Annotated in this window: 37 protein-coding genes (1 of these 37 cut by a window edge); 12 read left to right on the top strand and 25 right to left on the bottom strand. The window is 40.6% G+C overall.

Annotated features, from left to right (window positions below):
- The first annotated feature begins 313 nt into the window (after positions 1-313).
- Positions 314-1,294, top strand: coding sequence for an acyl-ACP desaturase (locus tag CLV32_RS06145; protein ID WP_133553432.1), 981 nt, complete (start codon positions 314-316; stop codon positions 1,292-1,294).
- A gap of 75 nt (positions 1,295-1,369) precedes the next feature.
- Here CLV32_RS06145 and CLV32_RS06140 read toward each other — a convergent pair whose 3' ends face one another.
- From CLV32_RS06140 to pyrR, 11 genes are all read right to left on the bottom strand, one after another.
- Positions 1,370-4,741 carry a methylmalonyl-CoA mutase family protein gene (locus CLV32_RS06140; protein WP_133553430.1) on the bottom strand — a complete coding sequence of 1,124 codons (3,372 nt, stop codon included), beginning with the start codon at positions 4,739-4,741 and terminating at the stop codon, positions 1,370-1,372.
- A 70-nt stretch (positions 4,742-4,811) separates the two neighbouring features.
- Complete coding sequence (pafA, locus tag CLV32_RS06135; protein WP_133553428.1) at positions 4,812-6,479, bottom strand: alkaline phosphatase PafA; 1,668 nt, start codon at positions 6,477-6,479, stop codon at positions 4,812-4,814.
- A 68-nt stretch (positions 6,480-6,547) separates the two neighbouring features.
- Entirely contained in the window at positions 6,548-7,837 is a 1,290-nt protein-coding gene (locus CLV32_RS06130; protein ID WP_133553426.1) for a bifunctional folylpolyglutamate synthase/dihydrofolate synthase, read from the bottom strand.
- Between the two features lie 42 nt (positions 7,838-7,879).
- The gene (locus tag CLV32_RS06125; protein ID WP_133553424.1) at positions 7,880-8,695 is read right to left on the bottom strand and encodes an energy transducer TonB; all 816 of its coding nucleotides are present in this window, start codon (positions 8,693-8,695) and stop codon (positions 7,880-7,882) included.
- A complete protein-coding gene (locus CLV32_RS06120; RefSeq protein WP_133553422.1) occupies positions 8,695-9,096 on the bottom strand; it encodes an ExbD/TolR family protein in 402 nt (133 codons plus the stop codon). The genes CLV32_RS06125 and CLV32_RS06120 overlap by 1 nt, the downstream gene beginning before the upstream one ends.
- The gene (locus CLV32_RS06115; protein WP_133553420.1) at positions 9,096-9,806 is read right to left on the bottom strand and encodes a MotA/TolQ/ExbB proton channel family protein; all 711 of its coding nucleotides are present in this window, start codon (positions 9,804-9,806) and stop codon (positions 9,096-9,098) included. The genes CLV32_RS06120 and CLV32_RS06115 overlap by 1 nt, the downstream gene beginning before the upstream one ends.
- Before the next feature lies 1 nt (position 9,807).
- Positions 9,808-11,598, bottom strand: coding sequence for an SPOR domain-containing protein (locus tag CLV32_RS06110; RefSeq protein WP_133553418.1), 1,791 nt, complete (start codon positions 11,596-11,598; stop codon positions 9,808-9,810).
- A gap of 53 nt (positions 11,599-11,651) precedes the next feature.
- Positions 11,652-13,352 (bottom strand): TonB-dependent receptor, encoded by a 1,701-nt coding sequence (locus CLV32_RS06105; protein ID WP_133553416.1) that lies wholly within the window; start codon positions 13,350-13,352, stop codon positions 11,652-11,654.
- Between the two features lie 10 nt (positions 13,353-13,362).
- Positions 13,363-16,380 carry a tetratricopeptide repeat protein gene (locus CLV32_RS06100; RefSeq protein WP_133553414.1) on the bottom strand — a complete coding sequence of 1,006 codons (3,018 nt, stop codon included), beginning with the start codon at positions 16,378-16,380 and terminating at the stop codon, positions 13,363-13,365.
- 132 nt (positions 16,381-16,512) lie between these two features.
- Complete coding sequence (locus CLV32_RS06095; RefSeq protein WP_133553412.1) at positions 16,513-17,445, bottom strand: aspartate carbamoyltransferase catalytic subunit; 933 nt, start codon at positions 17,443-17,445, stop codon at positions 16,513-16,515.
- A gap of 1 nt (position 17,446) precedes the next feature.
- Positions 17,447-17,995, bottom strand: a complete 549-nt coding sequence (gene pyrR / locus CLV32_RS06090) for a bifunctional pyr operon transcriptional regulator/uracil phosphoribosyltransferase PyrR (protein ID WP_133553410.1) — start codon at positions 17,993-17,995, stop codon at positions 17,447-17,449.
- A gap of 118 nt (positions 17,996-18,113) precedes the next feature.
- Between pyrR and CLV32_RS06085 the strand changes: the two genes are divergently transcribed.
- Complete coding sequence (locus CLV32_RS06085) at positions 18,114-18,509, top strand: thiol-disulfide oxidoreductase DCC family protein (protein ID WP_133553408.1); 396 nt, start codon at positions 18,114-18,116, stop codon at positions 18,507-18,509.
- Positions 18,510-18,564: 55 nt separating this feature from the next.
- On the opposite strand, the gene rpsA is transcribed toward CLV32_RS06085, so the two are convergent.
- From rpsA to cmk, 4 genes are all read right to left on the bottom strand, one after another.
- The gene (gene rpsA, locus CLV32_RS06080; RefSeq protein ID WP_133553564.1) at positions 18,565-20,499 is read right to left on the bottom strand and encodes a 30S ribosomal protein S1; all 1,935 of its coding nucleotides are present in this window, start codon (positions 20,497-20,499) and stop codon (positions 18,565-18,567) included.
- Positions 20,500-20,581: 82 nt separating this feature from the next.
- The gene (locus tag CLV32_RS06075; RefSeq protein ID WP_133553406.1) at positions 20,582-21,811 is read right to left on the bottom strand and encodes a PepSY-associated TM helix domain-containing protein; all 1,230 of its coding nucleotides are present in this window, start codon (positions 21,809-21,811) and stop codon (positions 20,582-20,584) included.
- A 71-nt stretch (positions 21,812-21,882) separates the two neighbouring features.
- Entirely contained in the window at positions 21,883-24,324 is a 2,442-nt protein-coding gene (locus tag CLV32_RS06070) for a TonB-dependent receptor (protein WP_133553404.1), read from the bottom strand.
- A 137-nt stretch (positions 24,325-24,461) separates the two neighbouring features.
- Positions 24,462-25,142, bottom strand: coding sequence for a (d)CMP kinase (gene cmk / locus CLV32_RS06065; RefSeq protein WP_133553402.1), 681 nt, complete (start codon positions 25,140-25,142; stop codon positions 24,462-24,464).
- A gap of 68 nt (positions 25,143-25,210) precedes the next feature.
- On the opposite strand from cmk, the gene CLV32_RS06060 reads away from it, so the two are divergent.
- Complete coding sequence (locus CLV32_RS06060) at positions 25,211-25,621, top strand: peptide chain release factor-like protein (protein WP_133553400.1); 411 nt, start codon at positions 25,211-25,213, stop codon at positions 25,619-25,621.
- 2 nt (positions 25,622-25,623) lie between these two features.
- On the opposite strand, the gene CLV32_RS06055 is transcribed toward CLV32_RS06060, so the two are convergent.
- Positions 25,624-26,574 (bottom strand): lipid A deacylase LpxR family protein, encoded by a 951-nt coding sequence (locus tag CLV32_RS06055; RefSeq protein ID WP_133553398.1) that lies wholly within the window; start codon positions 26,572-26,574, stop codon positions 25,624-25,626.
- Between the two features lie 39 nt (positions 26,575-26,613).
- The gene (lon, locus tag CLV32_RS06050; RefSeq protein ID WP_133553396.1) at positions 26,614-29,082 is read right to left on the bottom strand and encodes an endopeptidase La; all 2,469 of its coding nucleotides are present in this window, start codon (positions 29,080-29,082) and stop codon (positions 26,614-26,616) included.
- Positions 29,083-29,349: 267 nt separating this feature from the next.
- Between lon and CLV32_RS06045 the strand changes: the two genes are divergently transcribed.
- Positions 29,350-29,967, top strand: a complete 618-nt coding sequence (locus CLV32_RS06045; RefSeq protein WP_133553394.1) for a tetratricopeptide repeat protein — start codon at positions 29,350-29,352, stop codon at positions 29,965-29,967.
- Here the strand turns inward: CLV32_RS06045 and CLV32_RS06040 are convergent.
- The 4 genes from CLV32_RS06040 to gpmI form a co-directional block, all read right to left on the bottom strand.
- Positions 29,959-30,201 (bottom strand): helix-turn-helix domain-containing protein, encoded by a 243-nt coding sequence (locus CLV32_RS06040; protein WP_133553392.1) that lies wholly within the window; start codon positions 30,199-30,201, stop codon positions 29,959-29,961. The genes CLV32_RS06045 and CLV32_RS06040 overlap by 9 nt on opposite strands.
- A gap of 156 nt (positions 30,202-30,357) precedes the next feature.
- Positions 30,358-30,657: a helix-turn-helix domain-containing protein gene (locus tag CLV32_RS06035; protein ID WP_133553390.1), complete on the bottom strand. Its 300-nt coding sequence runs from the start codon at positions 30,655-30,657 to the stop codon at positions 30,358-30,360.
- Positions 30,658-30,913: 256 nt separating this feature from the next.
- The gene (locus CLV32_RS06030; RefSeq protein ID WP_133553388.1) at positions 30,914-31,435 is read right to left on the bottom strand and encodes a hypothetical protein; all 522 of its coding nucleotides are present in this window, start codon (positions 31,433-31,435) and stop codon (positions 30,914-30,916) included.
- The gene (gene gpmI, locus CLV32_RS06025) at positions 31,435-32,955 is read right to left on the bottom strand and encodes a 2,3-bisphosphoglycerate-independent phosphoglycerate mutase (protein ID WP_133553386.1); all 1,521 of its coding nucleotides are present in this window, start codon (positions 32,953-32,955) and stop codon (positions 31,435-31,437) included. The genes CLV32_RS06030 and gpmI overlap by 1 nt, the downstream gene beginning before the upstream one ends.
- Before the next feature lie 140 nt (positions 32,956-33,095).
- Between gpmI and CLV32_RS06020 the strand changes: the two genes are divergently transcribed.
- The 4 genes from CLV32_RS06020 to CLV32_RS06005 are packed head-to-tail and all read left to right on the top strand — an operon-like array spanning position 33,096 to position 35,911.
- The gene (locus CLV32_RS06020) at positions 33,096-33,491 is read left to right on the top strand and encodes a DUF4783 domain-containing protein (protein ID WP_133553384.1); all 396 of its coding nucleotides are present in this window, start codon (positions 33,096-33,098) and stop codon (positions 33,489-33,491) included.
- 48 nt (positions 33,492-33,539) lie between these two features.
- Positions 33,540-34,382, top strand: a complete 843-nt coding sequence (nadC, locus tag CLV32_RS06015) for a carboxylating nicotinate-nucleotide diphosphorylase (RefSeq protein ID WP_133553382.1) — start codon at positions 33,540-33,542, stop codon at positions 34,380-34,382.
- A gap of 2 nt (positions 34,383-34,384) precedes the next feature.
- Positions 34,385-35,032 carry a glycerol-3-phosphate 1-O-acyltransferase PlsY gene (gene plsY, locus CLV32_RS06010; RefSeq protein ID WP_133553380.1) on the top strand — a complete coding sequence of 216 codons (648 nt, stop codon included), beginning with the start codon at positions 34,385-34,387 and terminating at the stop codon, positions 35,030-35,032.
- A 48-nt stretch (positions 35,033-35,080) separates the two neighbouring features.
- Complete coding sequence (locus tag CLV32_RS06005) at positions 35,081-35,911, top strand: M48 family metallopeptidase (RefSeq protein ID WP_133553378.1); 831 nt, start codon at positions 35,081-35,083, stop codon at positions 35,909-35,911.
- A 17-nt stretch (positions 35,912-35,928) separates the two neighbouring features.
- Here the strand turns inward: CLV32_RS06005 and CLV32_RS06000 are convergent, their stop codons facing one another.
- From CLV32_RS06000 to CLV32_RS05985, 4 genes are all read right to left on the bottom strand, one after another.
- Positions 35,929-37,185, bottom strand: coding sequence for an anthranilate synthase component I family protein (locus tag CLV32_RS06000; protein WP_133553376.1), 1,257 nt, complete (start codon positions 37,183-37,185; stop codon positions 35,929-35,931).
- Between the two features lie 67 nt (positions 37,186-37,252).
- On the bottom strand, positions 37,253-38,530 hold the full coding sequence (locus tag CLV32_RS05995) for an adenylosuccinate synthase (RefSeq protein ID WP_133553373.1): 1,278 nt from the start codon (positions 38,528-38,530) through the stop codon (positions 37,253-37,255).
- A 41-nt stretch (positions 38,531-38,571) separates the two neighbouring features.
- Positions 38,572-39,063, bottom strand: coding sequence for a Fur family transcriptional regulator (locus CLV32_RS05990; protein ID WP_133553372.1), 492 nt, complete (start codon positions 39,061-39,063; stop codon positions 38,572-38,574).
- Between the two features lie 63 nt (positions 39,064-39,126).
- Positions 39,127-41,334, bottom strand: a complete 2,208-nt coding sequence (locus tag CLV32_RS05985) for a RelA/SpoT family protein (RefSeq protein WP_133553370.1) — start codon at positions 41,332-41,334, stop codon at positions 39,127-39,129.
- 146 nt (positions 41,335-41,480) lie between these two features.
- Here CLV32_RS05985 and CLV32_RS05980 point away from each other — a divergent pair, with 146 nt between their 5' ends.
- The 4 genes in view from CLV32_RS05980 to CLV32_RS05965 are tightly spaced (at most 42 nt apart) and all read left to right on the top strand, a layout consistent with a single transcriptional unit that may run on beyond the window.
- Positions 41,481-42,098 carry a DUF4294 domain-containing protein gene (locus CLV32_RS05980; protein WP_133553368.1) on the top strand — a complete coding sequence of 206 codons (618 nt, stop codon included), beginning with the start codon at positions 41,481-41,483 and terminating at the stop codon, positions 42,096-42,098.
- Between the two features lie 5 nt (positions 42,099-42,103).
- Positions 42,104-42,601 carry a glutathione peroxidase gene (locus CLV32_RS05975; protein WP_133553366.1) on the top strand — a complete coding sequence of 166 codons (498 nt, stop codon included), beginning with the start codon at positions 42,104-42,106 and terminating at the stop codon, positions 42,599-42,601.
- Between the two features lie 24 nt (positions 42,602-42,625).
- The gene (bshB1, locus tag CLV32_RS05970) at positions 42,626-43,342 is read left to right on the top strand and encodes a bacillithiol biosynthesis deacetylase BshB1 (RefSeq protein WP_133553364.1); all 717 of its coding nucleotides are present in this window, start codon (positions 42,626-42,628) and stop codon (positions 43,340-43,342) included.
- A gap of 42 nt (positions 43,343-43,384) precedes the next feature.
- Positions 43,385-43,510 carry the 5' portion of an acyl-CoA dehydrogenase family protein gene (locus tag CLV32_RS05965; RefSeq protein ID WP_133553362.1) on the top strand. 1,233 nt of this gene lie beyond the right edge of the window, so only the first 126 of its 1,359 coding nucleotides appear in the window; it begins with the start codon at positions 43,385-43,387; the stop codon falls past the right edge of the window.

Below are 43,510 nucleotides of genomic sequence, written 5' to 3'. Positions count from 1 at the left end.
CAGAGAAGTTAAGCCCACCAGAGCCGATGGTACTGCGGTAACACGTGGGAGAGTAGGTCGGTGCCAAATCTTAAAGAGACCCTGTAGTGAAAACTGCAGGGTTTTCTTGTTTTATAACATTTCTAGGTTTCTTAGGATTTGTAAGTACAAAGAGTTCTTTACCCATCCCAAAACGGCTTGTATGCTAATCCAAAATATATTTGCTTGCTCATAAGCGTTATCGTCTTTATTTTCGTTTAAGATTGTAGATGTAGCTTAGTCCTTTATGAGATATTTTGGTTATATTTGGGCTTAAACTAAACACACCACAAGAATGAGTTTTTTTGCAGAAAGAAGAAGGGAAGTGATGTTACATATCGAGAAATATATGCTCGAGATGATGGATACCTATCTTAAGCCTATTGATACCAATTGGCAACCCTCTGATTTCCTTCCCGATTCTACCAGTGAAACTTTCTATCAGGATATTAAATTGCTTAGAGAAAAAGCGAACGATCTTTCCTATGATCTTGTTGCTGTTCTTATCGGGGATACGATCACAGAAGAGGCCTTACCTACCTATGAGTCATGGCTTGCTATGGTTGATGGTATAGACCGTAACGAACAAGGTGGCTGGATGAGATGGGTGAGACACTGGACAGCAGAAGAAAATCGTCATGGTGATCTTTTAAATAAGTATCTATATTTATCCGGACGTGTTGACATGCGTCAAATGGAGATTTCTACGCAATATCTGATTGCTGATGGTTTTGATATTGGTACTGGCCATGATCCATATCGCAACTTTATTTATACAAGTTTCCAGGAACTTGCAACTAATATTTCGCATCGCAGGGTAGCTTCGTTAGCTAAACAGGATGGCGATACTTCGTTGTCAAAAATGTGTGGAGTGATTGCCTCTGATGAAGCTCGTCATGCTAAAGCTTACAAAGATTTTATGTCTAAAATTTTTGAAGTTGATCCCAATGAAGCTATGATTGCATTCGAAGATATGATGCGTCAAAAGATCGTGATGCCAGCGCATTTCCTTAGAGAGATGGGCTTGAAGATAGGACAAACTTTTGGACATTTTACTGACGCAGCGCAGCGTTTGGGCGTTTATACTGCGGTAGATTACGTCGAAATTATGCAGCAATTGATTGACGAGTGGAAGCTTGAAGGTATGCGTGATTTGAATGAAGCTGGTGAGAAAGCAAGAGATTATATTATGGCTTTGCCGAATCGTTTACTCCGGGTAGCTGATCGTATGAAAAACCCAACGATCGATTACAAATTCAGCTGGATTCATGCTTAAATAGCTTATCGAATTCTAAATATGATATTATAAAAACGCCCGGGTCCCTCCCGGGCGTTTTGCATTTTATTACTTTTACATATTCCGACGGTATTGACCGCCTACTTCATACATGGCATTTGAGATCTGACCCAATGAGCATATCTTGCAAGCTTCCATAAGATGTTCGAAGATGTTTTCACCCTGTACTGCAGCGAGCTGTAGATTCTTGAGCGCGGTTTCTGTAAGATCCGCATTTCGGTCCTGAAATGATTTTAACGCCTCAATCTGGAATTGTTTTTCTTCTTCCGTTGCCCTGATTACTTCTGAAGGAACTATGGTTGGGGATCCATTTTTATTTAGGAAGGTGTTCACACCAACAATCGGGTAACCTCCATTATGTTTAAGGGTCTCATAATAAAGACTTTCTTCCTGTATTTTTCCCCGCTGGTACATTGTTTCCATGGCGCCGAGAACACCTCCACGGTCATTGATACGCTTAAATTCTAACAACACAGCTTCCTCAACTAGGTCTGTTAGGTCTTCGATAATAAAGGCACCTTGTAAGGGATTTTCGTTTTTCGCCAAACCTAGCTCTCTATTAATAATCAATTGTATTGCCATTGCCCTACGCACAGATTCTTCAGTCGGCGTGGTGATAGCCTCATCATATGCGTTTGTATGCAGAGAATTACAGTTGTCGTAAATAGCGTACAAAGCTTGCAGTGTTGTGCGAATATCATTAAAATCTATTTCCTGTGCATGTAGTGAACGTCCTGAAGTCTGTATGTGATATTTGAGCATCTGCGAACGTACATTTCCTTTGTACTTGTTTTTAATGGCCTTAGCCCAGATTCTTCTTGCTACACGACCAATAACTGCATATTCAGGGTCTATTCCGTTAGAGAAGAAAAAGGAAAGGTTAGGTGCGAAGTCGTCGATATGCATTCCTCTACTTAAGTAGTACTCTACAAAGGTAAAGCCGTTACTGAGGGTAAACGCAAGCTGAGAGATTGGGTTGGCACCTGCCTCAGCAATGTGGTAACCAGAGATAGATACTGAATAAAAATTTCGGACTTTCTGATCGATGAAATACTTCTGAATGTCACCCATCATCCGTAAAGCGTATTCCGTAGAGAAAATGCAGGTATTCTGTGCCTGGTCTTCTTTAAGTATATCTGCCTGCACTGTCCCTCTTACCGAACTGATCGCATAAGCCTTAATTCTGGCATATACATCGGCAGGCAATACCTGATCACCAGTAACACCCAGTAACATCAAGCCGAGACCATTGTTTCCTTCCGGGAGGGTACCTTGGTAGCTTGGTCTGATTAGACCTTTGCTGGTATATATGACATCAATTTTAGCCTTTATTTCTTCTTCTAGGTTGTGTTCTATGATATATTTTTCACATTGCTGATCAATGGCAGCATTCATGAAAAAACCAAGAAGCATTGGAGCTGGGCCATTGATAGTCATTGATACAGATGTGCTTGGTGCACAAAGGTCAAATCCAGAGTATAGTTTTTTAGCATCATCAATCGTCGCGATACTCACACCTGAATTACCAATCTTACCATAGATATCAGGGCGAATATGCGGATCCTCTCCATAAAGGGTTACAGAGTCGAAAGCTGTAGACAGCCTATGTGCCGGTTGACCAAGCGATACATAATGAAAGCGTTTATTTGTACGTTCAGGACCACCTTCCCCTGCAAACATCCGCGTTGGATCTTCCCCTTCCCGTTTCAGCGGAAAAACACCTGCGGCGAATGGAAATTCACCAGGTACATTTTCGGTAAGCAGCCAGCGAAGGATGTCACCCCAATCCTTGTATCGTGGTAATGAAACTTTAGGTATTTTAAGTTTAGATAAGGATTCGTAAAAGAGCGGGAGTTTGATCTCCTTATCTCTAACCTTATAGATGAAGTTTTCTTGTTGGTATTTTATAATAGTGTCTGGCCATTCCCTCAGTAGTCTTTTACAATTCCCGTCTAGTTGTTCTTCCAGATGTGTGTATACATGCTGAAGAGATTCAGTAATGCCTTTATCATCACTACCTTCAGTAAACTTAATTACACCTTGCAATTGATAGAGTTTACGGGCAATTTCGCTTTGCTGGTTAACCCATTCATTGTAGGTGGTACTGGATTCCGCTATTTCAGCAAGGTAACGGATCCGATCAGGTGGGATGATATATATTTTCTCTGATTGTGCTGAGGTCATGCCCATCTGTGCGTGGAAGTCGACGCCAGTTTTCTCCCTGATAGTGTCCATCAGCGATGTAAACAGGTTGTTCATCCCCGGATCATTAAACTGGGCTGCCATGGTACCATAAACGGGAATAGTGTCATCTGCTGCATCAAAAAGGTTATGGTTTCTTTTGTACTGCTTCCGAACATCCCGGAGGGCATCTAAAGCGCCACGTTTATCAAATTTGTTGATGGCAACCAGGTCGGCGAAATCCAGCATGTCTATTTTCTCCAATTGCGATGCTGCACCAAATTCCGGGGTCATCACATAGAGGGAAACATCGCAATGCTCGGTAATTTCAGTATCACTTTGTCCGATACCCGAAGTTTCAACAATAATAAGGTCATATCCGGCAGCTTTACAAATATCAATGCTTTCCTGTACGTTTTTTGAAAGTGCGAGATTAGCCTGTCTTGTAGCTAAAGAGCGCATATATACTCTCGGATTATTAATGGCGTTCATCCGGATCCGATCACCAAGCAGAGCACCTCCTGTTTTACGTTTGGATGGATCCACGGATATAATGGCAAGCGTTTTGTCCTTTACTTCGACCAGGAATCTTCTTACGAGTTCGTCAACAAGCGAGGATTTCCCTGATCCGCCGGTTCCAGTGATCCCTAGTACCGGGGCCTGATTACTTTGTGTTAAATTCTTAAGCTCATCGACAAAATGCTGTGCGCCGACAGGATCATTTTCTGCTACAGTGATGGCTGTAGCAATGCTCTGAACATTTTGCTGTGGAATCTCTGTTAACTGATTTGTGATGGCTGAAGTGGTTACATAATCGGTTTGTTCCAACATGTTATTGATCATCCCCTGGAGGCCCATTTTACGACCGTCATCCGGTGAATAAATTCTGGTGATTCCGTAAGCCTGCAGCTCCGCGATTTCTGTTGGGAGGATTACGCCACCGCCACCTCCGAATATTTTGATATGTGCTGCGCCTCTTTCTTTCAAAAGGTCGAACATATATTTGAAGTATTCCAGGTGACCACCCTGGTAGGAGGTCATAGCAATGCCCTGCACATCTTCTTGAATCGCACAGTTCACAACTTCTTCTACCGAACGGTTATGGCCGAGATGAATAACTTCGGCTCCTGAGGATTGCAAAATCCGGCGCATGATGTTTATTGTTGCATCGTGACCGTCGAATAAAGCAGCAGCAGTTACAAAACGTATTTTATGTTTTGGTTTATAGATTTTTATTGACTCCATAAATCGGATTTATATTTGGTCAACAAAGGTAGTAAAAATAAAAGCCGCAGGTTATGCGGCTTTTATAAGTTTACTGATTGGTTAATTCGGTAATGGGTTCACCGATGCAGCCACTCGGCATCTGTATGCGGAGCATAGCAGCCAGTGTTGCAGAAATATCAGTCATATAATGTGTTTTATTGGTTTTTCCAGGTTTAACGTTCCAACCCATAAATACCAGGGGAATATGTGAATCATACGGGTACCAGGCACCATGTGTGGTCCCGGTAACGCCACCATCAAACCAATTTGGCTTTAACAAGAAATATACATCACCACTTCTGCGTGCGTTGTAACCATTGGCGATCCTTTCCTTTATTTCTGCAGGAAGCGTAGATTCACTTAATTTTGTGTTATCTACAGCGTCCTGAATACCATCCTGAAGTCTGAGGTAGGCGATCGTTCGCTTTTTGATTGCTTCAAAATCAGCTTTACTTTCTGTGATTTCAGATTTGTTGTATATGATCTGATTGTTCATCACGGTAAGCACACTTTTTTTAACTTTAAAGTCTTTCTCGATCAGTGTGTTCAGTTCAGTTGTTAATTTTCTCGTATTTACGAGGCCTGAAGGCATTTTATTTTCTGCCATAAAGCCAGGGACGTGGGCTGCTCCGTGATCAGCACTCAAAAATAACAGGTAGTTTCCTTTACCTACACTTTTATCCAGATAAGCGAAAAAAGTTTCCAAATCTTTATCCAGACGTAAGTAGGTATCTTCTGCCTCAATGGAATTTGGACCAAACTGATGGCCTACATAATCTGTCGATGAGCAGCTCACCGCGAGAAAATCTGTGGCTGTACCTTTACCTAATCCTTCAGCAGCAATTGCTTTTTCTGCTAAATCCAAGGTCATGCTATTTCCATAAGGAGTGCTTCTGATCAACTCAAAATTTTTGCCCACTGCATCACTTAGTTTATGAGGGAATACTGGTGCGGTCTCGCCTCTAAAAGCACCTTCATAAGCTTTGCTATCAGCTGTACTTTGAGAATAACTTGTTAACGGATATAGTGTATTCCATTCTTTAGCATAATACAGATCTGGCATCTTTTGCTTGTTGTAAGCATCAACCCAGGCTGGTAGCTGTTTCATGTAGTAAGTACTGGTTATCCAATTTCCACTGATACCATCATACCAATACGCAGCATTTGCCGAATGTCCGGCAGGTAGGATAGACCCACGATCTTTCAATGAAATCCCGATAACTTTACTTTTGAAGTTGGTAGCTAAACGTAATTCATCAGTTATGGTAGTTGTCAGCATATTTTTCGGCGACATTAGCCCTGCTGCCGAGGTGCTTCCAACTGTTTGTACCGTTTTATCATCTGTACAATACATATCTATACCCAACTCAGGGTCATACCAGTTGTTGGCAATAATTCCATGAACTGCGGGTACTGAACCTGTATATATACAAGTATGCCCGGGCGCGGTATAGGTCGGAGTGTAAGGGATCATTGTATTTTCTACAGAGAAACCTTCGTTGATCAGTCTCTTAAAACCGCCATTTACGTATCTGTTATAGTAGCGATACAAGTAATCCCAACGCATTTGATCTACTACCAGACCAACCACTAATTTAGGGCGGCTTATCTCTGCCGGAAATGATTTTTGGGCGGCTGTTTTAACCGTTTTCTTTTGCGCAAAGCCGATAGGACTAAACAAAAGCAGGGCGGCAGCCAGTGCATATACTCTTTTCATTATTAAAAATTAAGTCATGTAAAGGTATATACTCTGTTAAAGGAAAAAAGACCTGCTATGTAAAAAAATTATAAAACTTCCGCTACAACGAAGGTACTTCCACCTACAAAAATAAGGTCTGATTGAGCGGCTCCGGTTTTGGCTGTTTCCAACGCATCAAGTACATTGATTATCGTTTGGCCCTGAAGCCCAAACTCTGCAGATCTTTCTGCTAACTCAGCCGCCGGGAGTGCGCGTTCAAGTTGTGGTTCGGTGAAATAATAAATCGCATCTTTAGGAAGCATAGCAAGAATACTGCTGATATCTTTATCCTTTACAAAGCCGATAACCATGTGCAAGTGCTGATGTGGTGTCTGGTTGATATTTTGTAATATCTCCTGGATGCCGGCAACATTATGACCAGTATCACAGATTACCGTTGGATTTGTACCTAGCTGTTGCCATCTACCTTGCAGACCTGTAAGTGTCTTTACTTCTTTTAAGGCAGCATACACATGTTTGTCGGAAATACGATATCCAATTTTCCTTAATTCGATTACGGCAGCAACTACAGTCCGGACATTTTTTAGTTGATACATGCCTGTCAGATCGAGTTCGAGATTTTTGTATAGCTCGTTGTGGTCGCGATCCGTTAACGTTAACTGCAACATTTCACCCGTTTTGTTGCTATCGATTAAACGGATATCTTCAGATGCAAAATGTAATTCTGCGCCTACTTCCGCTGCTTTATTGATAAACACATCAGCGGAGTTTTCAACTCTTTCTCCGATAACTGCTGGTATGCCAGATTTAATAATCCCTGCTTTCTCATAAGCAATTTCTGCTATCGTGTTACCAAGGATATTGGTGTGATCAAGACTGATATTTGTAATTACAGATAGGTCTGGATGGATGATATTTGTGGAATCCAGACGACCGCCCAGCCCTACTTCGATGATAGCGACATCGACTTTTTCGGCAGCAAAATAGGAGAAAGCCAAACCCACAGTAACTTCAAAGAAAGAAGGCTGCAGTTCAGTAATGAATTGATTTTGCGTCTCTACGAAATCAGTGACAAAAGATTCGGGGACCATTGCCCCATTGATTTTTATGCGTTCCCGGAAGTCTTTAAGATGAGGGGATGTGTACAGTCCGGTTTTATATCCAGCTTCCTGCAGAATTGCCGACAACATATGAGAGGTAGAACCTTTTCCATTAGTTCCGCCAATGTGGATTGTTTTGAAATGATCCTGGGGATTACCCAGTTGTGCACAAAGTGCGATCGTGTTATGTAAATCTTTTTTTAATGCGGCTTCTCCGATTCTGGTAAACATTGGAAGTTTACTGTAGAGGTAGTCCAGGGTTTCTTGATAATTCATTTCCTCATGATAATGCCCTGCAAAAGTATCAAAGCCTAGCGACTATTTAACTTTAAAGTTGAAAACAACTACGCCATTCTGAACATCAGGCCCTGCGCTTGATTCACTGAGTCGGGCGCCCATTACCGCATCTTTACATTTCTGCCAAAGATCACGGTCGCTAAGCGTTGTTCCCTTAACTCCTGGTGTTGCATTAATAACCACACCTTCTTTATTGAATGTAATACGGACAGCTATTTTGCCTGTTTTCTGACCATCATCTCTTGGCGTTATCAGGTTTGTGAATTTTCTAAGTTCAATAGGCTTATCACCAAAACCGGATCCACCCTCGCCATAGTTATTGGATAGGGGATCCCCATTCACACTTCCCTGGTTTCCTGGAGTTGTTCCTGTTCCATCACCGCCCCCGGTGCCTGAGTTTGCTTTGCCTTTATAAAGTGCATTTTGATTGATTGCAGGAGCAGCAGGCTTTTGGTCTACGGCTGCGTTCGGCGTGGTCTTAGTAGTCGATTTTTTAGTATTTATGCTCACTGCATCTTCAGAATTCTGTGTCTGAATATCCTGGTTAGAGGTTTGAGGGGTAGATGTTTGTGTGTTCTGAGGAACCGGAACTACCTTGTCTGGCATCTTTTGATTAGCGTTGGGATCGGCAGAAGGCTCTTCGATACTTGTGTAATCTGTTCCCATGCCCGTTACAGAAGTTCCATAATTGACGACAATGCCGCCCATACCCGGAGTTTCTTCTGGCTGGAAGCTACCTATAGCAATAAAAAAGCTTAGGGCGACCAGAAGAATCATAATGGCAGAGGATATGGCCAGTGCCTTCGGATAATTATTTTCTTCGTTAGGGTAAGTCATTATTTTTTAGGTTCTACAGCTAAAACAACCTTTAATTTCAATTGGTTTGCTACATCAAAAACGGCCATTGTATTTTCAATAGATACTCCGCGGGCTACATACAATACAAGGGTAAGATCAGGAGAGGCTTTTTGATAAGTCTCAATCGTTTGCTTCATGCTTTCCAAGGTTACCTTCTGTTTTTCTACCAGATACTCCAGGTTCTCAGTGATAGAAACTGTTACTGTCTTTTGTGCGGTAGACTGCTGGCCTGACTCTGAGCGCGGCAAAAGTAGTTTCACTACCTGAGGATTGACCACGGCAGAGGCAAGCAGGAAGAACAACATCAGGAAGAACATGATATCATTCAATGCTGAAGTATGAACTTCAACGGTGGCTTTTTGTCGTTTGCGTAAATTCATTATTTACCTGGTTCCTCCAATAAGTCTATAAATTCGATTGCATCGGTTTCCATTCTCAGAATAATCCGTTCTACCATCATATTTAGAATATGGTACAGAATGTAGGCGATGATCCCTACAATCAGGCCGGTTGCAGAGGTAATCATTTTAGTATAAAGACCACCAGAAATTGTACCTATTTCAATGGCACCTTTAATGGACACGTCATGAAATATCGTGATTACGCCGACAATGGTACCAACGAATCCAAGCATTGGTGCTATACCGGCGATGATGCCGAGGATACCAATGTTTTTTTCAATTTTCGAAACTTCCAATTTACCAACATTTTCTATCGCACCTTCAATATCCTTGATCGGCCGGCCGATTCTGCGTAACCCTTTTTCAAGCATTCTTCCTAATGGGGAATTGTTGTTCCGGCAGACAGTGATCGCATGATCGAGTTTTCCCTCGTGGATATACTGCTTGATTTGAAGCATGAGGTTAGATTCTATCTTCGACGATTTTCTGATCGTGATGTAACGCTCTGTAAAAATAACCAAACCAAGAAAAGCCAAAAATGCCAGTGGAATCATTACCCATCCACCTTTAAACAGCAAATCGATAAAATGTAATTCAGGAGGGGCAGTTGCTACCGCCTGTTTTACAGCATTTGCGGTATCAATAATTTGTTTTGTTGTATCTACTGCACCTTGAAGCAATGTGATCATATTATTTTGGTTTGTTTATATAAATGTAAATGCCGTCAATTTTCAATTTTTTCTCGAGACGCGTACGTTCTAAAGCAGCTTCTTTCTGGTCTTTAAACGTTGCAATACTCATTTTTAGTCTTTTACCAGGGGAGTTTGTCACAACTTTAGCATTAACACCGCTTTTTTTCATTTGCGCGATAAACTGGTTCGCTTCTTTTTCGTTGGCAACAGAAGCACCAATAATCTCATAGGTAGTGACAGTATCCAGCTTTACTTTTGTTTGCACAGGAACAGCTTGTTTCACCGGTACCTCCTTTTTGGCAGGTACTGTTACAGGAGCAGAGGCTGCTTCTGTAATTGAATCTTTATCAGTCACAGTATCAGCTATTACAGGAGTTTTTATTACTGTTGCTTTTTTCTTTGTGCTATCAACCGTTATTGCAGGTTTCCTAAATGATTCAGGAAGCATTGGAATAACTAAATAGGCTACCATAATGAGAATCAGCGCAGACGTAATCCAGATTAGTACCTTTACATAGGTTGGAGTTCCAGTATTTTGCGTATTTTCCTGTATCGTATACTGTATTGTACTTTCTGAAGGAATGGGTCCATTACTTGCATAGAATGACGGTGGAACCTGAACAGACTCCGCTAGGGGTTCTGCAAACTCTTCCTCAGCTATGGTTTCTTCCTGCTCAATCAATAACGGAATTTCAGAAATGACGTGTTCCTGGTTTTCCGGTTGGTAAGCTATCGGATTCTCTGATATTTCCTCATAAATTTCATCATCTTCTTTTGAAGTTTCCTTAACTTCCGAAGATGTGAATGTTTCTTCTTGACTATCCTGTCCGGGATTTTCTTCTTCCTGAAGGTTTTCCAGCTGGATCTTCTCTTCTGTGGTTGTTTCTGAGGTAATATCTGAAGGAGTAAATATCTCTTCTTGACTATCCTGTCCGGGATTTTCTTCCTCCTGAAGGTTTTCTAGCTGGATCTCCTCTTCTTTAGTTGTTTCTGAAGTAATAATTTCAGCTTCAGGTTCTACAAAAAGATTAGGCTCGTTATCAGTTACAAATTCATTTGTTTCAGATTCCTGTTCAAGCATTTCTATTTGCTCTTGATCAACATTGGTTTCCTCCTCTGATTCTGGCAGTAGTTCTGATTCCGGAGTTTCAATCTGTTCCAATGCATGAATATCAATTGGCTCAGCATTACTATGCTCGTCCTCTATTGAGGTTTCCGGTTCCTGAACTTCTTCGATAACATCCTCAGGCATGGTAATTTCCTCCGGTTGATCATTCGGATTTTCAGCAGCGATATCAGTTTCAGCTAATTCTTCCTCGGTAATATTTTCAACCGTTTCTATTTGAAGAGGTAATGGAGCAGGTCCATTTTCCGTAGCTGTCGGTGTGGAGTTTTTCACCGCAGGTAAACCAAAAAACTCGAAGCCGGTTTTAAAATCAGGATTTGGATCAAACCTCAACAATTCTTCGGTAGCCGTCAGCGTCCCTAAAGGACTCAGATCGGCGTTACCCAAGTTTGACAGTTGATCATTAATGTCTTTAACAAAAACACTGATGAAATAATCAGCGGATTCGCGTGAAATATTTCTTTGTGCTGAGATAAATCGTGCTAATAGGTCATTTTCAGATTGCTCTTGTTTGAAGGCAATCTGAAAACATGGGGGCAGAAACGTATGTGTGGCGGTATCATACCTTCCGGGAGATTTTTTTTTATAAATTGTTCCCAGTCCAAAAATGCCAATCTCTTTCCTGGATTGAATCAGTTCGGCCACATATGATAATATCTCCATTCTGGTAAAAATAAATTTTAATTCTTTACCAAGCAATTAATAATGCAAAAGGGCTAGAACGAATAGGTTAAGCCGCCGAAAACATTGACGCCAATTGGCTGATAATAAAGATATCTTGAATTTTCGGTATTCAGCAAGTTATTGGCCTTTAAAAACACAGAGAATTTCTGATTGATCTGGTAATTTGCACCTACACCTAAATCGACAAAACCTTTAACGTTAACAACCCGTTCTATTGCTGTATTTGGCAGTATATAAGGACTAGCTGGTGAAGAAGTATATATCTTCGCTTTACTTTGTCCCTGTAGCGCTACCGCGGCGTCAAAGCTTAGTTGTTTATTAAAGTTATAGCGTAAATTAGAGTTTAAGCGTGCCTGAGGCTTGTACCAGCTTTCTGTTTCGGCGGCCGGCTTATACTGCTCCAGAATCAGGTTACCGGTCCAGTTCAGATCATCACTTACTTGTACGGAAATTTGACCCTCTATTCCAGTAAGTTTCATGGTCCCAAAGTCGTAAATCACATCAAATTTATTTGCGCTGGAGAAGTTGTTTACGAATAGAGGCATGTCGGTAATCTCTTTGTGATATACTTTTATCTTGTATCCAAAACCAGGCCCACCAGTTCCTTTAATGCCGGCGCTAATGCTCAATTTTTCAACTGAATTCCTTATTTCGATGTTATTGTTAAGAAACGGATTATCGTCAGTCAACTGTTTTAATGAATTCCGGTTTACGTCACCCTTAACTTCGCCAAATAATTGTAAGTAATCTGGAATGACAGTAAAGTCTGCGGTAACTGCAGGGAAGATCCTACTTGTTGACGCTGTCCCGAATTCCTGAACGAAGTTAATCCCGGCGGTGATATTAATACCGTTGGTTTGCAGGCGGATGTAAGGATTTAGGCGCAAGATATTGTTGCTGACACTGCGTAGCGCATCTTTGGTTGATCCAAAGTCGACTCCTGCAGCCAGTCCGAGGTTAAACGTACTGATTCGCTTGTTCAGGTATCCGTTGATCGTTATCGCATTTTCCTTGGCGCTAAATTTATCATTCCATAAATAGCCATTTACTTTAGCAGCATAGCTGAGTGCATCTGCATCAGGACTAAATTTATTAACCACCTCGCCCTCTGCTTCGATAAAATTGAAGCTTTGTTTTTCGGGATTGAAGTTTACGGGGAGATTATTCTGATCAAGGCCATAGAAGTAGAGACCATTACGCTGATAATTTAATTTGCCGCTAAAAGTAGCCTGATCACCAATACTTCTTCCGAAGACACTTAGTTGTTGCTGATTATACTTTTGTCCGATAAGCTTGCCTTCCTGACCGAAATGTTTAAAATATGCTCCGGCTTGCAGAGCTTCGTCATTACCTGTGCTGAAATAACCTTCTGCTAAAGTTGTTGTTGCAGAACCAAATCCTGCTTTAAGGTAGTTGTTAATCAATTCTGCACGTTGCTCATCAGTAAGCTGCTGGGCTTGTAGTTTATTGATGTCAGAATTCAACTCCAGTTTACGTTCGGTCAATGTGTAGTTGAATTTTGCCTTATAGGTTTTATTGTCGTTCAAATCTGGACTACGTCTGAGTTTTACGGCTTCAGCGAGTACAGGTTTATACGGTCTTACTACTTCGATCTCTTCATTAATCGTCTTTTCTTCCTTCTTTTTTTCAGTCGGTTTTGTATCCTGTGCCTGTGTAGTCAGTGCGGTGGCAGATAAAATCAGGGTAGTATATAATAGGTTACTTAATCTCATGTTCAGGATCTTATTTAATTTTTTCTAATTTTTCTTTGGCTGCAGGCACGATATCGTCTTTGCCATCATAGTTGTCTATCAGACTTAGCAAGGTGCTTTTTGCTTGCAGCAGATCTTTGGTCGCGATATAGTTGTCGGCTAGTAGTAGGAAAGATTTCGCTACCCAATAGTCATAAGATGGCATGTTGTTAATAAGATCAAAGCACGTCTTAAGGGAGGCCTTATAATCCCTTTTCGCATATTGTATAGCTGCAAGGTTGTATTTTGATTCTGCAGCTGCGAGGGTTTTAGTTTTGGATACCACTGCGCCGAAAGCCTTAACAGCCATTGTGGTATCTGATTTTAATAGGTAAGCCTTACCCGCGTAGAGGTCTGAACTATTCTTCTCTTCCTCCGATGATTTGTCGGAGTCCTTAATCAGCTGTACATATTTTAACATGTCATCAGGCATGTTCAATGCGCTGTAGGCTTTCAGTAGATTATTAATTGAATAGGTATAGTGCGATTTATAATCAGCGGTAGTTTCTAATCTTTTCAGATAAACAACGGCCTCATTATACTTCTTTTCATTGAGGAACAGTTGAGAAATACTGGTAAGCGAACGCTCGGTATAATCGCTGGTCCAATCGTTCAGGATATACTCATAGTCAGGAATTGCATCTGCAGAACGATTCAATTTTACCAATGATTCGGCTCGGATAAATTTACCTTCCTTATCATGTATAGGTTTTTTGAATTTATCAAAATAAGCATTTACGGCCTCAACAGTCCCTTGAGCATCGCCTTTTAAATAGCGTGCATTTGCTGCCTGGAATACGATGTTGTCCTGCTCCGCAACGGAATAATTTCCTATTGGTGTGCTGCTTGCGTAAGTCATAAATCCATTGGAATCGCCTTTGTCAACATAAATGTTTTTGATGGACTCCAATGCCTGTTTAGCTTCTTCAGTACTTCCGTAGTCACGGATAACTTTCTTAAATGACTCTAATGCGGCATCATCCTGGTCTTGGTTATATTGGACCAATCCGATCGTCACCAGCGCTCTGGGTACATAGCTACTTCTCGGATATTGGCTTACAAGATTAATGAGATCGGTTTTAGATTTGTCGAGGTCACCTTTGTTGAAATAGGTATATGCGGTTTCAAATCCTGCGTCGTCGGCATAGTTCGACGTTGGGAATTGTTTTAGCAAGCTTTGCATGGTGTTAATTTTCGCATCATCCTGACCCTGTAGTCCCTGAATCATGCCGCGTTGGAAAAGGGCATAGTCCTCGCCAGTCGATTTATTGCTGATGATTTTATTATAGTTCAGCAAAGCATTCTGATAGCTTTTACTAACAAAATAGGCATCAGCCAATCGGATTGTGGCATCATTGATCGTTTTTTGATCTTTATCATTACCATTTAGGAAACGTTCGAAGTAAGTGGCGGCCTTCGGATATTTTTCATCTTCAAAAGCGGCATATGCCAAGGCGTAATTGGCAAAATTATATACTTTAGTTTTACTGGCTTCGGGAAGGCTAAGAAACCTTTCAAAGTTTTTTACCGATTCGCCAAACTTGCGTAATTCATAGCCTGCTTCAGCCATCCAATAAGTACTTAATGCAGTTATCTCACCGTCCTCAGTAAAATTCTGTGATCGCAGGAACATAGAAAGTGCATTCGGGAAGGCGCGCTCGTTATAAAACTCAAGGCCTCTGAAATAAGTAACCTTTTGATATGCTTCTTTGGCTTCCGGCGATTTAACATCTATTGTTTCCAAAATATCAATTGCAGCCTGATAGTTTTTACTGCTTAGCAGGATTTCTCCAAGTAAAGTCTTTGCTTCATTAAGCTTTCTGGACTTTGGAAATTGCTTCAGGAAATTCTGGGTGGCATCGAGTGCCTGCTGGTTAAATTCCAGCTCATAGCTCAGACGGGCATAGTTGAGCCATGCCTCTTCCTGGATATTTTTGTCAAATTCCAGACGGGAAGCTCTGAAGAAAGCACTTCGTGCTTTTTCTTTATTTTTTAATTGAAGGAACGAACGGCCTAATGTGTACATCCCACTTTGGAGATATACGTCGTCTGTATTCAGTTGTTCTAATACTGGAACAGACTCACTGTATTTCTTTAATTGAAATAGTGTATAGCCATACTGATAAATGAACAGATTGTTTTTAGTGGCACTGGCATCTTTAGCGTAATAGCTTCTAAAATATGTTTCTGCATTCTTATAGTCCGACTTCGCAAAATACGAGGCGGCAATCAGGCTTTGCATTTCGGCCTCAAACTGTTGTTTTGAACTGTTGAGTACAGGTACTGCATACGCAATTACATCGTCATATCTTTCGTCAAGATAATACATAGAGGTGATGTAATAAGGATAGCTGGCCTCGTAGGTTTTTGATCCTTTAAGTTTCTCAAAGTTAGCAAGGGCAGTTTTATATTCCTTGTTGAGGTAATTAATATAAGCGAAGTAATAAGTGGCGCTTTCTTGATATTGGGAATTTTCTTTTTTGACAGCTTCAAAAAGTGGCTCTGCCTTTTCATTATTTTTTAATGAAAAATAAGCATATCCCTGTTTGAACTGGTACTCGACACGCTCTTTTTTAGAGAGTACAGAAGGATCTGTTTTCTCGAACCATTCCAGTGTTTTAGTGTAGTTTTTCTGGGCAAAATAAGATTTGCCGACATGGAAATAGGCTAGTTTTGTATTTGGATTTAGGGGATAGTCTTTAATAAAGTTCATGAAGAGCGATTCTGCATCACTATTTCCTAATTCCAATGCACATACTGCGGCGTAAAATTTCGCATTCTCCTTAAGGAGCGAAAGTTCAGCATTACTTTCTTGTTGACTACCTGGTTTTTCTCTACTTTGTTCTACAAGTTTAAATTGCTGAGCAGCTGCGCCGAATTTTTCGTTGTGAAGTAATTCAAGTCCGGTTTGATAGTTTTTATTTAAATTCACTACCGCACTTATCTGAGCATAGCCGGCAGTGATGCTGCCTGCTAATAAAAGCGGAATAAAGAGGTATTTTTTTTGCATTTGGATTTCAAGTATGGTTGGTACGAATATAATTATAGCTTTTGGGCTTATTAACATAAGAAGTTAACATGTGTTGATAACACAGGTTTAACGAAAAGATCCTGGAAATGGTATGTATAGATTAGGCGGAAATTAATCTCGCTGAGAGGCCAGGAGGTAAAGTACTGCCATCCTGACAGCTACGCCATTCTCAACCTGATCAAGAATGATAGATTGTTTGCTGTCAGCAACGTCACTGGTGATCTCTACTCCGCGGTTGATAGGGCCGGGGTGCATAACTATGATTTCTTTATCCAGGTTGTCAAGAATTTGTTTGTTAAGTCCATACATCATAGCGTACTCTCGTAGAGACGGAAAATACTTGATGTCCTGACGTTCCAACTGTATGCGCAGCATATTTGCTACGTCACACCAGTTAAGTGCTTTGATGAGGTTATGTTCTACTTTTACACCGAGATCCTTCATATATTTTGGGATCAGTGTGGTTGGGCCGCAAACCATTACTTCAGCACCAAGTTGCTGCAAACAAAGTATATTTGAGATAGCAACTCTGGAGTGGAGAATATCGCCGACGATGACTACCTTTTTGCCTTCAATACTTCCTAACTTCTGACGAATAGAGAACGCATCCAATAATGCCTGAGTGGGGTGTTCATGAGCACCATCACCGGCGTTTACAATCTGGGCGTCAATATGCCTGCTTAGAAATACGCCTGCGCCAGCGTAGGGGTGCCGCATCACCACCATGTCTACTTTCATGGCCAGGATATTGTTAACTGTATCGATTAATGTCTCTCCCTTACTTACAGAGGATGAAGATGCGGCAAAATTAACTACATCTGCTGATAACCTTTTTTCGGCAAGTTCAAAGGAAAGTTTGGTTCTGGTAGAATTTTCGAAGAAAATATTGGCAATGGTAATATCTCTCAGGGAAGGAACTTTTTTAATCGGACGGTTGATCACTCCCTTAAAGTTTTCTGCAGTTTCGAAAATTAATTCAATATCATTCCGGTTAATATCTTTGATTCCTAAAAGATGACGGGTTGATAGTTTTTCTGCTGCCATTTTACTTATTTCTTTCTGATAATAATATTACTTTGTCTTCACCTTCAGTTTCCTTCCAGCTTACTTTAACTAGTTGTGAGTCTAGGCTGTCAACCTGTTGTCCAATATAATCGGGCTCAATGGGTACATGTCTGGAGAACCGACGATCAATCAATACCATCAGTTCAACTTTGGCAGGTCTGCCAAAAGCGAGTAAGGCATCTAATGCTGCACGGATGGTTCTACCTGTCCACAATACATCGTCAATAAGGATTACATTTTTACCTTCAATGATAAAATCAATAGTATTTGAGCTCGCAGAAACCAGTCCGTCCTTTCGTCTGAAATCATCTCTGAAGAAGGTAATGTCAAGATTTCCCTTAAGAATTTTGCTTTTAGGTAAAAATACAGCAAGCTCTTGTTGTACACGATCGGCGAAATAACTTCCACGAGGCTGGATGCCAATTAACACAGTATTCTTAAAATCGGTATGGTTCTCAATCAGCTGGTGACAAAGTCGCTTGATTGTGATTTGGAATTTAGGACCGTCTAGCAGCGTTCGTTTTTGCATTGACTAAGGATTAGGCAAATATAAAAAATCGAACTGGAAATCGGGTAGGCTTTTTGATAATTCTGAATTCGGGACTGCCGATTCTGGAGAATATAAGGCTAATTGCCTAACTTTGAGCATGGAACATTCAGTAATTTTATTTGACGGCGTTTGCAATCTATGCAATCAAAGTGTTCTGTTTGTTATTAAACGGGATCTTAATGATCGATTTCGTTTTTCGCCTCTGCAGGGCGACTATGCTATGTCTCATTTACCGGCTGCTGAAGGTTTTAATGACCGACCAGATAGCGTCATTTTAATAGAAAATGAGCATGTGTATACTGAGTCTACCGCTGCGTTAAGGATTGCACGCAAACTTTCTGGTTTATGGCCGTTGTTGTATGGCTTTATCATTGTGCCTCCATTTATCCGCAATTATATTTATCGGTGGATTGCAGGCAGGAGGTATAGCATCTGGGGTAAAACAGAAAGTTGTATGGTGCCTACACCTGAATTAAAAAGCAAATTCCTTTAGCATAAAAAAGGGTATCCTTTTGAGATACCCTTTTTATATAATAATGGATTAAAGCTTATTTAGCGTTGTTTTTGCTTTCTTCACCTTCCATTTGTTGTTTCAATTGAGCCAACACGTCAAGGTCTCCTAAAGTTGATTTCTCAACAGAATCCTTAACTTTTTTCACTGCACTGTTAGATGCTTTAGCTTCTTTTTTCTTAGAAGCGCGTTCTTCTGCAACAGCTTCAGCTTTAGCCTCTTCCCAGATACGGGCGTGAGACACAACGATACGTTTAGCATCTTTGTTGAATTCAATGATTTTGAAATCATTGGTTTCTTCAGCTTTAATGGTACCACCATCTTCTTTAGCCATATGTTTTGTAGGTACGAAACCTTCAACACCATAAGGTAAAGCAATAACAGCGCCTTTATCAGTTACTTTAACAACAGTACCCTGGTGGATTGAATCTACCGTGAAGATAGTTTCGAAAGTATCCCAAGGGTTTTCTTCCAATTGTTTATGGCCTAAGCTTAATTTGCGGCTTTCAACATCTAATTCAAGAACAACAACATCTAAAGTATCACCTACTTTGGTGAATTCGTTAGGGTGGTTTACTTTTTTAGACCATGAAAGATCAGAGATATGGATTAATCCATCGATACCTTCTTCAATTTCAACAAATACACCGAAGTTAGTCATGTTTTTAACTACAGCAGTATGTTTGCTTCCGATAGGATATCTCTCAGCAACATTTTGCCAAGGATCCTGAGTTAATTGCTTAATACCTAAGCTCATTTTGCGTTCGTCGCGGTCTAAAGTCAATACTTCAGCTTCGATTTCATCGCTAACTTTCAGGAATTCCTGAGGGCTGCGCAGGTTTTGAGACCATGACATTTCTGACACGTGGATCAAACCTTCAACACCAGGGATAATTTCAAGGAATGCACCGTAGTCAGCTACAGTAACAATTTTACCTTTAACTTTAGATCCAACAGCTAAGTTCGGATCCAGGCTTTCCCAAGGATGCGGAGTTAATTGTTTTAAGCCTAAAGCAATACGTTTTTTCTCGTCATCGAAGTCAAGAACAACCACGTTGATTTTCTCATCTAAGCTCAATACTTCTTTTGGATGCTCTATGCGGCCCCAAGAAATATCAGTAATGTGTAGTAAACCGTCAACACCACCTAAGTCGATGAATACACCGAAATCTGTAATGTTTTTAACAGTTCCTTCCAATACCTGACCTTTTTCAAGTTTAGATACGATTTCAACTTTTTGGCTTTCTAAGTCGTCTTCAATTAAGATTTTATGAGATACAACTACGTTTTTAAACTCGTGGTTGATCTTAACAACTTTGAATTCCATTGTTTTACCCACGTATACATCGTAATCGCGGATAGGTTTAATGTCAATTTGAGAACCAGGTAAGAAAGCTTCAACACCCATGATGTCAACGATAAGACCACCTTTAGTACGGCTTTTAACGAAACCGTTGATGATTCTGTCGTTTTCAAGAGCCTCATTAATAGACTCCCATGATCTTTGGGTTTTAGCTCTTTTACGAGATAAGATTAACTGGCCATTTGCATCTTCAGGAGCTTCCACGAAAACGTCAACTGTGTCGCCAATTTTAAGATCCGGTGTATCACGGAACTCAGAAGTAGATACCAGACCGTCAGATTTAAATCCTACGTTTAATACTACATCTTTGTTGTTGATAGAAACAACGATACCGCTGATGATTTCACCTTGGTTGATTTGATTGAAAGTATCGGTATACATGTCTTCAAACTTTTTACGGTCTTCGTCACTGTAATTTCCGAACGCTTTGTCGTCTGCATCCCAGTCAAAATCTTGATCTGGAGTTGCTAATGATGATTTGATCTCTTCGATCGACATTGTATCAGCTTCTGATTCAATGGTTTCTTTCTCGGTCAGACGTGCGTCTGAACCTTGCAATTCGGCTGTTTTAGCCTCTAGTTCTTTTTCTGCTACTTGTTTTTTTGCCATTAAAAATTTAATCTCCTTTTCCCGTGAGGGACTGCAAAGGTAAGAATTAATATTTTTAAAGAAAAAGAATATTTGATAAATGTTATTGATTTTGAACAGTTTGTCTGTTTTTGCCCTGCTTTTTAGGCTTCTTCTTTTTGCCAAGCCAGATTAAAAATCCTGTTACCGGCAATGAAGCAGCGATTAAACTGCCCAGAAAGGCGAGAATCTTGCCTGGTAATCCAAGGATTGCACCAACATGGATGTCGTAATTCATTCCAATGAGTTTTTCTCCCGCATTTTTTTCAGCGTTGTTTTTTCGATAAAGCAATTTGCCGGTATATCTGTCGAACTGTAAGCCGTCAAAATCATAGTAAATTTCTTTTCCATGATAAGCAGTTGCATAGATTACACCGGTATTTCCTTGTGCTGGCGATATACTGTATCTGATCGCGTTGGGAATGAGGCGTTTTGTTTCCCGGAAGGCCAGCTCAAGTGGGTCGTTAGGTATTGCTGTTTGGGTACTGTCGGATGTCATGTTTTTATATTCCAGTGGCGTAGTGCTCTGGGACGCCACGATATACACACCTTTCTGAAACCATTCGAATGCCCAGACCAGACCAGTGAGAGAAAGAACAAGTGTAATGAGCAGGGCGTAGAATCCAGCAACGTTGTGCAGATCATAATTTACCCTTTTGAATTTCGCATTCCATTTGATCTTGAAACTTTTATCCCTGTTAGCCTTGTTCCATTTTTTTGGCCACCACATAATCATTCCGGTAATGAGGAGCACTACAAAGATTAGGGTGGAGTATCCCACAATCTGTTGACCATAGGTATCATTCAATAACAAGCTCCAATGGACAGCTTTGACGATGTTGAAAAAGTTGTATTTATAATCTTCTATGCTGACAACCTTTCCCGTGTATGGATTGATTAACAAAAGGTCGTAATAAGCTATTGTGTCAAAATAAAATAAACCCTTAGGGTTGCCTGCCTTATAGGTTATGGCTTCCCATGCACGATTCTTATCGGCATAAGTAGTGATTGCATCAATCTGCCTGCCTGGTGCGAGCGCCGCCTGTGCGTTTTTCTGAATCACCGTCAACGGAAGCGCGTGTGATGTTTCTGTTGTCTCTACATATAGTTTATCCCTGTCAATCCAATTGGTGATTTCTACCTGGAAAGCGAATAAGCAACCAGTAACGGCAACAACAAATACGATAATGCCCGAAACCATCCCTAGCCAAAGATGCATCCAGTCGGTAATACGTCTGAAGCGTGACTTAGTTTGCTTTTTAGGTCTGACTGGCTTATTGTTTTGCTGTGGCATATTTTATGAAAAAACCAACCGGTCTTTTCAGACCGGTTGGTAAATGTATATTATATATAGTGTTGAAGAACTTAAAATTTGAAGGACACACTACCAACCACTGCTCGGAGTTGTTGTGGGTTCATAGTTCCATAACCGATCCAATATTGTTTGTTGGTGAGGTTGTTTACTTTTAAGCCGATTCTATACTTTGGCTGATCATAGAATGCTGATGCGTTCAAAATGGTATACCTTGGTAAGGTAAAGACACCGTTTGATACGCTATTCACTATTTTGTTGTCGCTCGCATAGTTTCCGCCAAAGCCGATTCCTATGCCCTGTAGCGTACCGTGACTTATCTTATAACTCGCCCAAAGGTTAGCTGAATAAGGAGACATGGAATATGCGTCCCTGCGGCCTTCCACATCGGCATCTGATTTTGTGTATTTGTTGTCGTTGTATGCGAAGCCGGCAATAATATTGAAACCTTCAATTGGATTAGCTACTACTTCTGCTTCAAAACCTTTACTCACTTTTGTTCCGTCCTGGATACTGGCATTTGGCTGTGCAGGATCAAAGGTATAGGCACGTACGATATCTTCTACTTTGATGTTGTAGTATGAAAGTGTACTGCTCAACTTTCCTCCGAAGGCATTAATTTTTACACCACCTTCGATCTGATTTGCATGCTCGGGTTTGAAGGTACGTTGTTGGTAATCTACTCCAACCTTATTCGTAAAGCCGTTTTGATAGTTAGCAAATATTGATACCTGATCCTTAATTGGCTGAAAAATTAAACCGAATCTAGGTGAAAAAACCGTTTGTTTATAGGCTCCGGAATAGGTGCCGGTTGTAGAGTCGAAGCTACCTTTATTATCAAAACGATCGACACGAAGACCGGCAGAACCGATCAAATTGTCCGTAAAGTTTATCACATCAGAAACATACGCGCTATACGTGTTTGAAAGAGAAACTATCGGGTAGCTGATGTCTGAGAAATTTTTTGTTCCATAAAGCTTATTCAGATTGGTTTCATTAAAGTCTTCGTAAGTTGGGATATTCCCATTCTTGGGAATGAGGTCAAACGTATCAATAGAATAATAATGCTGATCAGAATTTTGTCTTAAATAGTCGAGACCAATTACTACTCTGTTTTTCATGTTGCCCAAATTAAAAGTCCCATTGAAATTCTGTTGAATTTCTGTGATATTAACCCTGCTATCGGCTGTAGACTGATCGCCTCTGGAAATGAAATCAGCTCCCGGTGCCGCGTTCGGATTTTGTAATGCAACGTAATTTGGTACTAAAAAGTAGTAAGGTTGTCTGCCGTTAGAATAGCTATAGCTACTGGTATAATTTGTTTGTGATGTCCATTGATCGGAAAGTTTATAGGTCATCTGTCCGAAAAAGTTATTACTGGCACTTGATTGGGTCAAATCGCTGCCATGGTAAGAACGTTTATAATCGAGGCCGAGTTTATCGGCACGGTCTGCCCCGAGCTGAGCAACGGGAAAGTAGAAGAAAAATGCATTTTCCGCCATATTTGTACCGCTATATAATTCGGCATCCAGATTAAAAGTCAATCTATCATTAACTTTATAAGTTAAGCTGGGTGCAATTGCCAATGTTTTGTTAAAGCCATTGTCCTGAAACGATCCTTGGTAATTATATGCTGTATTTAAGCGGAACAGTACATTTTTAGCACTATCTAATGGCGCGTTAATGTCTGCACTTATTCTATTAAAACCGTAACTTCCTGAAGAGTAGGCTACCTCACCGCCAAATTTTTCATAAGGCTTTTTTGTTACTCTGTTGATTAGACCTCCGTAGGACGTTAAGGTACTCCCAAAAAGGGTGGCCGATGGGCCTTTGATCACTTCAATACTTTCAAGGTTGGCGGCATCAATCCTGCTGGTTACATTTCCGGCGACACCGTTTCTTAATCCACTTTGCAAAGTGAATCCTCTGGAACTGTAAAAAGCACCCCCGTCGCCACCGCGACCAGTTGCCTGCCACATCATTTGAAGTCCAGGTACATTTTTAGTGGCGTCGTCTACTGAAAATATCAGCTGATCGTTTAAGAGTTCTTTAGGGATAGTTGTGTAAACTTGGGCATTTTCGAGATTTCCAAGTTCCATTTTGCCTACATAATCACTCTTTTTACGACTAAATTTATTGATTTTTGCGCTTGAGATTACGATTTCATTAAGCTGAGCAGCATTTTCCTGTAAAACAAGATCAGTCGTGCTAGTTTGCCCTGCCATGATAACGACCTGTTTTTCCAGTTTTTTTAATCCTACAGATGACGCGGTTAAAATATATGTTCCGGGTTTAACCTTCGGAAATGAGAAAAAGCCCTGTGCATTGGTCAGGGTGTTCTGTCCTGATCCACGGAGTTGAATATTAATGTTTCCGGCTACCAATCCATCATTGGTGGTTACATTTCCGCTCAGTTGACCGGATGTATTTTGTGCCCGTAGACAAAGGGGGGCGATTGAAAGAACGATGATGATTAATCGTAGAAATCTTTTCATTGCTATATCTATTTAGAATAATTTTAAATTGAGGCAAAGTAAAGCACCTCGTACGGTTATTCCAAATTTATTTAGAATTAATCTACATAGTGATCTGGGGCAAAAAAAATGCAGCCATCGGCTGCCTGCATAAAGTATTATGCGTGAAGAAATGGAGTGACCTTATCCAATGCAAAATCTAATTGTTCCTGTTCGGTGATGTCTGTATTATCAAGAATAATTGCATCTTCAGCCCTTATAAGCGGACTTTCTTTACGTGTGGTATCGGCATAATCACGATGAGCGAGGTTCTCAAAGACTTCCTCCAGTGTAACTTGATTATTTCCTTTACGCTCCAATTCTTTAAACCGGCGTTCGGCCCTGATTTTAGGATCAGCAGTCATGAAAAATTTTACTTGTGCATCCTCAAATACCGCGGTGCCGATATCACGACCATCCATAACAATATTTTTGGACTTGCCCATGCGTTGCTGTTGTTTAACCATTTCTACGCGGACCAATTTTATCGCAGATACTTCGCTTACATTTTCAGAAACGGGCATCAGACGGATTTCATCAGAAACCTCTTCGCCATTTAGCGTGATGTGTGATTGGTAATCGCGCGAATGAAAATTGAGTTCAATGTGTTGAAGGGCATCTGCAATGGCAGATTGGTCTGTCATGTCTACCTGATTGCGAATAAAATAGAGGGTAACTGCCCTATACATGGCTCCGCTATCGATATAGATAAAACCAAGTTTTTTTGCTAATGCTTTTGCGAGCGTACTTTTTCCACAAGAAGAGTACCCGTCGATGGCTACAACCACATTTTTTCTCATCGGGGGCAAAGTTAATGTTTTCGGGAATGCGTAGAAACTATTGCGCAATAAAACTTTAATTTTGGAAGATGATACCGGTCAAAGAAGAGTTGATAAGATATGTCTCGTTTAAAACATCCAGAAGTGGGGGTAAGGGCGGCCAAAATGTAAACAAGGTTTCCAGTAAGGTGGAACTCATCTGTAATCCTGACGAGTTGTCTTTTTTCTCTGACGAACAAAAAGCGCTGCTAAAGGTACGATTGGGTAATAGATTAGATCAGGAAGGCAATCTGCATATCGTTTCTCAGGAAGATCGTAGCCAGCTCGTGAATAAGCAACGTACTTTGGTAAAGTTGGAGGAATTACTTAAGTTATCCCTCCATGTTGCTAAGGCGAGAAAGCCTACTAAAATACCTAAGGGGGTAGTAAGGAAAAGACTTACCGATAAGTTGTTTGTGGCAACCAGGAAGCAGAGTCGTAGGCGTCCGGATATAGATTAGCATTAATTAAATCTATAAAACATGCTTATTGAGCCGTATTGATGGGCTTTGGCGGTACTTTTAACTTCCTTCGTCTTGAACAAGACGCCGAAGTCGAATGTAAAGCGTTGAGAACTGTAATTGGCGCCAATCTGTTGTGCAAAAACGACGGGGTGTGTATCAAAGGTAACTGGACTATTGTTGTTAAAGATGCTTCCTGAAATTGTAGCGTCATAAGCCACATAATTTAACTGGGGTTTTGCATACAGGAAGAATTCACGTTTTACAAGCGCTTTAGTCTTTGCATTTTTTCCGATAACGGCATGTTCATAAGCTGAGTTGAAGAGCTGGTTGATGTTTCCTGTCCGGAATAGAATCGCGGCACCAGCTCCACTAAACGTGGTGCCCAGGTTAGTATACCCTTCAAAAGAAAAATCAAGAGAATTGGCTTTGTTACGAAAAAGCAGGCGTGTGTATTGGGCAGAAAGATTTACCTGCGCAGCATTTTTAATCTGATACTGCCATCCATCGAGATCATAAAATCCGAAATTACGGTGCAACAGTTCCTGAGCATCCTCTGCAATTGAGTTCGGCCCGGTTGTTCCAAGTTCGATACTTGTTTTTAAACTGCTCTCATTGCTGCGGAATACATGCAATGCTGCGCCAGCATATAAATAACCAGCAAAAGGCCGATCTTGTCGAGCAGGATCGGGTGCGAAACCAGAATACGGGTTGTACATCTTCTGGCCTGCAGAAATTTCCCAAATCTTTTTTTCAGTTCCAGTTTTCAACTTAGCCTGGTTCGTAGCAAAGCGGAAGTTTAGGAAAAGACCGTTAGTGTAATATCGATCGGATCCCTGACCGAGGTAAGAATCGTTGTCACTTTGGAAACCGAATTCGTGGTAGTTCTGTGCGGTGCTGTTTAACCAAAGAAAAGAAATCAGAAATAAAGCAGGTAAAAATTTTTTACTCATAGATAGATCAAAATAAAACCGGCCTAAGCCGGTTTCGTATTATTTAATAGTGGAATTTTTGATCGTCAGATCTTGTGCGTTTGATACTTTATCTTTCGTTAAAGCGAGGTCTATTACCTCACGCATCTCTGCCACATAATGGAATCTCAAATCTTTAACATAACTTTCCTTAATTTCCAGGATGTCTTTCTTGTTGGATTGCGAAAGGATGATATCTTTTATATTTGCACGTTTAGCAGCTAATATCTTTTCTTTAATTCCACCTACCGGTAGTACTTTTCCTCTTAATGTGATTTCACCTGTCATTGCCAGATTAGAACGTACCTTACGTTGTGTAAAAGCAGAAGTGAGTGCCGTTAGCATTGTAATACCTGCGGAAGGACCATCCTTAGGTGTAGCACCTGCAGGGACGTGAACGTGAATGTCGAAATGGTCGAAAAGCTGGTAGTCAATGCCAAATAAGTCTGCGTGAGCTCTCAGGTATGCTAAAGCGATAACAGCAGATTCTTTCATTACATCACCAAGGTTTCCTGTTAGGGTCAGTTTTCCTTTCCCAGGACTCAGACTTGCTTCAATAAAAAGAATATCACCACCCACAGAGGTCCAGGCTAATCCAGTAACAACGCCAGCAACCTCATTACCTTCATAAAGATCTTTATCATACATCGGTGCACCAAGAATCCGTTCCACATCCGCTACACTCAGTGTCGGATCGTAAGGTTCTTCCATCGCAATTTTTGTGGCTACACCGCGTACCAATGATCCAATTCTTTTTTCAAGAGTACGGACACCCGACTCACGTGTATAGTCTTCTATCACCTTTTCAACAAGGCTGTTTTTTAAGACAATATCTTTTGTGTTAATGCCGTGTTGCGCCTTTTGTTTAGGAAGCAGATATTTTTTTGCAATCTCTATTTTTTCTTCAATGGTATATCCATTAACCTCAATGATTTCCATCCTGTCTAAAAGTGCAGGCTGTATTGTACTTAAGGAATTTGCCGTTGCAATGAACAGGACGTTTGACAGGTCGTAATCAGCCTCCACGTAATGGTCATTAAAGGCGCTGTTTTGCTCAGGATCCAATACTTCCAGCAAAGCTGATGAAGGATCTCCGCGTTGGTCAGAACCAACTTTATCTATTTCATCCAATACAAATACAGGATTGGCAGCGCCGGCTTTTTTCAAAGAAGAAATGATTCTCCCCGGCATGGCGCCAATATACGTTTTACGGTGTCCGCGAATTTCGGCTTCATCCCTGATACCGCCAAGGGCTATCCTCACATATTTCCTATTCAGTGCTTTCGCAATAGATTTACCAAGCGAAGTTTTTCCTACTCCCGGAGGGCCGACAAGACAAATGATCGGCGCTTTCATGTCTCTCTTGAGTTTAAGCACGGCCAAATACTCTATGATACGCTGTTTAACTTTTTCAAGTCCAAAATGATCCTTGTCCAAAACCCGCTGTGCACGTTTTAAGTCAAAGTTATCTTTGGTGAATTCGTTCCAGGGGAGATCAAGCAAGAGTTCCAGATAGTTAATCTGCACAGAATAGTCAGGTGCTGCCGGATTCATCCGCCCAAGTTTTTCCAATTCCTTATGGAAGTGTTCTTTAACCGGGGCTTCCCATTTTTTCTTTTTTGCACGGAGTTCAAGTGCGGTAAGCTCCATATCTGAAGAGTTACCACCTAATTCTTCCTGAATGGTTTTAAGCTGTTGATTTAAGAAATAGTCGCGTTGTTGCTTGTCGAGGTCGGTGCGGACTTTAGATTGGATCTGGTTTTTCAGCTCCAGCATTTGTAGTTCAAGCGTCAACAACTCCATCACCATTTCCGCACGTGCACGTAAGTTCTCCATTTCAAGCATTTTTTGCTTGTCAGAAACATCAGCGTTCATGTTTGAGGAAATGAAGTTGATCAGAAATGACGTGCTTTCTATGTTCTTAAGTGCCATCCCCGCTTCACTTGGGATATTTGGTGAAAGTTGGATGATCTGAGAAGACATTTCTCGAATAGAGGCAACCAGTGCTTTAAACTCTTTATCTGTTTTGTATTTACTTTCTACAAATTTACTGATCTTAACCTTGATGTAAGGTTCTGACTGAATCTCTTCGATCAAGCGGAAGCGCTGCTTACCCTGAATGATCACTGTTGTGTTGCCATCTGGCATCTGCAACATCTTAATGATATGGGCAACAGTCCCTACGCTATTTAGCTCATCAAAGGTAGGGTCTTCAATATTTACATCACGTTGAGATACTACGCCGATGATTTTATTGCCTTTATACGCTTCTTTAATTAGCTTGATGGATTTATCCCTGCCAACGGTAATCGGAATTACCACTCCTGGAAAAAGAACAGTATTTCTTAGGGGTAAAATCGCCAGGACTTCAGGTGTTTCTTCACCATTCATATCGTCCTCATCCTGCTGAGACATTAAAGGAAAGAATTCAGTATCCTCATTTATAATTGGGAGTGCATTGCTAAAGTCAAATTGATCTTTTATACTCATTAATCGGCCTTTCTTAAAAAACGACAATTTGACAGCATGTCGTTTACAAAAATATAAAATTATATTATCTAAGTCTATTTTCAACTCCTATGCCAAAAGAAGAATAGGGGTTACAGCCTGTTAAAGTGTCCGAATTATAAATATATTTGTGGGCTTAACATATTTTAAATTATTTAGCGTTTACTTTAATATTTGTTAATGGTACAATAGTTGCCATGAATGAAACTTTGTTTTATATCTTTATTCCTTATTTAAATAGAATCTTTGATGACTTACCTTAAACAAGCTGTGTTATTGCTCTTCGTTTTTTCTTCTGCAACAAGTTATGCCCAAAGCTATAATGTAGGCATGCAGACTATGATGAAGGGGGACTTTAAAGGGGCTGTAGGCCAGTTGGAAAAAGCCGATGCTAAAACACCCAACAACTTAAAGGTTCTTAATTTATTAGCGTATGCGTATTTTCAATGTGGTGACTATGAGAATTCTATCGCTACTTATACACGTGTGATTGCATTAAAGCCAACGGATTATTCGGCCTATTATTACAGAGGTAAAGGTAGGCAGAACATCGCTAATGACCCTAAAGAATCGCTAAATACAATGCGCGAAAATTTTTATCTGTCCGCCATCAAAGATTTCACGAAAGCAATAGAAATCAATGGGGAAGAAGATTCCCAGTTGTTGCAAAACAGAGGCATCACTTATAAGGATTATGCAATCTTCAAATCTTATAAAGTAAAAAAGGCTGTAGAAAAGACTGCCGTTATAGCGCTTTTCAATAATTCAATTTCAGATTTTCAAAAAATATTAATTATTCAGCCACAGCGTAAAGATATTCTGAATCTGGTTGACTACGTGAAGGCGCAAATTGCCAGTTTAAAGTAAGAAGTTTTTAATAAACTCCGTTGTTGTGGATTCTGCTTCGAACATTTGAACTAATATAGAAGCCTTTAATCCATATGCTGCTGCGAGTTTCACGGCCTGGCTTATGGTCAGATCAACTTTGTCATTTTCCCATTTGCAGTAAGTAGTTCTGGTTACTTCAAGAAGACCTGAAATCTCCTCTTGGGTGATTCCTTTCTTTCTGCGGAGGTCCTTTAAAATTTTTCCTTTTTTCATTGGAGAAGTATTGATTCATTAACAATAAACAGTTAGCAAACATAGACAAACCTATAGACTTAAAATTTTTTCGGTTTATAAATGTTGAATTGATCATAAAGTTGTTACTGATCAATCCTGCTCGGTAGTACTGAACTTTTATATAAAGTCCCGGCCTTAGTGGGTTCCGGGACTTTTTCTTTGAAAGCGTAGTGGGTCGTGGAATTTTGAGGCGTGGATGTAATTTGCAAGCACGTCTGGGGCGATAATAAAGCCAGTCTCGAATATGGAGACCAGAAACGATAATTTTAGACCATAAGCGGCGGCGACCTTAGTGGCCTGACTAATTGTTAAATCCACCTTATCGTTTTCCCACTTAGAATATGAAGTCCTTGTTATATTTAACATAGCTGCAGTTTCATCCTGAGTGGCTCCCTTTATCAGGCGTAAATGTTTAAGGACGTGTCCTATTTTCATGTGTAGAGGTTAATATTGTACTGTTGAGAGCGTGTAAATATAAAACTCAAACAGTCAACCACGCAGAGTTTCTCTTTGATGTGAAAATAATTCCCAAAAAGTACATGTGTTGAAAATACGCAAAGTGATTGTTTTGCTGAGAAAATCGATGTGGATTTGTCATTTTAATTAGTCTGAGGTATGTAAGACGGTAATAAAAATGAGATGTCTTTGCAATATTGTAAATATAAAAGGCCGGGTTATTTCCCGGCCTTTATTAAAACCTTCCCAAAATCTGATAATGTTTACTTTTCATAAATCTTATTTGTTGCATCTTTTTAATTTGATACAAGCTATCGGGATAATAGGAGAGTGTATCTGTCGAGGTGTATAAGTAGTTGCTATTTCTGATCAGGATTTTGAGGCCACAGATTTTTTCTGATTTTTTCCAGATTAAAACTTTCTTAACCGGGATTTTTTCGTTTTCTGTACTATACTGTTCGAATGTCGCTGATTCGGATTTTTTAAATTCACCATCCCAGGCTCTTTTATTAATATCTGCGTCAGTGAAAATTGAGAGTTCTTTTTTCCAATCTTTTATTTTAATAGATTTAGTTTCTTGCTTGCCGTTAATCCAGACGGATTTTAAAATAACAGGGCTTCTAACATCTAATCTTTTCGCCTCAGCGTCAAAATAACCGACGAGATCAAAATTTTTAGCTCCAGCTACAGGTTTAACATCCTGCGGGTTATTGCAAGCTGCTAAACTAAACAGTAGGATTGCAAAGTATTTTCTCATTAGATCAATACGTTTCCGCTCATGATGGCTGGTTTTTCAATACCCATCAATTTTAAGATTGTCGGTGCAACATCTCCAAGCTTGCCATCGGCAATATGTGTGTATTCGGTACCGATCAATACGCATGGAACAAGGTTTGTAGTATGCGCGGTATTTACCGATCCGTCTCCATTAATCATAAACTCTGAGTTGCCGTGATCAGCCAGTATGATAAAAGCATATCCGTTTTCTAATCCCTTGGTTACTACAGCTTCTGCACAACGGTCAGCCGTTTCCACTGCTTTTACAACAGCTTCAAATACACCTGTATGCCCAACCATATCCGGATTTGCAAAGTTTAGGCAAATAAAATCTGCCCATCCGCGCTCAAGCTCTGGTAAAATAGCATCTGTAATGCCTTGTGCACTCATTTCAGGTTGCAGATCGTATGTAGCAACTTTTGGTGATGGAATCATGATGCGTTTTTCGTTATCGAAAACTTGCTCTCTACCACCCGAAAAGAAGAAAGTAACATGTGGATATTTTTCTGTTTCGGCAATACGGATTTGATTCTTATGATGCGCTTCAAGAACTTCACCCAGTGTTTCACTAAGATCATCTTTTGTAAATACAACTTTCACATCAGAGAAGTTCTCGTCGTAAGTAGTCATTGTTACATAGTATAATTTCAATTTGTGCATATCAAAATCAGGGTAGTCAACCTGACTTAACGCAGAAGTGATTTCACGTCCTCTGTCAGTACGGTAGTTAAAGCAGATTACTACATCCCCCTCCTGTATGGTTGCTGTTGGTTTACCGTCAGCAGCAGTAACTACGATAGGTTTGATAAATTCGTCGGTAATACCATCTGCATAAGACTGTGCTATTGCGCCTTCCACATCTGTAGTCGCTGTACCTATTCCTTTTGTTAACAGATCGTACGCCTGCTTAACTCTTTCCCATCTTGAATCACGGTCCATCGCATAGTACCTGCCGATCAAGCTTGCTATTTTTCCCGCAGAATGTTTGAGGTGAGCTTCCAGGTCCTTTACAAAGCCTAAACCAGAGTTGGGATCTGTATCTCTTCCATCTAGAAATGCATGAATAAATACATCTGTCAAACCCTGTTCTTGAGCGGCATCGCATAACGCCTTTAGATGATTAATATGCGCATGCACACCACCATTAGACAACAAACCAATAAAATGAACTGCTTTGTGCTCTGTTTTAGCATATTGGAAAGCTTTTACTAACGTTTCGTTACTGAATAAAGAGCGATCGGAAATAGCTTTATTAATGCGGCCAAGTTCCTGATAAACTACCCTTCCAGCGCCCAGGTTCATATGACCCACTTCGGAATTTCCCATTTGTCCGGCAGGTAAGCCAACAGCTTCACCCGAAGCTTCAAGTTTGCTGTTTGGATATTTTTTAATGATCGAATCAAAGAAGGGGGTATTTGCTGCATACGCTGCATCTGATTTATCTTTTTTGCCGTAGCCCCAACCGTCAAGGATCAGGAGCATCACTTTTTTTGTATTCATGCTTGAAATAGAGTTTAAATTGAGTGGAGCATATAATAAAACAAATATAAGTCTATTGAACTTTTTAAGGTAACAATCTTAGAATTAGTAATACATTCGTGGCATAATTTGTGTGCGAAAATTATATAAGCTACATTAAGATGACCAAAACGTTAGTGCCGATCCTATTTTTTATCACGAGCTTGTTGCCATCCATGTTATTTCAAGGTGACCTGGTCAACGATGTGCTACCTTATTTTAAGAATGGAAATGCGAAAGATATAGCGAAAAATTTTGCGCCATCTGTCGAATTGGGCATCCTAAGCGATTCTGATGTGTATTCCAAAGCACAAGCAGAGCAGATTTTAAGAGATTTTTTTTCCAAACATATCCCAGTCAATGCAACTGTAGTTCATGTCATAGATACAAATCCTAACTATCAGGTTGGTATTGTTGCTCTGGCCACCAAGAGTGGTAAATTCAGAACAACAATCAGCTATAAAAAGACATCCGGAACTTTTTACATAACTGAACTGAAGATAGAAGCGGATAAATAATCTAAAAATTTTACGTAAAAATGCTATTTTTGGGATAAAATTCGTGTTTTGGATAAACAAGTAATAGACCGTTTCATAAAAAATGCACTCGCTGAAGACCTTGGCGATGGCGATCATACCTCACTATCTACCATTCCTGCTGATGCTCAGGGCAAGGCCAAACTGATCATTAAAGAGGAGGGAATACTGGCAGGCGTTGAACTTGCCCTACATATCTTCCACTATATCAATAAAGATTTAAAAACACAAGTATTTTTGAATGATGGTGATGCTGTTAAGTATGGAGATGTGGCCTTTCATGTAAGCGGCAACGTGCATTCGATCCTGTTGGCAGAAAGACTTGTTCTTAACTGCATGCAACGAATGAGTGGCATTGCTACAAAGACGCATAGTATAGTGACCTTATTAGAAGGTACATCCTGCAAGATTCTGGACACACGTAAAACTACTCCCGGACTGCGTTATCTGGAAAAATGGGCAGTAAGAATTGGCGGAGGGGTAAATCATAGAATTGGTTTGTATGATATGATCCTGATTAAAGATAACCATGTTGATTATGCTGGTGGAATTTTAAAAGCTATAGATGCATCAAATGCCTATCTTGAGCGGACAGGGAAAGAACTTGATATAGAAATTGAAGTCAGGAATCTGGAAGAATTAGAGCAGGTGCTTCAACGCGGCGGTATCCAGCGCATCATGCTAGATAATTTCAACCTTACCGATCTTAAAGAGGCTGTGCGCCGCATAGATCACAAATATAGTACCGAAGCATCTGGTGGTATAACATTAGAAACGCTTGCGGGTTATGCTGCTACCGGGGTAGATTTTATCTCTATGGGAGCGCTTACTCATTCTGTAAGAAGTTTAGACATGAGCTTAAAAGCCTTTTAGGTATGGTATCCATCTATTCAATTTCGGCGGTCATTTTAGCCTATCTATGTGGCTCCATTCCAACAGCCGTTTGGCTTGGCGGGGCTTTTTATGGCGTTGACGTGCGGGAATATGGCAGTGGAAATGCCGGAGCAACCAATACTTTTCGTGTGCTTGGCAAAAAGGCGGGCATTGCTGTAATGACGATTGACATTGCTAAAGGATATACGGCCACCAAACTTGCCTATTTTATAGGTCTTTCTGTGACAGGCCCGCACAACTCATCTCAATTTGTAAACTACGAGCTGGCGCTGGGTGTAACAGCTGTAATGGGACACCTGTTCCCTATTTTTGCCGGGTTCAGGGGTGGAAAGGGAGTAGCTACACTTTTTGGAATGATTTTGGCAGTTAACTTCCCGGCAGCTATGCTTTGCGTTCTTGTTTTTGTTGCAGTTTTACTGATTACTAAATACGTTTCTTTAAGTTCTATATGTGCAGGTTTTACCTTCCCCTTAGGCATAATTTTCGTATTCCATTCATCGATCAAATCGGAGGTGCTATATGGTATGTGCGTTTGTATCCTTATTCTGGTTACTCATCAGAAAAATCTAGAAAGACTGCTTAAAGGCAAAGAATCCAAAGTGTATTTGTTCAGAAGCAAAAACAACTAAAAACGGATTCTATGCAGTAGATGAGCTGCATACTAAAAAAACCAAATAATGAAAAAGATCAAATTAACGGGTATGGCATTAGCCTTACTTCTGATGGCCAACTCCTGCTCAACAGTGCCATTATCAGGCCGGAACAGAATTAGTTTCGTAAGTGAAAGCGAAATGCAGACTGCTGCAGCAGCAAGTTATACTACGCTGCTCAAAGATCCTCAAACTAAAGTGCTTAATAACGCTGATGCTGCAAGGGTAAAGCGTATAGGACAAAAGATTGCTACTGCAGTAACACAATACATGAATGCCAACGGCTATGCTGCACAAATTCAAGGGTTCAATTGGGAGTTCAATCTGATCGATAGTAAGGAAGTGAATGCCTGGTGTATGCCAGGAGGTAAAGTTGCGGTGTATTCAGGTATTTTGCCAGTGGCTGCAGACGATGCCGGACTTGCTACGGTGATGGGACATGAGATTGCCCATGCTGTTGCGCAACATTCTTCGGAGCGTGCATCCAAAGCTGCCGTTGCTCAAGGGGTAGGTGGGCTGATCGGCGCTGCAACCGGTGGGCAATCTGCTGCTACCCAACAGGTGATTAGCTCACTTTACGGTGTAGGTGCCCAAGCCGGATATCTGTTACCAAATTCTCGTACACAAGAACTGGAAGCAGATCACCTGGGACTGATTTTCATGTCTATGGCTGGTTATAATCCAAGCAGTGCGGTAAGTTTCTGGCAACGGATGGCACAATCCAGTGCAAGTTCACAAAAACCACCTGAATTTTTAAGTACACACCCTGCCGATGCAACAAGAATTGCACAAATTCAAAAGGATTTGCCAGAGGCACAACGTTACTACAACTCTACGAGCGGGAAACCGGTAAGATAATATCACTTAAAGGACCGTCAAAGCGGTCCTTTTAACGTTTCCATCAATGCTGACGCTTTGATCATGCATTCCTCATATTCTTGAAGAGGATCTGAGGCAAATGTGATAGCTCCTCCAACCTGAAAAGACATATAGTTGTTTGCTGCATTATATAGAATACTCCTGATGATGACATTGAAGTCAAAATTACCGTCAGGTGTAATATAGCCGAGGGCTCCGGAAAATGCGCCCCTGCGCGACTTTTCAAATTGATCAATCAATCCCATAGCCCTTATCTTAGGTGCGCCAGTCATAGATCCCATTGGAAAAGTGTTTTTTATGGCATCTATAAAATGTATATCAGGTCTTAATTCACAGGTAATTGTAGAGATCATTTGATGAACCTGAGTAAAGCTATAAATACCAAATAATTCGGTTACCTGTACACTTCCTGCAACAGCACTTTTAGTTAGGTCGTTTCTCACCAGATCAACAATCATCACGTTTTCTGCCTGCTCTTTTTGATCTCCCCTTAGCTGCGCCTTGATCAATTCGTCTTCTGCATTGTCTTTCCCCCGGCCTGCGGTGCCTTTAATTGGCTGAGAAATGAGGGTATTATCGCGTTTGCACAGAAATCGTTCAGGGCTGGCTGAAAGAATATATCGTTCAGCAATTTTCATGAAGCCAGAAAATGGTGTAGGGGATACCTCAGACAGGCGTTGAAATGTAAGCAACGGATCGATTCGGGCATTTCTGGCAAAAAATTCCTGGCAAAATGTAACTTCGTAGATGTCGCCGCGGTTAATGTGACTGCGGATTTCATCTATAACATTCAGGTATTGCTCTTTTTCCAGTTTCTGTTCAATCTGGAGTTCTGTATTAGACCATGCTTGCTGTTTAATCTCTAATTGACTGATTTGTTCAAGTATATCAGAGTTACCCAGAATGATTTCGATAGCGTCGTTTTTGATCCCTATTACATACTCTGGAATAAAGAAAAACAGGTCGGGAAATCCAAGTTCATCTGGCTGACTCGAATTGAGCAATTCTATCTCATTTTTTAAGTCATAGCCCAAGAGCCCGAACATCCAACTTTGATTGGCATCATAGAATGACTTTAGTTCGGCGAAAGCATTTCCTTCAGAAGTACTAAGAACCTGCTTACTGCCGGCCGCTATCAATACCTCGTAGCTGCTATAGTGATCTGTATAGTGGTTAGAATCCAAAAAGCAACAATTTTCAAATTGCGCTGCCCACAACAATGCTTTTTGTTTAGTCAATTCCTGCGTAGTCATCCCAACAAAGTTAAAACAAAAAAAGGATGGTTTGTGGCCATCCTCTTCTATTATGTAATGTGATTTTTTAAGATAAAATCAAAGTTTGAACACGGTCAGGACCAACTGAAAGGTATTTTACCGGAACCTCAAGTTCTTTTTCGAGGAAGGCAATATACGATGCAAGTTTTTCAGGAATCTCTTCCACTTTTGTAATTTTAGTGATGTCCGTTTTCCAGCCTTCAATTGCTTTCAATACAGGGACAGGTTTGATCGAGATAATATCATATGGCATATAATCAATGGTCTCACCATTATATTCATAATGTGTACAAGCATAAATCGTATCAAAGTCATTAAGTACGTCTGCTTTAGTCATTACCATCTCGGTAACGCCATTCAGCATAATCGCATATTTAAGTGCCGGAAGGTCAATCCAGCCACAACGGCGTGGTCTGCCAGTTGTGGCACCAAACTCATGGCCAACCTGACGCAGGTTTTCACCTACTTCATCTTCCAGTTCGGTAGGGAAAGGGCCGCCACCAACACGTGTGCAATAAGCTTTAAAGATGCCGACTACGCTACCAATTTTATTAGGTGCAATACCCAAACCTGTACATGCACCAGCAGTGGTGGTATTTGAAGAGGTTACGAAAGGATAAGATCCGAAATCTACATCCAGTAAGGTACCCTGAGCACCTTCAGCCAATACACGTTTTCCCGCTTTCAGGTAACCATTTACAAAATGCTCACTGTCTACATGTGGGATGGTCTTAATAAACTCGATTGCTTCAAAAAACGCAGCTTCTTTTTCAGCCAGGTTAAATTCAAAATCATAATGAGATAAGATATCCATATGTTTTTGAACAAGTTTGTCATAACGTTCTTTGAAATCGGGTAAGGTGGTATCTCCAACACGTAAGCCATTTCTTCCGGTTTTGTCCATATAAGTAGGGCCAATACCTTTCAAAGTAGAACCGATTTTATCTTTACCCATTTTAGCTTCGTTCGCTGCATCAAGTAACTGATGCGTAGGTAAGATTAAATGTGCTTTACGGGCAATAACCAGTTTTTCTTTTGCTATAGGGTCATGACCAGCAGTTTTCAGATTGTCCAGTTCTCTTTTCAGGATAATTGGATCGATCACCACACCGTTACCAATCAGGTTCATGGTTTTTTCATTGAAAATTCCTGAAGGAATGGTGTTCAGTACAAACTTTTTACCATCAAACTCCAGGGTATGTCCAGCGTTAGGTCCGCCTTGGAAACGAGCGATTAAATCATACTGCGGACTTAATACGTCCACAATTTTACCTTTGCCCTCGTCGCCCCATTGCAGGCCAAGAAGCACATCTACTTGCGTCATTATTTTAAATTAGAAAAGATTATAATTGGAATATTCATTCTTTAGTTTGCATGTTCTGCTACAGCTTTTTCAACTGCAGGAGTAGCCTTTTCTTTACAGTCGAAGCACACGCCGTATAAATTAAGAGAGTGATGTTTGATGTCAAACTTCAGTAAATCACCCACCATGCTCTGAATCTGATGAATACGTGGGTCGCAGAATTCCACTACCTTACCGCAATCAATGCAGATTATATGGTCATGCTGATGGTAGCCGTATGACTTTTCAAACTGGGCCATATTTTTACCAAACTGGTGCTTGGTTACAAGATCACAGCTTACCAATAGTTCGAGTGTGTTGTATACTGTAGCACGACTAACCCTGTATTTTTGGTTTTTCATATGGATGTAGAGGGTTTCTACATCGAAATGGTCATCTCTTGAATAGATTTCTTCGAGTATGGCAAAACGTTCTGGTGTCTTTCTCAGACTTTTATTTTCGAGGTAAGCTTCGAATATCTTTCTAACTAACTCGCTGTTGTGGTTTGTAGACATAGTTTTTAAACTCCTTTCAAAGGTATCAATTTTTAAGTTAAACTCTAGGATTTATTCCGCTATTTAGGCGTCAAAGCGTGTCACGCCCGTCACACCTTTTACCTCTAACAGATTTTCAATCAGCATGTCCAGATGTTCTTTGTCGTTTACATAGATCATGATTGAACCATCAAAAATTCCATTATCGGTGTCTACAGTAATAGAACGCATATTCACCTTAAAATCACCAGAGATTACTTTAGTAATATTGTTTATCAGCCCTACATCATCAATTCCGATGATGTGCAGGCCGGTCAGGAATGTTAGCTCCTTTTGTTTATTCCATTTTGCCTTTACAATTCTATAGCCATAGTTTGCCATAAGCTGTGCAGCATTAGGGCAGTTTGTCCGGTGGATCTTGATACCCTCGCTCACGGTCACAAAACCGAAAACATCATCTCCCGGGATCGGATTACAGCAAGCGGCAAGTGTATAGTCGATCCGTTGCATATCCTCTCCAATGAGGAGTATGTCGGATTCGGGCCCTTTAACCTTATTTAGTAAAGCTTCGATTTGCTGATGATCATTCTGACCAGATCCTCTATTTTCTATTTCCTTTTCACTTGCCAGATAGTCTTTCAGGTCTTTAAGTTCTATCCTGCCTTGAGCTACGCCAATAAAAAGATCTTGTGTTGAGGCGAGTTTAAAGAAATAACTGAGTTTATTCAGGTTGTCAGTATTGTAGGTAATCTTCAGCGATTTCAGTTTCCGTTCAAGTGTTTCCTTTCCCTGTTCTGCTATCTTTCTTTTTTCTTCTTTTAAGGAAGATTTGATTTTCGATTTTGCCTTAGCGGTACAAACAATGTTGAGCCAGTCTTCTTTGGGTACTTGTTTACCTGACGTGATAATTTCAACCTGATCACCATTTTGTAGCTTGTAGGACAAGGGTACCAGTTTGTGATTTACCTTGGCGCCGATACATTTAGCACCCACATCGGTATGGATCTCAAAGGCAAAGTCAAGTGCAGTGGCACCGAGGGGAAGTTGAATCAATGCACCTTTGGGTGTGAAAATGAAGATCTCATCCGAGAACAAATTCATTTTAAAATCATCCAGGAAGTCAAGGGCATTGGCTTCTGGATTGTTCAACATCTCACGCACTTTCATGATCCACTGATCCAGGCCATTATCATTGCTGGACTCCTTGTATTTCCAGTGCGCAGCAAAACCCTTTTCTGCAATTTCATTCATCCGTTGTGTACGGATTTGCACTTCCACCCATTGTCCTTTCGGACCCATTACTGTAGTATGCAAAGATTCATAGCCGTTTCCTTTAGGCGAGGATACCCAGTCGCGCAAACGATCAGGATTAGGCCGGTATAAGTCGGTTACAATAGAATAAGCTTTCCAGCAATCTGCCTTTTCCTGTTCAGGAACACTGTCCAAAATAATTCGGATAGCAAAAAGATCATATACTTCCTCGAAAGGTATATTCTTTTTCTTCATCTTATTCCAGATGGAATGGATAGATTTAGGTCTTCCGAAAATATCTGCTGAAAGGCCCTGCTCGGCCAGGATTTCATTGATAGGCTCAACAAAACGTTTTATAAAAAGGTTTCGTTCAGCTTTTTTCTCATTCAGTTGTGTTGCAATATATTTATAGGTATCTGGTTCCAGATATTTCATGGATAAATCTTCGAGTTCAGATTTGATCGCATACAAACCTAAACGATGGGCCAGAGGAGCATACAAATAAATAGTCTCGGAGGCAATCTTCAACTGCTTCTGTCTGGGCATAAAATCCATTGTTCGCATGTTGTGCAGCCTGTCAGCAAGCTTAATCAGGATTACCCTGACATCATCGGCCAGCGTGAGTAACATTTTCCTGAAGTTTTCTGCCTGCAGGGAACTGTTGTAGTCAAATACGCCGGATATTTTAGTCAGGCCATCAATGATTTTTGCTGTTTTTTTGCCAAACTCGCGCTCAATATCTTCCAGTGTAATATCCGTGTCCTCTACTACATCATGTAATAGTGCACAGACAATAGATGTAGTACCCAGCCCAATTTCTTCGGCCGCAATTTGTGCCACTGCAATGGGATGATAAATATAAGGTTCGCCGGATTTTCTGCGCATGTTCTTATGACTTTCCAACGCCATATCAAATGCTTTCCGGATCTCTTTCTTATCACCTTTCTGCAAGGTCGACTTACATGCACGCAATAATGCACGGTACCGTTTCAGGATCTCTTGTTTCTCAGCCTCTAAATCTATCACCAGGGTATTCTTCATTTGCAGTTTATTCGTATATTGATTAGCTTTTGGTTGTATTGGAGATAACACTATTGACTGCTATCTGACAAACAATCAACAAATTTAAGTGTTCATCTGAAACCTAATATATAAATTTAGGTTTAACTTTGTAGGATTATAAATTTATGAAATTTTATAGGTTGATTCTTCTGCTCAATGTCATTATTACCGGCGCCTATGCGCAGGTGACGGTGAAGCCTATTGATGTCAAATATCCGCCCATGGGAAAAAATGACACCATCAAAGTGGCTGCTACAAACGTAGATGGATTAATGATTCCGTGGATTGGTCTTAACGAAGTCGTCATTAACGGAACGCGGATTTTTAAATCCCCCGCAGAGCAGGCAGCATTTTATAGGTTGCGCTATAATGTGCTCAAAGTAATGCCCTATGCGCTTTTCGCTAAGCGGAGGTATCAGCAGTTGGAGACCGATCTTGCTGTGCAACCAGATAAAAAGGAACAAAAGAAGCTGATCAAGGCCTGCGATCAGGAGATTAAGCAGATGTTCAATAAGGAGATTAAAGAATTGACAATTACGCAGGGTCAGATTTTAACCAAACTGATAGACCGGGAGCTTGGACGAACTACGTACGATATTGTCAAACAAACCAAGGGGGGCTTAACGGCATTTCTTTACCAATCGGTAGCCCGGGTTGTTGGTCACAACCTGAAGAGTACTTATGATCCTGTTGAAGATAGGGATATTGAATCCATTATCACTTCTTCGGGATTCTATCAATAATAAGCATGACGGATACAACTAAAAGTGTACACCAATTTAAGGTGAAATTTATCAATGGTACTGAAAAGAACCTCTCGGATTACAAGAATAAAGTCCTATTGATCGTCAACATAGCTTCAGGATGTGGTTTTGCACCTCAACTGACCGAATTACAGGCCCTTCGTGAAGAATTTAAAGGTCAGGACTTCGAAGTCCTCGGCTTTCCATCCAATGATTTCGGCAGGCAGGAGCCGCTTGAAGGTGAAGCCATCAGCCAATACTGTCAGGTAAATCATGGTGTTGACTTTCCTGTATTTGATAAAATTATGGTTCGTGGTGAGCATGCACATCCGCTTTATCAGTTTTTGGCGGATAAAAAATACAATGGTGAACTTAACTCTACTCCACGCTGGAACTTCCACAAATATTTAATAAATAAAGAAGGTAAGGTGATAGATTATTTCTTTCCGTTTACCAAACCCCTTTCCTCAAAAGTTAAGAAAAAAATCCAGCGACTCCTTTAACAGCGCTGATTATTCAAAATATACATGAAATTAGACATATTAGTACTCGCTGTACATCCTGATGATGCAGAGTTGGGCTGCTCAGGTACAATTGCCAAATACATTGCTGAAGGAAAAAAAGTAGGTATTGTTGATTTTACCAGAGGTGAACTTGGTACCCGCGGTACAGCAGAGACACGTGACGAAGAAGCGGCGGACTCAGCAAAGATCCTGGGCCTCCACGCTCGTGAAAATCTGCGCTTCAAGGATGCTTTTTTTCAGAATGATGAAAGCCATAGGATGGAAGTGATCCGGATGATCCGGAAGTATCAACCCGAGATCGTATTGAGCAATGCCCTGCAGGATCGCCATCCCGATCATGGCAGGGCAGGAGACCTCGCAAATGATTCCTGTTTTCTTGCGGGCCTGGCAAAGATCAGTACGGAGGAAGGTGGAGAAGAACAAGCTGCCTGGCGTCCAAGGTTAGTATTGCAATACATTCAGGATCATTATATCCGCCCCGATATTATCGTTGATATCACACCCTATATAGAAATCAAGATCAAGGCAATTCAGGCTTTTAAAACACAGTTTTATAATCCGGACCACCATGAAGCAGAGACTTATATTTCATCTCCGGAATTTTTTGAAAGCGTGCTTGGCAGAGCCCGCGAGTTTGGTAAATCGATAGGTGCAACGTTTGGAGAAGGTTTTACATCGCGTAAGCTACTAGGTATAGAAGATATATTTCAACTCAGGTAGCAACAAAAGGATAGGCTCAACTGTTAAACTCTAAACAGTTGTATGTCGAATATATTTTCTTCTATTAAAAGAGCCTATACCTTATTTAAAAGTGTCGATCTCGCGCAGCTCGATGCTTTATCGAAAAAAGTTGACCTGCCAAAAGTAATGGCCTCATTTTCTGCGCTC

The sequence above is a fragment of the Pedobacter duraquae genome, from assembly GCF_004362245.1.
GTDB classification, from domain to species: Bacteria; Bacteroidota; Bacteroidia; order Sphingobacteriales; family Sphingobacteriaceae; genus Pedobacter; species Pedobacter duraquae.
Note: the sequence above shows the minus strand (reverse complement) of the source record. Positions and strands in the feature narration are given on the sequence as shown.

Bases quoted from the DNA above. Each gene is read 5' to 3' on its own strand.
- CLV32_RS06145 (WP_133553432.1), top strand. From the start codon at position 314: ATGAGTTTTTTTGCAGAAAGAAGAAGGGAAGTGATGTTACATATCGAG.
- CLV32_RS06140 (WP_133553430.1), bottom strand. From the start codon at position 4,741: ATGGAGTCAATAAAAATCTATAAACCAAAACATAAAATACGTTTTGTA.
- pafA (WP_133553428.1), bottom strand. From the start codon at position 6,479: ATGAAAAGAGTATATGCACTGGCTGCCGCCCTGCTTTTGTTTAGTCCT.
- CLV32_RS06130 (WP_133553426.1), bottom strand. From the start codon at position 7,837: ATGAATTATCAAGAAACCCTGGACTACCTCTACAGTAAACTTCCAATG.
- CLV32_RS06125 (WP_133553424.1), bottom strand. From the start codon at position 8,695: ATGACTTACCCTAACGAAGAAAATAATTATCCGAAGGCACTGGCCATA.
- CLV32_RS06120 (WP_133553422.1), bottom strand. From the start codon at position 9,096: ATGAATTTACGCAAACGACAAAAAGCCACCGTTGAAGTTCATACTTCA.
- CLV32_RS06115 (WP_133553420.1), bottom strand. From the start codon at position 9,806: ATGATCACATTGCTTCAAGGTGCAGTAGATACAACAAAACAAATTATT.
- CLV32_RS06110 (WP_133553418.1), bottom strand. From the start codon at position 11,598: ATGGAGATATTATCATATGTGGCCGAACTGATTCAATCCAGGAAAGAG.
- CLV32_RS06105 (WP_133553416.1), bottom strand. From the start codon at position 13,352: ATGAGATTAAGTAACCTATTATATACTACCCTGATTTTATCTGCCACC.
- CLV32_RS06100 (WP_133553414.1), bottom strand. From the start codon at position 16,380: ATGCAAAAAAAATACCTCTTTATTCCGCTTTTATTAGCAGGCAGCATC.
- CLV32_RS06095 (WP_133553412.1), bottom strand. From the start codon at position 17,445: ATGGCAGCAGAAAAACTATCAACCCGTCATCTTTTAGGAATCAAAGAT.
- pyrR (WP_133553410.1), bottom strand. From the start codon at position 17,995: ATGCAAAAACGAACGCTGCTAGACGGTCCTAAATTCCAAATCACAATC.
- CLV32_RS06085 (WP_133553408.1), top strand. From the start codon at position 18,114: ATGGAACATTCAGTAATTTTATTTGACGGCGTTTGCAATCTATGCAAT.
- rpsA (WP_133553564.1), bottom strand. From the start codon at position 20,499: ATGGCAAAAAAACAAGTAGCAGAAAAAGAACTAGAGGCTAAAACAGCC.
- CLV32_RS06075 (WP_133553406.1), bottom strand. From the start codon at position 21,811: ATGCCACAGCAAAACAATAAGCCAGTCAGACCTAAAAAGCAAACTAAG.
- CLV32_RS06070 (WP_133553404.1), bottom strand. From the start codon at position 24,324: ATGAAAAGATTTCTACGATTAATCATCATCGTTCTTTCAATCGCCCCC.
- cmk (WP_133553402.1), bottom strand. From the start codon at position 25,142: ATGAGAAAAAATGTGGTTGTAGCCATCGACGGGTACTCTTCTTGTGGA.
- CLV32_RS06060 (WP_133553400.1), top strand. From the start codon at position 25,211: ATGATACCGGTCAAAGAAGAGTTGATAAGATATGTCTCGTTTAAAACA.
- CLV32_RS06055 (WP_133553398.1), bottom strand. From the start codon at position 26,574: ATGAGTAAAAAATTTTTACCTGCTTTATTTCTGATTTCTTTTCTTTGG.
- lon (WP_133553396.1), bottom strand. From the start codon at position 29,082: ATGAGTATAAAAGATCAATTTGACTTTAGCAATGCACTCCCAATTATA.
- CLV32_RS06045 (WP_133553394.1), top strand. From the start codon at position 29,350: ATGACTTACCTTAAACAAGCTGTGTTATTGCTCTTCGTTTTTTCTTCT.
- CLV32_RS06040 (WP_133553392.1), bottom strand. From the start codon at position 30,201: ATGAAAAAAGGAAAAATTTTAAAGGACCTCCGCAGAAAGAAAGGAATC.
- CLV32_RS06035 (WP_133553390.1), bottom strand. From the start codon at position 30,657: ATGAAAATAGGACACGTCCTTAAACATTTACGCCTGATAAAGGGAGCC.
- CLV32_RS06030 (WP_133553388.1), bottom strand. From the start codon at position 31,435: ATGAGAAAATACTTTGCAATCCTACTGTTTAGTTTAGCAGCTTGCAAT.
- gpmI (WP_133553386.1), bottom strand. From the start codon at position 32,955: ATGAATACAAAAAAAGTGATGCTCCTGATCCTTGACGGTTGGGGCTAC.
- CLV32_RS06020 (WP_133553384.1), top strand. From the start codon at position 33,096: ATGACCAAAACGTTAGTGCCGATCCTATTTTTTATCACGAGCTTGTTG.
- plsY (WP_133553380.1), top strand. From the start codon at position 34,385: ATGGTATCCATCTATTCAATTTCGGCGGTCATTTTAGCCTATCTATGT.
- CLV32_RS06005 (WP_133553378.1), top strand. From the start codon at position 35,081: ATGAAAAAGATCAAATTAACGGGTATGGCATTAGCCTTACTTCTGATG.
- CLV32_RS06000 (WP_133553376.1), bottom strand. From the start codon at position 37,185: ATGACTACGCAGGAATTGACTAAACAAAAAGCATTGTTGTGGGCAGCG.
- CLV32_RS05995 (WP_133553373.1), bottom strand. From the start codon at position 38,530: ATGACGCAAGTAGATGTGCTTCTTGGCCTGCAATGGGGCGACGAGGGC.
- CLV32_RS05990 (WP_133553372.1), bottom strand. From the start codon at position 39,063: ATGTCTACAAACCACAACAGCGAGTTAGTTAGAAAGATATTCGAAGCT.
- CLV32_RS05985 (WP_133553370.1), bottom strand. From the start codon at position 41,334: ATGAAGAATACCCTGGTGATAGATTTAGAGGCTGAGAAACAAGAGATC.
- CLV32_RS05980 (WP_133553368.1), top strand. From the start codon at position 41,481: ATGAAATTTTATAGGTTGATTCTTCTGCTCAATGTCATTATTACCGGC.
- CLV32_RS05975 (WP_133553366.1), top strand. From the start codon at position 42,104: ATGACGGATACAACTAAAAGTGTACACCAATTTAAGGTGAAATTTATC.
- bshB1 (WP_133553364.1), top strand. From the start codon at position 42,626: ATGAAATTAGACATATTAGTACTCGCTGTACATCCTGATGATGCAGAG.